Origin of the sequence: Sphingobacterium sp. 2149 (genome assembly GCF_031455655.1) — a bacterium.
Lineage (GTDB): Bacteria > Bacteroidota > Bacteroidia > Sphingobacteriales > Sphingobacteriaceae > Sphingobacterium.
In genome coordinates this window covers 1-57,671 of sequence record NZ_JAVDTD010000006.1, presented here as the reverse complement: position 1 = coordinate 57,671, position 57,671 = coordinate 1, and the positions used below count along the sequence as shown (strand labels likewise).

Below are 57,671 nucleotides of genomic sequence, written 5' to 3'. Positions count from 1 at the left end.
TGAACCGCTGTATCAAGTGCTGGACAAATATTTTAATGTTCGATCGGGTGTAGTATACGTATTTAAAAATAACAGTATCATTTTGATGGATGAGCAGAAGGCCAAGATGCGCAGAATCAGCGGAGTAGTACACCGCGAAGACACAGATCGTGAGATGGCCGGTGTTTCGCTCACTTTTACCGATAAGGCAATTAAGGCTAACACAGATCAAAATGGAAAGTTTATAATCCAGGTACCCGAATATGCCAAAGCAATAGATGTCTCTTATTTAGGATTTAAAAAGAAGACCGTGCCGCTAACTTCGGCGACCAGTTATGTCATTCATTTATCGCCCACCCTCCAGGAGCTGGATGAAGTCGTCGTGACAGGTATATTCAACCGTTCTGCCGAAAGTTTTACCGGAGCCACTACAACCGTTAGTGGTGAGGAAATCAAAAAAATTAATACCAATTCGGTACTAGCTGCAATATCGGCTATAGATCCAGCCTTTAGAATGGTGGCCAGTAATCAATTCGGTGGGAATATAAATCGCCTTCCAGACGTACAGATGCGGGGACAGAACTCGTTTCCGAACCTCAGTGGCGAGCTTTCCAACAATCCCAATGAACCCCTTTTTATATTGGATGGATTTCAGGTCAACCTGCAGCGTGTCGTTGATCTCGATATGAATCTGATCAAGTCGATTACACTGCTGAAAGATGCTTCAGCTACCGCTATATACGGTTCTAGGGGGGCCAACGGTGTCATGGTCATTACCACGATACCTCCAGCGGCAGGGAAAGTACAGGTAACCTTTACAAACGATTTTAGAATAGCCACACCTGAATTAGGTGTTTACAATCTGTTGAATGCCAGGGAAAAGCTGGATTTCGAAAAGCGTGCAGGCTTTTACACCAGCACCTTCAACGTCGGTCAATTGGGCAAAGATGTACTGTACAATTCACACCTTAAAAATATTCTGGAAGGTGTAGACACTGACTGGTTGAAAATTCCAACTCAGATTGGCCGTAGTAACCGTTCTTCCTTACGTGTTCAGGGAGGCGATGAAATCTTTCGCTATGGATTGCAGTTCACTGCTGATTTGCAAGAGGGAGTAATGAAGGGACAGGATAGGGATAATTACAGCGGGCAGGTCGACCTGAGTTACAATGTCGATAAGTTCCGCTTTATGAACTCCCTGCGTGTGTTCCAAAATAAGGCTAATGTTTCTCCCTACGGAAATTTTAGCGATTATGTGAAAGCTAATCCCTATTTTTCACCGTATGATGCTGAAGGAAATATTCCATTATTGCTAGAACAAGTTTATTATCACGAATCATACGCACCTTATACGACGATAAACCCTTTATACAATACGACCTTACATTCGGTCAATAAATCGGCATACTTTGGTGTCACCAATAATTTCTCTGTGCGCTATAATATTATTCCGGGATTATTTGTGGAGTCTAATTTCAGTATCACAAAGCAGCACGATGACGCCGATCAGTTTTATTCTGCACAGGATTCTAGGTTTGCCTCTATTGCCGAGCCAAGTCGTCGCGGATCCTATACCGCTCGCACAGGAAAGTCTTTTGGTTATGAAAGTTTGACCACGGCCAATTATAATGTGCAATTCGGAAAAAGTCAAATCTTTTCGATGCTGGGGTTCAATGCTAAAAATGCTACGAGCGAATTTTACCAGATTGTAGCAGAAGGGTTTCCGTACGACCGTCTAGACAATTTGCTGTTTGCCAATCAATACCAGATGAATGGCCGACCCACGGGCGATGAAAGTACGACACGCAATATCGGTCTAGTATATTCAGGTAACTATAGCTATGACAACCGTTATCTCATGGACCTATCGGTACGTCGGGACGGTTCTTCTCAATTTGGTACAGACAGACGCTTTGGTACATTCTGGTCTGCGGGTTTAGGATGGAATATTCATAATGAGCGTTTTTTCAAAGATAGCCCCATTATTAACAAACTCCGCCTAAGGGCAAATTACGGAAGCACCGGATCGCTGAACATTCCAGCATATGGTGCTCAATTTAGGTACAGTTTCGGTGTCGGTTCTTCCTATTACGACCAGCTCGGAGCTATACTGAATAATTTAGGAAATTATAATCTTAGTTGGCAAAGTGTCTATAAGTTAAATATTGGAATGGATGCATCGTTGCTTAATCAACGTTTAGATCTTAGAATGGAGGTTTACAGAGACGATACGAGGAATGCTCTAACTTCGGTTACACTGGCCCCTTCGACCGGTTTTAGCAGCTATTCGGAAAATCTTGGCGAGCTACGGAATACCGGTATGGAATTCTCTGCGCGATATGCCATTATCAATCAAAAGGCAAAGGGTGTAATGTGGTCGGTCAATGTAAATGGATTCACGAATAAAAACATACTTAAGAAATTGTCCAACAAGTTGAAGACGGCTAACGAAGATCTGAATACGGCAAATGCGGGTCAGATTTACCCGAATGTACTGTTGGAAGAGGGCCAGTCTATGAATACGATATTTGCGGTGCGCTCCCTAGGAATTGATCCTGCCACAGGTACTGAAATGTTTTTGAAAAAAGATGGGACAACTACTTACGATTGGGATATTAAAGACAAGGTTCCGGTGGGGATACAGCAGCCGAAATGGAACGGTAACTTCGGATCTAATCTGATCTATAAAGGGTTTGAGCTGAATTTAATCTTTAACTATCAATTTGGTGGGAAACTCTATAACTATACCTTGGTAGACCGGGTCGAGAATGTGGATGTTGCGCAAAATGTAGACCGACGTGCCTACGAACTGGGATGGTCCAAGCCGGGGGATGTGTCTCTCTACAAACGTATCGTGGCTACACCCAATGCTACGAAAGCTACCTCACGGTTCGTTCAGGATGACAATAACCTGAAACTGACCTCTGCATCTTTAGGGTATAATTTTTATGGCAAGGCATTTCTAAAAAGATTGGGTTTCAATTCCCTTTCTATTACAGCATTGACAAATGATCCGATATGGTGGAGTTCTGTCCAGCTCGAAAGGGGTACGGAAAACCCATTCGCCCGCAATTATTCACTATCGCTTCGCGCGAGTTTCTAAATAGAAGAGATTATGAAAATATATGTATTTTTACTAGCATTAACGACTCTTTTGTCTCTCTCCGGATGCAGCAAGTATCTGGATGTTGAACCTAAATCCTCCGTTGCTGAGGAACAGATGTTTGCTTCTGAAATAGGGTTTGAACAGGCTTTAGTAGGGGTATACTCCCAACTCAGTAAGCAGAGCATGTATGGAGACCGGCTCTCCCTGGGTTTTGTATCAGCCTTGGCACAAAATTATACCCAATCCAGTTCGACAGCACCTTATTATGAGACACGTTCGTATAATTACAACAGCGACGAGGTCAGAAATATCCTTAGTGAGGTTTGGAGCAGCTCGTATAATGCTATTGCAGGGCTGAATAAAATTATAGAAAAGTCAACTTCTAACAAATCTGTTCTTTCTTCAAAAGGATATAATTTGATCCGTGGGGAAGCGTTGGCGTTGCGGGCTTATATCCACTTTGATCTTTTCCGTTTGTTTGGTCCCGAGTATCAAGTTGGAAAAGGACAAAAGGCTATTCCCTACGAGACGAAGGTGGATGCTTTTGCCAATGTGCCCGGGACATCGGAGCAGGTATGCAAATTGGTATTAAGCGATATTGCAGAAGCTGCAGCTCTACTTAAATCCGTCGACCCGGTTTTTGAGGATGATACCGACCTGAATACCCGTCGTATCCGATTGAATTATTATGGGGTCAAAGGATTAGAGGCTCGTGTTTACATGTATATGGGAGACAAACCGGCGGCAGCTAAAGCTGCTCAGGAAGTAGTCGATGGCGCGAAGTTTCAATTTGTCTCCAATACGGCAGTTAGTGCGGCGGCCGGATCGAAAGACAGGTTGTTCATGTCGGAGCTTGTATTCGCTCTACGCTCAAGGGATATACTTAATTGGACACAACAATATTTCAGATTCTATATAAGTTCAGGAAGAGGCCTGACACGTACTTTGGCCAATATAAACACCTTGTATGAAAATTCGACCACCGATGTCCGTAGGCTCTACTTATTCGAACAAGATCAGAGTATATTGTTTCCTTCCAAGTTTTGGCAGACTTATACACCTGTGACGGGAGAAGGATTGACCTCGTCTCAGCGACGCGATCAACTGATACCACTTATACGTCTGTCGGAAATGTACTATATATTGGCAGAAGCTGCGACTAGTCCGGCATCTGGGGCGGTTGAATTGAACAACGTACGCTCTGCCAGGGCAGTAAATAAGCTACCAGAAGACGGGTCGGTTACCGATACACAGCTACAGAACGAAATTCAGAAGGAATATCATAAAGAGTTTTATGCCGAAGGACAATATTTTTTCTATTTGAAGAGAAAAGCAATCACGCGTATGCCTTTTATGTCATCTGATGTCCCACTATCTATTTATAAATTGCCTGTTCCTGACGTGGAATTGGAGTATAATCCTACTTATCAATAAGCCTATGAAAACAATACAATATTTTATTTTTGCTGGACTACTGTTCGCATTGATGGCCTGTAAAAGACAGGATACAATCTTGTTCGAGGGCGAAGAGCGTATTTCATTCTTTATCGGTGAGTATGATGTTGATTCGACCAGTTACACTTTTGCTTTTGACCCGGTGAAAAAAGAGCGGGATACCATTTACCTCAAAATGCGTATACAGGGCAGAACGCACGATAGCGCTAGGGCGATTAAAGTTAAACCAGGTGCTGGTACCACAGCTGTATTGGGGGAAGATTTTCTTTTTCCGGAGGTAATACTTCCAGCAGATTCCATTACCATAAACTATCCGATCATATTGATCAATACCCCGAAAATGGAAGCGCAAGCTTTACGAATCGTGGCCGAAGTCGTAGCCTCCGACGATTTCTTACCGGGTGGTACTGGACAGGTTATCGATGGTACTAAAGCCATTAATTCGTACAAGATCTGGGTGTCTAACAAGCCTGAAAGACCAGTTTACTGGGACGATGCGGAATACTACTTCGGCTCTTTTTCTGCAACCCGTATACGTTTTATGATTAGCGTATTAGGAATCAACGATTTTTCGTATGATGCTATAGGGGCCTATGGATCGTATACTTATCCCGTAATTCTACGCAATGCTTTAGCAAAATACGAAACGACGAACGGCCCTTTGATCGATGAGTTTGGGCAACGCGTAACTTTTTAATTCAGCACACAATGATAGGAAATAGATTTTTAAAATATACTATAGGCTACTTAAGACTTGGTCTGATAGCTTTACTTATGCAGGGCTGCTCCTCGTTTGAACAGGATTTTGATATAACACCAATTGGTGAAGTGAAAATTCTGATGGACAAGAGCGAATACGATGTGGTACAACTGGAAAAAATACATATCCCGGTTACACTAACTGTGCCACCGGGGAAAATGGGGCGGTACACCTATCGCTGGAAAGCAATGACCAACGAAGCCATCTACATATTGTCGGATAAAAAGGATTTGGATACCATCATTAATTTGCCACCCCAGCAGTATAATATTCAATATACGGTAACCGATCTTGATAACGGTCTGGAATTTAACAAGCAGCTGTTTTTGAATGTAAATGGTGCTTTTTATGAAGGTTGGCTGGTTTCTCATAATCAAGGCGGCAAGGGCAAACTTACATTTATTCGGGCTGACGATGTGGTTTATCCGGATCCGGTAGGACAGGCAAATAACCTATCCTTTCCAGAAAACTTAAAGGCGACGTTTTACACCCAAATACCTTATAAGGCCAAATACGCATCGATAGCCAGCTTTACTGGAACAGAAATATTTCGCTTTGATCCAAATACATTTAAATTGACGGGCAAAAGTCAGGAAGTTTTTATGTCTCCAAGTGGTTATGATCGAATAGCTTGGGATAGTGGGTTAGGTGGTATAGATCAGTATTTCATTAATAAAGGTGAAATTCATGTTGGTATGGGAAGTTTTTACCCCGACGATATATTAAAGCCTTATACACCTGGCCTTGGTGGAGATTACGACTTGTTTCCTGCCGTTATTTCTTCAAACGCCCGAAAAACTTTCTTTTACGACAACAAGTATAAGCGATTTATGGAGATTCCATATTTCGGGCGGGAAATAACTCCTGCAGCCAATAGTTCAAACACAACTTTGAGCATAATGGATATGTCAAATGTAGGCAAGACTATGATAGCTGCCGAGAAAGGAAGGACTAGTTATAGTTCTGGTGTGTTTTATTTTGTATTGGAGGACAACGAAGGACGTTATGTGACGGGGATAAATAATTCGGATCCAAGTTTGTTCCAGAAAGTTCTGGATAGTCGCTGTCCTGAGTTTAGCAAGGCGAAACTGTTTGCGGCATCTGGCTTATTTCAGCATATGTATTATGCGGTAGGTAACAAAATTTATCTATACAATATAGTGGCTAATACCGCCGAGTTACTCTATAGTTTTCCAGGCTCTCAAACGATTACAGACATCGAGATTAAGCAAAAAACAAGTAGAACGCTTGCCGTAGCGACCTTGGATGGTACTACTGGCGCCCTTAACCTTTTTGATATAAACGATTTAGGTCAATTTGTTGATGGAACCCCAAAAAAGGTTTTTGGCAATCTTGGCCATATTGTCCATATAAGTTATAAATAAAATCATGAAAAAAATCAGCATTATACTAGGTCTAGTTGCACTGTTGTGTACAGCACAGGCACAGAATAAAAAAGCAGTTACGCTTCAGGAACGCCTGGCTGCTTTAACGGAGATAAAAGATACCAAAGCATTGCAGTCAGCTTTAAAAAAATTGGAGCGAAGTAAAGAAGAAGCCGACAGAATGGTGGCGTACTGGTATTACTATGGACAGAAAAATGAAGAAAAGATAGACGCGGTTCAGCAGGCAGTTATGCGAGATTTTCCGAACGGTCAACTTTCAATTCAGGAGAAGTTAAAAGAAATTAATAGCATTAAGTCGCTTGCCGAACGCGACTTTCAATTTCAAGCGCTTTTGAAGGAGTATCCCAATGCTCCTGTAAGTTTTGATATGTACAACATGGCCAATGCCTATGCTGCCGAAGGGAATGTTGAAAAGATGATCCAATATGCTACGTCTTATGCGGATAGAGCTTTGGACCGAAACGGCAACCATTTGGATAAAGCATGGGTTTTATCCAACTGTGCGCAAATTTTGAGCAGGAGTAACCCCCAAGCCGCCCTACCATACCTCGAGGATGGTCTTGCCTACCATAGATCCGATCTTTCCAAACCAGAGTTGGGAGATACCGAGCAGATCCGAAAGGAACGCCGTCGTCGAGGAGAGCAGGCATATTATATTTTGCTTAGTAGCTATGCCGATGCTTTAGGAAGAGCGGAAAGAGCAGCCGAAAGCTTACAACTCGTTGCAGCCGTGAGGCAAGAGTTGATGCTCAAACCGTCGACGGAGCAGGGTAATCTGGAGATTATGGATGGAGCCTATTTAAATGCCCTACTGGCCAACAAAAAATATGCAGATGCGCTTCCGTATCTCGAAGAACAGTATATCAAAGGTCATACTGGCGTTGTAACTGTCGATCTGTTGCAAAAAGGATACGTCGAAAGAAAAGGATCGTCGGAGGGATATGAGGAATATCAAGCTGCGTTAGACAAAACCAAAATAGCGAATGCTGAAGCCGAAATGATGAAAAAACTAGTATCAAAAGACGCACCCGACTTTGAATTGAAGGATTTAGACGGTAAAACTGTGCGACTGGCTGATTTACGTGGAAAAGTCGTCGTGCTCGATTTTTGGGCTACTTGGTGCGGTCCATGCAAGGCATCCTTTCCAGCTATGCAGAAAGCGGTAGATCAATACAAAGACGATAAAAACGTTCGCTTTTTGTTCTTGCACACTTGGGAACGAGGTGGGGGGGATGCTACGGTCAATGCCAAGAAGTATGTCATTGACAATAAATACAATTTCGAAGTGTTGATGGATCTGCGTGATCCATCAACGAAGGAGAGTGCTGTAGCGCAAGCCTACAAAGTAGACGGAATTCCAACAAAGATAATCATCGATCCACAGGGACGTATCCGGTTCGAAACATCAGGCTTTTCTGGCGACGAGGCGACCGCGGTGAAGGAACTTTCTGCCATGATTGAGTTTGCGCGAAAGAGTTAATTAAATAGAGTCTTCTAAAAATCCTTTAGGGGACTCTATTTTGTATTAACTATCGACAGCTTTTGCCCTTCCAATCAGAAGGAGAAACTACATTAGGCACTATTTAGCTACATAGAATGTTGTCCGGCTGGCAATATTTTTTTTCGAAAATCGAGCCAGCGACTGAAAATTGGAAGTAAAAAATAATAATAGATAACCTCATCATTAATAATACATATATGAAAATAAAGATAATATTAATCCAGATCGTACTTTTGTGCCCCTTTTTGGGTTTTGCTCAAAAGGAAAAAAAAGAGCATTATATCATTCATGGTCAAATTGATAGTATGCCTCAGGGAAAGCAATATGTTTATCTTTCCTCCATAGTCAGAGATCAGGAGTTCCATACCGATTCAGTACTGATGAAGGACGGAAAGTTTACATTCAGAGGCAGGGTAGACGAGCCTTGTATGGTAAATATTTACATCAATGTACCGGGACGGAAATATCCGGCTACGATGAAATTATTTTTAGAGAATGCTAAGATTAACTTGCGTGCAACTTGGGACAAGTCTGCTCATGAATATGTGAAAAATTTAAAAATTACCGGTTCTAAGGTACATGAAGAAAATGAGGATCTGTTTGATGGAGCTATGAAACGATCCGGAAGAGACAAAATTAGGGAAGCTTATTTGGAAGCCGAAAAACGGCGTGATACCGCTCAGATGCAAGCTTTAACAAGTGCAAATAGGAGCGCGCTGGAACTTTATACAAAAGAGATCAACGATTGGATAGCGGCAAATCCGCACAGTTTTGCGACGCTGCGATACAAGAGCATGATTATTCCTCCGGATGAAGCTGGATTGGATAAGTTTGAAGCTGAACTGGGCCAAATGGATTCGGTTCTCCGTTCATCTTTCCTTGCACGGACCATCTACGCCGACATTAATGAACAACGTAGCCGTCTGAAAATAGCTCCGGGAACCATGGCCATTGATTTCGTACAGCCTGACAAAGATGGAAAGCTCGTACGCCTTTCCGATTACCGAGGAAAGTACGTATTTGTTGATTTTTGGGCAAGTTGGTGTGTACCATGTCGCGCCGAAAATCCACATGTTGTAAAAGCATACAATGATTTTCATAAAAAGGGCTTGGAGGTGTTGTCTGTTTCTGTTGATGATAAGCGAGAAGCGTGGCTAAAAGCGGTAGAACAAGACCAGCTCCCTTGGACGCAAGTTTCGGATTTAAAAGGCTGGGAGAATTCTGCCAGTCGATCGTATTTGATCAAGGCAATACCCGCGAACTTCTTGATCGATCCTTCTGGGAAAATAATAGCATCCGGGCTTCGAGGTGACAATCTTCATAAAGAACTGGAGCGTGTATTCGGAAACATCAAATAATTTTTCTAATTACTTTTTATTGTTGATAAAGGCCTTTTGAACTTCGTCAACAGCTTCAAAACTCTGCTCAAGCAGAGTTTTGGATAATTTTTATTTCAAGATAAATTTGTCGTAAGTTAGTTGCTTGTTTTTCATCTCGAATTTAATACAAAGATCATATTGTATTGTGTGAATATCGGTTTATCTATTGATTTTCTGTGAGTTCTGTGCTTTGGTAGGGTAGCCAAACTGAAAAAACTGCTGCGGTAAACATATATTTTATACCTTTTCTGTTTATTTTCTTGTCTTTTTTCTTGTTTTAACTTCTTTTTCTTGTAATGCCAACTCGTCGTTGTGTTTAATGTTGTTTTTTTCGATTATTGCTGTAAATAATCTTGTATAGATAGTAGCCTTAAGTTGTCAATTAAAAAATTACTTCCAGTTATGAATCGAAAATTTAAAACGATAGCCTTCATTTCGCTATTGTTCATTACTACCGGCATCCAGGCCCAGGTAGGCAAATATGTATGGAAAGATTCCACAGAGGGTGGATATACTTATAAGTATGTGACTAACGACCCTATTCGCACCCGTTTTTACACATTAAAAAATGGTCTCACTGTTATCCTCAGCGTCAATAACAAACAGCCCCGTATTCAGACATACATTGCTACCAAGGCTGGAAGTAAAACAGATCCTAAAGATCATACCGGATTGGCGCATTATCTCGAGCATATGCTATTTAAAGGTACCGATAAGTTTGGTAGTCTCGATTGGTCGAAAGAAAAACCACTGTTGGATCAGGTTGACAATCTGTATGAAAAGTATAATCATACAACAGATGCTAATGAACGGGCGGCGATTTATAAAGAAATTGATCGCGTATCCGGTGAGGCATCTAAATATGCGATTCCTAATGAGTACGACAAGCTGATGAGTAGTATGGGCTCCAAGGGGACCAATGCGTTTACATCTTTTGAACAGACAGTATACGTGGAAGACATTCCTAATAATGTGCTCGATAAATATTTGACAGTTCAGGCCGAGCGCTTCAGGAATCCCATACTGCGTTTATTCCATACTGAACTGGAATCGGTTTACGAAGAGAAAAATATCAGTTTGGATAACGACAATAGAAAATCTATTGAAACTATTTTTGCAGCCATGTTTCCAAAAAATAATTATGGTAAACAAACTGTTTTAGGTTCTGTAGAACATCTTAAAAACCCTTCACTAAAAGCAATACGCGAATATTACAATACGTATTATGTGCCTAATAACATGGGGGTGATTATGTCCGGTGATTTTAATCCCACCGAGGTTGTTCAACGTATTGACAAGGCATTTTCCTCCATGAAACCCAAAGCTGTTCCGGCCTACACTTTTGATAAGGAACAGGCTATTACGAGTCCCATTACTAGAACTGTCATGGGACCGACAGCAGAATATCTGCTTCTGGGGTTCCGTTTTCCAGGGGCTGCCGATCCTGACGCACAAATTCTGAATCTTATGGCCAACGTGCTTACCAATGGCTCCGCAGGATTGATTGATTTGAATCTGGTTAAATCGCAAAAGTTATTGGGTGCAGGTGCATTTCCCTATGTTTTGAAAGATTATTCCATGTTGATTCTTCAAGGGAATCCAAGTTCAGGTCAGAGCCTTGATGATGTGAAGAGCCTATTGCTGAGTGAGCTCGACAAATTACGAAAAGGCCAATTTTCAGATGATCTGTTGACCTCTATCGTGAATAATGAAAAGAAAGCGCAGATCAAGTTATTTGATAATTATACCAGCACTGCTGAGCAACTCATGTCAGGCTTCACATCGGAGGTTGATTGGGCAAAAGAATTGGGATATACCGATCGTTTATCAAAAATTACAAAAGAAGATATCATACGTTTCGCTAATAAGTATTTGTCTGATGTCAACTATGTTGCTGTCTATAAACAAAAAGGGCAGGATAGCAAAGTGGATAAAGTAGTCAAACCGACCATTACACCAATTACTGTTAACCGAAATGTTGAATCTGCCTTTTTGAAGCAGATCAACGCGATGCCTGAGCAGGATATCAAACCTAAATGGATTGATTTCTCAAAAGATATGTCAACAGCTAAATTGAAAGATCTAGAAGTGTTGGCCGTTCAAAATAAAAATAATGAGTTGTTTAGCCTTACCTATCATTTTGATTTTGGAAGCTGGGACAATAAATTATTAGGCCTTGCAGTGGGATATTTAGAGTTTTTGGGCACCAAAGATAAGAGTAGCGAAGACTTTAGTAAGGCATTTTACAAATTGGCATCAGACTTTTCGGTCTCTTCGGGAAATGAAGAAAGTAGTGTTTCTGTTTCAGGGCTGAATAGTAATTTCGCAGCATCTATTGCCCTGTTGCACGATCTTATGCACAATTGCGTGGTAGACGAGGGGGCGTTCAAAGCATATATTGAACGCGTCAAAAAATCGCGGGCTAATGCCAAGGAGAATAAGGCATCCATCATGGAAGGATTAAAAGCGTATGCACGTTATGGCGCCAAAAATCCATTTAACTACACCTATACCGATCAGGAACTTGACGGATTGAAGGCATCTGAACTCGTAGCTGTGTTACATCATCTAGCAAATGCCAAACATCGCATCCTATATTATGGCCCCCAAGAGGTGACTGATCTAGTGAAAAATCTGAAACCTTTAAAACAACATGATTTACCTTATTCTGCGATTGAGAAAGGTATGAAATTTGAGGAAAAGCCTACAAACGAAAATAAAGTCTTGTTTGCCCAGTATGCGATGAAGCAGGCAGAAGTTTTTTGGGTTCGTAATTCCGGATTATTTGATAAAAACCAAATACCTACAGTGGCTTTCTTCAACGGTTATTTTGGAGGTGGCATGGGAAGTATTGTTTTTCAAACGCTGCGTGAATCCAAAGCTTTGGCCTACACCACTTATGCTTACTATGGACAGCCTCAAAAGAAGCAAAATCACGGTATGGTGGGCGCGTATATAGGAACACAATCTGATAAGTTTAAAGATGCCGTTAGCGGTATGAATGAGCTTTTGAATGAGCTTCCAGAATCAAAGGTAGGACTAGAATCAATTCGCACCAATTTACTAAAATCGTTGGCAAGTGAACGGGTTACTGGGGCAGGCATTCTTTCCAGTTATTTGGCCGCACAACGTCGTGGACTTACAGAAGATGCTAGAAAGATAATTTTTGAGAAGCTTCCTCAGCTGACATTTTCAGATCTTAAAGCATTCCATACCGATAATATCAGTCATAAACCGTATATCTACTGCATTATAGGCGATGAAAAGGACTTAAATGAAGGTATGATGTCTGGGTTGGGAAATGTCAAAAAATTAACTCTTGATGAAATATTTGGATATTGATCCAAATAAAAAAATGTTTTAATGTTTATAGTTTATCGGGGCACATCTATTTTGATGGCCCCTTTTTTATTCATTAGCGCTATTTTACGATCAGCTAAATATCATAGCCGCAATAATGGAGTACTTCGCTTTAATCTAATGATTTTATTGCTTAAATTAGGTCTATGAAAATTAAATTTTTAACCATTTTAACTCTTTTAACGACCTTTTTATCTGCTTGCTCTGGTACCCGAATTGCCACAATGAGGAAATCGAAGATGGAGCAACTTGAACTGGGGATGTCTAAATCGCAGGTTGTTACTATTTTGGGTGCATCCTATTCAATATCGCAAAAAGAAGTTAGCAATAATAAGGATACTATAGAGGTGATTTCCTATAGAAATGTTCCTTTTGATGATGAATTCTATTTGTTTCGGTTTAAGAATAACAAATTGGAGAAATGGCATCGAGAATTTCAGCCTATGTACAAAGAAATAAAACCATAGATTTTATGCTTTCTGCTGTTATCAATTTACTGAAGCGCACCTACAATACAGGTTAAGACTTAGGCGTAACGTTATAACGTATTAAAAAAGGCCCGCTAAATTTCTGCGCGCCTTAATTTTTTTAGAATTGATATTTCACTGATGCTACAAAGTTTCGCGTCGGTAATGGATTATCATTTATTCCCCAAATTTTTTGGTTACCAATGTTGTTTATCTTGAGCGCCAATCTTACTTTAGAAAGCTCATAGAATACTGTTCCGTCGGTTAGAAAATATGCATCAGTTTTTGGATCAAGCGTATACTTATTGATTTCACCAACGTAATTTGTTCCACCGCCCAATCCAAAGTTTTGAGCAATACCAGTTGAAAATTTGTAGGTCAACCACAGATTGCCGTAGTCAGCCGGCAGGTAGTTTCTACTGGTAGCATCATGGCCATTTTCATCTTTGTTAGTGAAAGTGTTCTTGTTATAGCCATATCCGGCAGTAATATGTAATCCGTCAAAAGGAGTTGCTTGTAGATCGACCTCATAACCTTTACTTTTCTGCTTAGAATCTTGGAAGGTATACCCTTTTTGGTTTGTCCGTACAGCGTTGTTGATGGCAATGTTAAAGAAACTGACTGTCGCACTCAATCTACTGTTAAACAAATCTGATTTTAGCCCGAATTCCAATTGATTTCCGGTAGTAGGCTTTACGTTAAACAGCGTTGCATCAGGCTGTCTGACAGGAGCATTATTTTGAAATCCATTGGTGTAATTTCCAAACACACTAAACTGATCTTTTAATAATTGATAGACAGCCCCAAATTTGGGAGATAATGCAGTCTGATTATAACCGCCGTTAAAATCACCCCGCATAACTGCGGTTCCCTTATTGTTCAGCCGGTCTACCCGCAGTCCGAGAAGTATTGACAATCTATCCGTCAAATTGGTTACACTGGAAGCGTATGCTGCATAAACAGAACTTTTTGTTGTCTGATAACCGTTTATCAGTGTCTCCCGCTTTGCTTTGATTTTTGCTAGCGATAGCGGGGAATAGGCTTCTGCAATCGTAATAACATCTTTATACTCTTCGCCCACATATCCCTTATCAACAGCGTTATAATGATACACATCGAGTCCTAGGACAACCTTGTTCTTTAGACCACCCAAGATAAAATCACCATTAAAAAATTGTTGAAATTGGTAGACATTTTCATCTGTTGCCGAACTGCTTGCTGTTCGTTCCACTTGGGTAGGCGATAAAAAACGAGCTCGCGTATATACGCCCTCATTAATGTTATTGCTATTTAAGGAAGCGATAGTCGTGGATTTCCAATTGTCCGAAATCTGATAATCTGCTTTTGTGAAGATATTTATCCCACCACCATCAAAGATAGCATCATTGCTTCCCAGCGATTGATTATGTTTGAGTGGAAGTTCTTTTATGTTTTTCAAACCCAATGCGCTGTAATCGATGTAAGGAAGCATGCTCATTTTGGCATTTGTTAATTCCGTATTAAGCGAAATATTCAACTTTTCATTGACCTTAAAGAGAAAGGATGGTGCCACAACGTACCGCTTGTTGAACCCCCAGTCCATAAAAGTATTTTCAGATTGATAAGCCGCGTTTAGGCGAAATAATACAGACTTATCGCTTTTGAGCGGCGTATTTACATCCGCCGCAATACGTTGGAGATTGTAGCTTCCAAGGGTATAATCGATTGCTGTTCGAGTGGTTTCAAAAGGTTGCTTTGTAACCAGGTTGATAAGTCCGCCAAAAGAAGTCGTACTGTTGCCATACAATGTCCCCGCAGGCCCCTTTATGGCTTCGGAGCGTTCAACAACGGCAGGATCAATACCCGACCAATTTGAGGATGCAACGCCATTTCGCATCCGCACACCAGTCCAAAAACCGCGGAGCACCGTATAAGCAAATCCGTTATTGACAAATCCATAGGCAACACCGCCTCCAGCAATATTACGTAACGATTGTTTATAATCTGTCGTAATCTGCTGTTCCATAATTTCCTTACCAACGATATTATAGACTTGTGGTGTCTCTAAATCCTTTAGAGGCATACGGGATATAAACTCTGATTCTTTTTTTGTTGTCTTGAAATTTCCGTTCACGATGATCTCCTGTAACGTTCGGCTATCTTCTGAAAGAACAAAGTCAATTCGCATATCATTTTCAGCGAGTGAAACAACTTGCTCCTGATGTTTTAATCCGACGTAAGATGCGACGACAGTATAATTTCCAGGAGAAAGGTTATTAAACCTAAATTGACCAGTCTCATCAGCTACGGTAGATTTTTTATGGTTTTTTAATGTGATGGAAACTTGTGGAGCAGGTTTCCCGTCAGAAGTACTCACTTGACCACTTATTGTTAGCTTTTGGGCTAATGAAATCTGTGCTACAAATAAAAATGTTATAAAAGCAATTGTTCTCAATATGGCTATTAAATTCTTATTATCCTTTATTTCTTTCGCAAAATTGATCTGTGTTAGCACTATGCTATTGGTAAATACTTTCATGGCTAGTAATGTTTCTATTTTCTAATCTGATATGGTTCAAATATATTTATAATTAATCTAAATAATAACAATAATTTTTATGAATTATATTTTATTGATGATGGCGTATTTGATAGATGATTAAAATAGAATTTAATTGCCATTTAAGGACGAAGTAATTCTACCTTCTCAAGGAGTACTTAAAGATATTTAAATGTCTTATTATTTGTGTTTTAAGTTATTTTTTAAGGTGTAGATCGGGTTAAAAAATAAAGAATGGGAATTTAAAGTATTGATTCCGTACAAAATGCCACTTGTCCTAGGTCATGATCTGGCAGGTGTAGTTGTTGAAACGCGAAAAATGGTGACGAAATTCAAGGTAGGTGATGAAGTTTATGCTCGTACGGCAGAATTTAGCATCGGAACTTTTGCAGAGTTTATAGCCTTCGATCAGGCAGATGTTGCGCTGAAACCAAAAAACATTACGATGGAAGAAGCGGCTTCTATACCACTGGTTGGATTGACAGTATGGCAGGCATTCTTTGAAAAAGCAAACCTGAAAAAAGGGCAAAAAGTCTTTATTCAGGCCGAATCTGGCGGTGTCGGGACCTTTGCGATCCAGCTGGCTAAGCATCTGGGGCTGAAAACAGCCACCACAACTAGCCGTAAAAACTTTGACTTGGTTAAATCAGTAGGGGCAGATGTTGTCGTCGACTATAAAACGCAGGATTTTGAGAACGAGCTCAAAGATTATGATTATATTTTGAACAGTCAGGATAATAAAACCCTACTAAAATCAATCAATATTCTTAAACCAAAGGGACAGCTTGTTTCTATTTCAGGCCCGCCAACAGCTGAATTTGCCAAAGAAATGGGGTTTCCATGGATGATGAAGTTTATATTCAGTATGCTAAGCGGTAAGATCCGAAAAAAATCGAAGCAACGAAATATCCACTATTCTTTTTTGTTTATGAAAGCCAGTGGGACTCAACTTGAGGAAATAACAAAATTGATTGAAAGTGACGCAATCAGACCAATAGATGCCACGGTAGCGGCGGCGTGCTTAATCGCCGTTATCTCTACTATCGCTATCCTGTACCAACGAGGAAGAGAGAGGAATTATCCCCTGGGGCAGCTTGATTTCCAAATGGAGTGACGCTTCACTGGTACATTAGTTCATAGCATCCCAACATAAGTTATATGTGATTTAAAACAAAATTATATCTGCTCTCAACAGAGCCAGTTGGAACTGTGATTACATCATATCCCAGATCGATATAAGTATCTTTCATTTTGCAATAAGTATTAACGGCTTCTTCCCAGCTTTGCTTTCGCTCCATATCAGTTTCATAAATTTCAGCCCATGGCGGTAATATGAAAACCTTTCTGTTATAAACTGAATCCTTTACAGTTTTATTTTGGTCATCAGTTACAGGTATATTTTCCATTTTCATGTAGCATAATGTATCCACCAGTCCACGATCAAAAAAGACCGTTTTATTGCAACTAACATTGAAAATTTGATGATAAGCCTCTAGCGATTCCTTAAACATCAGTTGTGCATATACGTATTTGTTTTTCCAAGGAACGCCATCACCATTTTTATTCACTTGATCTTTAATGATGGCTCGAGCAGATTCAGGAACAATTGAAAAGCCCTTTTTATTAAGAAAGTCAACCAATGTTGTTTTGCCAACACCAGGCCCGCCTGTGATAATATATAGATTCATTTTTCTATTGGAGTTTTATTTTCATATTATACGCTTTGGAAGGAAATGGCCATACTATTCAAGTATTCAGCCATTAATCTAGCGATTTTATTTCTTATATTAGAAATATGAATACAAATTTTATAACCATTTTAGCTCTTTTAACGGTCTTTTTATCTGCTTGTTCTGGTACCCGAATTGCCACAATGAGGAAATCGAAGATGGAGCAACTTGAACTGGGGATGTCTCAATCGCAGGTTGTTACTATTCTGGGGTCGTCCTATTCAATTTCGTAAAAAGAAGTTAGCAATAAGGATACTATAGAATTGATTTCCTATAGAAATATTCCTTTTGATGATGAAACGGTTCAGGCTCTAGAGGATTCGATATTATATTGTATGCCAATTGATCAGTTGGATAATCTGCTTCATTAAAAAAGTAAATAGTTATTATTTGCTTGAAAAATAGTTTCCTTCTAGAAGCATATGAATCCAAAAAAATATACTTTATATTTAATGATGGCTAAAAGTAATGTATTTACGTTCAACCAGGTTTTACCTTATCCCACAAGTTGGAGCCTTTTCATTATTATTCCATGTTTGGTATGCTATAGTATCTTATACTATATATTTTTTAAGGCAATATTCCATCTGTCGCTCATGATATTTTTCATGCTCATGTACTTAGGTACATGTTATATTATTTTAAAAGCGCTCTCCGTACGTATGACAATTTGGTTTGATGGAGATTTTATGTATGTACAAAAAGGAGATGGAGCTCCGAAGAGGTTCTTAAAAAATAATATTTATGGATTTTATGCTTACAATTATGAAACCGAAGCAGCTGCCTTAAAAACCTCGAAGATCTATTTCAGGTTCTGCGTGACAAATGGGAAAGATATTTATTTAAACGATGTTGAATATAAAAACAAGTATGATGACATTAAGGGCAGCAATCTGAAGAAATTTCTGAAATCAGCACAAACAGAACTGCAATTTTCAAAAGTCAGTACACATAGTCTTCAAAATATATACTGGTACTACAATCAAAAAAAGAGCGCTATTATGGCGGGGAAGATGTAGCATATTAATTTTAAAGAAAGGATTACTCTACCAAACCAGTACACATTGAATGGTACAAAAGAATAGAACGAGCAATGCCAACATTGCTCGTTACACTTTCATTTACGTTAGACCGCTATGGTAAAAAAATCATTGGATTTTTCCTATCAAGAATTGATTTTGTGCACATCCTATTTAAGGCATCAATACAGCATCTATCACATGGATTACCCCATTCGATTGATTGACGTCAGCAACCGTTACTTTTGCGCTATTACCTTTTGCGTCTTTTACATAAACGTCTTTCCCTTTCATCCAAAAATTAAGGTCGCCACCTTGCACTGATTTGGTTACATAAGTTCCTTTGCCAACCTTAATTGCTTGAACGATCTGCGGAGCGCTCCATTTCCCGGGAATCACGTGATAGGTCAATATTGAAGTTAATTGAGCCTTGTTTTCTGGCTTCATTAAATTATTTAGAGTCTCTTTGGGTACTTTAGCAAAAGCGTCATTCGTAGGAGCCAAAACTGTAAAAGGACCAGGCCCCTGTAAGGTTTCCACAAGTCCAGCAGCTTTTACTGCAGCGACCAAAGTCGTATGAACTTTAGAATTAACTGCATTCTCAATAATGTTTTTGGAAGGATACATCGGTGCACCACCCACCATAACAGTCTTTTCCTTTGTTTGAGCTTGGCTCATGTAAGTGCTTCCCAATAATGTTGCTGCAGTGGCAGCTGCCCATAAGATTGATTTAATTTTCATGATCGTTATTTTTTATATGTGATTTAAAAGTTTTATACGATCATTTACGATAAAACGGAAAGTTTGGATTTTGGTGATCGATAAAATTTTAAAACAATACGTAGCAAAAGAAGATAGTATCGTGAGTAGCCAAATGTAGCTTCTCTTCATAATTTACCGCGGTCTATACCGAGGTGATTACTGAATAAATCAGATAATATTTTTTCCATTTCACTCTTATTAAAAGTCTTTGAATTGTGTCTAAATTTCAAGTATCTTTCTCTCGTTATTTTTTTACTAATTGTCCAACGGTTTGCAAGTCAATTAGATTACTGTAAAGCCACCAATCTTAGATTATTATCAAAAATATTAAACAATGACTACCCGATAAATCAATGATTAACGTAAATTAGATAAGTCCAATACAGTTGTGGGACAATTGAAAACATACAAATAGATCTTTCAATCAATCCTTTATATGTATTTGCTAAAATGTGTTAAGAATATCTCCGTGCTTATTGTATTATTTGCTTTTCTCGGTAATACGACACTGGTTGCTCGAGAAAAGTTAGATGCCTATTTTGATCATCTTTTTCAAAATAATAAAATGATGGGAACTGTAGCTGTAATGCTAAAAGACAGTTTATATTATACAACTTTAATAGGCTATGCCGATGTTGATTCCAAAAGAAAAAACGATAGCAATACAAAATTTCGTATTGCATCCAGTACAAAAACTTATACGGCTGTTTTAATTCTTATGTCTGTGGAAGGACAAAAAATCCCTTTGGAAACCTATCTTTCAGCATTTTATACTGGAGAAAGTATACCAGAAATCTTATGCAGCGTTATTACAGGAAAAGATATGCAAACCTCTTAAATTATGCTATACTTATTTCTCAGCAGAAACAGATGTAAATAAACACGAAGCAATGTCGTATAATATTCAAAATAAGTATATTAGAAATTCAAAAGTAAATTTTTCCAATCATCCTGCTAGCGGTGGTATAGCGACAACAGCATTAGAACTTAATAGATTTCTTTCAGGCCTGTTTGAGGGTAGGTTAATTTCAAAGCAAAGCCTTGAGCTGATGCTACCCGAAAATAAGGGTGAATATGGAATGGGGATTAAAAAAGCAAACTTTAAGAATCCAATAGGGTATATTCACGGTGGCAGAATTGAAAACTATTTCTCGGATTACTGATATTTTCCTGCAGAAAAGCTGGGTATCGTCACTTTGTGCAATGCCTTTAATATTAACCGTAGTCAAATACAAAATACACTCATTCAATATGTTTACGGCACAGACCCCATCTTACTTGATTTCAATAAAACCAAAGACCTGACCGAAGATCAGTATCGCGAGATCGCAGGGACTATCAATATAAGTATAGAAGTCAAACTATTACGATTTCATCGGATGGTATAAATTTGATCGGTCAATTATCAGACAATGGACAGATGTATGTTCCTTATCGCTGTAAATCCGATCGTACATTTGTATATGATGACGAAGGGAGCATCTTGGAGTTTATTCCCAGCGAACAGCGCCTGTTACTGAAGGAAGGATATTTGGTTCTAGAGTTCAAGAGAATATAAGAAATATGCAGATTAGCTTTATGTTCTTCCGTAACAACTTTACATCTGGTTTAATACAATTCTAACTTATAGTTGATATATCGTACGATTATTGATCTATAGAAGGGGTTAAAAATCTCTGCGAAAAATAAGTTTGCTTATTCCATCTTTCATCTTTATATTTGGCGGATTAACTAAACATGAAGGCGAAACAATTCATATGGATCTTACTGCCATTGATGCTCTTACAGAGTTTCTCAAATGTATGGCTATGGTCTGTATTTGAATTGAATAGAGATTATATCGCCCGCAATGAATGTGTGAATCGCTTCAATGAAAAAGCACTTTCCTGCCGTGGGCAGTGTGTGTTGATGAAGAAAATGCGCGAACATGAGGAGAAAGAACAAAAAAATCTTGAATCCCGTATTATTGACGTAGTCTTTATTGACAACTCCCACAATTTTTCTTTTGATATTTCTTCCTTAAGTAACGAAGATTACATTCGTTTGTCTTATCCAGAGTACAAACAAGATTATTCGTACAATCCCACCTTTACAATTTTCCATCCACCATTGATTTAAATTATTTAATCGCATGTGGCAATTGATAAGCAATTCAACGAGATGGCTTTTTCAATTGCGAGTGTCAACAATAATTAAATCAAGATATCATGAGCACATATTCCCGTATAGGAATATCTGTGACCTTATTTTTATTTTTAGCATGCCAATTTATTGCATGTAAGCCATCATCTATTTCAGATCGATTACCCATTTTAGGTGAAAGAGAGATTACTGAAACTGATAGGGACGGAACCAAGGTTATAGATACCCTATACCATACAATACCTGATTTTGCATTGGTTGATCAGGACAGTACCATCGTGTCTAAAAAAACATTGAAAGGAAAAATCTATCTAGCAGATTTCTTTTTCACACGTTGTCCCACGATCTGTCCCGTCACTTCCCGCAATTTACTTCAAATCGCAAAACACTTTGTGAATGAACCCCGCGTTGTCATTGTATCGCACACGGTAGACCCCAAATACGACAGGCCCTATATATTGAAGCGTTATGCTGCAGAGCTGGGAGCGCCTTCCAATTGGCTTTTCCTGAATGGTCCGAAAGCCGAGGTGTACAAGCTAGCTGGTGCTGGCGGTTATTTCTCGTTCGCGCAGGAAGATCCGAACGCTCCGGGAGGATTCGACCATAGCGGCGCTTTTACACTTGTCGATACTGATTTTCGGATCAGGGCAGTGTATGATGGTACAAAAACAGATTCAATTCCAAAAATCATAACCGATATCCAGCATTTGCTGAATAAAGGATAACAAAATATAATTTAATGAATTTATCAAAACTAGTTTTCAAATTTGCTATAGCATTTTCAATTGCCTTATCGGCGATCGCTTGTTCGTCTAAAAATACCGACAAAAAACAGGCTGATGCCAAGGATTCCGTGGCATCTGCCATTCCCAGCGAATCTGAGCTTATTTCGATCTCTGATACCACATTCAATGGTCTGACATTTAAAGTCTATGCAGATGCTAAACTTGACAATAAATACCACACTATTTATTTACAGGTAAAGGACAAAGATGGCAAACCTTACAATAGTTTATCACTTGACTATTACCCGCAGATGGATATGGGAATGATGAAGCATGGGGGACCTTTTGAACATCCTATTGCTTTGGGCGAGGGTTGGTATCAGGGACCAATGGTATTTATCATGGCCGATATACCGGATATGGGACCAGGCTGGCACTTGTATACCATCCTTGAGAAGGAGGGGAAAAAAGATACCATAGCCATAAAGCTGCCCGTATCCGCCGCGAAGACAATGCGTACGATGAGCTCCGGTACACGGGATGATAGCCGCGTATTTGTATCCAATCTGCTTCCCGACACCTTAAAACAGGGAAAGCATCCGATCAAATTTTTGCTGAACAAAATGGAAGACCACCATTTCCCTGCACTGGATGGATATTGTATCAAATTAGCAACAAATATGCCGTCGGTGGGGCATGGATCATCAGGGAATAAGGACGCCGAAGCCATTGGAAATGGTTACTATCAAGGAGAGGTCAACTTTTCCATGGCCGGCCAATGGGAAATCATCGTTGAATTGTGGAAAGACGGGAAGAAAGCAAATCAGGACGATATCAAGTACCATGTTCAGGTAAGTAAATAGTCATTGAAATTAAAAATAGGGATTATCATAATTTCTGGCTGTTTTTTAAAATCCGAAATAGCTTCCAGGTTTACGATAGTTTTAAAACCAACTAACATAAAATAAATTATTTAAATGAAAAAAAATCTAGTCTTTTTATTGACCGCAATTGCAGGTCTTGGTCTTTCATCTTGTGAGAAAGAAGTTGTCAAAGAAGTTCTTACGGATAGCCAAGGGACAGCGACACTTAAGTTTGACGCAAGGTATGGCGATCAGGATTTTGAATTGAACAAAAAATATGATTACAAACTAACCAATGAAAGTGGTACCTACAATCTCCAATTCGATTTTAATAGATTCCGCTATTGGGTAAGCAATGTGAAATTGATCAATGCCGCCGGACAGGAAGTACTGGTACCCAATTCATATTATTTGGTGGAGGAAACCCAGGAATTGGTCGTGGATCATTCCAATGATGTATACCCAGCCACAAAAAGAGAAGAAATCCAATTAAAAAATATTCCCGTAGGGCAGTATAAAAGCATCAAATTTTCGATCGGTGTAGAGCCTAAATATAACGATAACTTCTCGTTGACCACTGGTGAACTGGGCGTGCTGAATGGAATGGGCTTTGACGACGGATGGATGTGGTTTACAAGTTACAAGTTCCTGAACCTCAAAGGAAATATCTATTGGGCGGATGGTAATCCAAACAAAAAGGCATTGTTGTGGGATATCGGGTCTAATGAGCTATACACTGGCGCTGAAAAAGAAGTGGCATTTGATAAAAATATTGAAATCAGCGGCACCTCAACCTCTACTATAAATTTCAATGTAGATGTTAAAGAACTGTTGTCAACTACACCTTATCCTTGGGCCAATAATACCATCAGCCAGACAACAAAAGATCTAATGAAAAGCTTGCGCGATACGTTCCTTTCCAAGGCAATAGTTTTCAAAGGGACTGAATCCAAAACAAAATAAGATAGTGGGGATGTCAATATCAAAAAGAATTAAGGTATTTCAGTTTGGTTTTTTGTTGTTGGCCAATTTAATGTTTTCCTGTCAGAAGGAAGCCGTAGAACCGGTTGGTCCAAAAGATAATATTGCTTATGTACTGGAAGTGCCGGCCAACTTTCCCCAGCCAGCTGCAACGCCAGACAATCCCCTCACAAAGTCAGGCGTCGAACTGGGACGGCGCCTGTTTTATGAACCCTTACTGTCCTCAACGATGACAGTAAGCTGCGCAAGCTGCCATCATCAGGACCGTGCGTTCTCGGATGGTCTGATCCTTTCCAATCTTGGTATTTCGGGCAAAGCCCTGGATCGGCATTCTCCGGCATTGTTCAATCTGGCCTGGGCCAACAATGGACTTTTCTGGGACGGTGGATCTAAAAATTTAGAATCACAAGCCTTCGGACCGTTGACCCACGAAGATGAAATGGGAATTTATTTTCCAGAAATGGTTGATCGGCTGATGGCAAAGCCATCCTATGTCAGCCTTTTTAAAGAGGCATTTGGGGAAAATCCCACGGCCGCCGGCGTGGTCAAGGCGCTGGCCCAATTTCAGCGGACGATTATATCGGCCAATTCAAAATATGACCGCTACAAACGTGGAGACAGAAAAGTCTCTTTCAGCGAAAAAGAGCTGCTGGGTATGCAGCTGGTACAGGCAAAATGCGCAGGCTGCCATTCTTCGGAACTGTTTACCGACAACAATTATCATAACAATGGAATCGATGCGGATTTTAGTGACGATTCCAAAGATTGGGTCTACAAGGGCAGGTATCGTATCAGCTACGACAGCAAAGACTTGGGCGCTTATAAAACGCCTTCTTTACGCAACATTATGGTTAGCGCTCCGTATATGCATGACGGGCGTTTTTCAACCATTGATGAAGTTTTACAACATTACAGATTTGGGATAAAAAGCACAAAATATACCGACCGGCTGCTTTTTCAAGATAACGGGAATGCGGGCATACCCCTGTCAGACAAAGAAGTAGAAGCGGTCAAAGCATTTTTAACTAGTCTTACCGACGAAACACTACTATCAGAAGCGAAGTATGCTAATCCAAAGTAAGACATCAAAGGGATTAAATAACAATAAAAAAAATATGAAAACGATTCAATTTAGTATTTCTGTGTTCATTCTGTCAATGACACTCATCTTTGCTACCGGTTGCAGCAAAAAGGATACGCCAGCACCAGATGAGACCAAGAAAGGTGTATTCTCCATCGAATTTGACAACATTGTTGGCGATGAGACATTGGGATTTGATCCTCGTACCTATAAAAATGCTAAGGGCGAAACCTTCCGGATCAAGATATTGCGGTATTATATCAGCAACATAAAACTTTACAAAGCTGATGGCAGCGAGTATGTTGTTCCTCAGGAAAAGAGCTACTTTTTTATCGAGGGCTCGGAGAAAGCGACACGATTTGCAAAAGTGGACGTTCCTGAGGGCGACTATAATAGGGTGAAATTTATTATCGGTGTCGATAGTGCACGCAGCACCATGCCTACCGAAGCCCGTCAGGGCGTACTGTCGTTTAATCCGGATGAGGGGCATGATGGGATGTATTGGGGATGGAATCAAGGTTATATTTTCTTCAAACTAGAAGGGTATTGTGACAAAATTTCCGATGACCAGCAAGGCGACCCAACAGGTAATAAGCAATTTAAATATCATATTGGCGGTTATGGTGGCTATAACCCCAAAGCACCCACACTAAACAATATCAAAGAGATTACGATGGATCTAGATCAGGCTGGTATTGCCCAGGTCCGCGAAGGCTTGCGAAGCAATGTGCATTTGTTCGTTGATGTGATGAAAGTGTTCAATGGACCGTACACATTTTCCATTGTACAGCATCCGAACGTCATGTTCAGCGAATTTAGCCAGAACATCGCCAATAATTTTACGTCCATGTTTACACATGATCACACCGAAAACTTCGTGAAAAGCGAATCTGAACTGTAACTATGAAAAAGTTTATTGTCTTAGCACTCGTTTTAGGCCTGGTTTGGGCCTGTCATAAAGCAGATGATATTGCAGAGGATATATTCCCTGGATTTGTACGTCCTGCAAATTTTCCTGAGCCCGTTTATAAATTTGAACGCAATCCCATTACATCCGAAGTATTTGAGTTGGGGCGGCAACTGTTTTATGAGCCGCGTCTATCCCGCAACAATACCATTGCCTGTGGTAGCTGCCATATTCTTTCGGCAGCATTTACCCACCATGGCCACGATGTGAGCCATGGGATCGACGACAGGTTGGGCATTCGAAATCCGATGCCGATTTTCAATATGGCCTGGCAAAAGGAGTTCTTTTGGGATGGAGGTGTTTTCGATTTAGATATGTCGCCTGTCAATGCGATTACCAATCCTGTGGAAATGGATGAGTCGGTGAGCAATGTGCTGAGCAAACTGCGCAAAGATTCCGATTATCAGCAGCGATTCAAGAAAGCCTTCGGTAGCGAAGGTATCACAGACGAGCGATTCTTTAAGGCGCTGTCCCAATTTATGCTAATGGCCATTAGTGCCAATTCAAAGTATGATCAGGTCATGCGGAAGGAAAACGGAGCCTCTTTTACAGATGCTGAAAAAAAAGGCTATCTCTTTTATCAAAACAACTGCTCGCGCTGTCATACTGAGCCACTATTTACCGATCGGGATTACCATAACAATGGATTATCACCCAATCATGCCCACGATATCGGTAGAGATACCGTGACATTGAATCATAATGATCGCTATAAATTCAAGACACCAAGTCTGCGCAACTTGTCCTATACAGGTCCGTATATGCATGACGGCCGTTTCTTGACCTTGGACCGGGTATTGGAACACTACCGTAACGGCATGGTAGATTCCAAAACCTTGGACCCGGGATTCCGGAAAGCCGACGGTACTTTGGGCATCTCGATGTCAGATGAAGAGAAAGCCAATCTGTTGGCATTCCTAAAAACCTTAAATGATGCCTCTTTCGTAAATAACAAAATGTTGGGAGAACCTGGAAATACGGGCTTTGTGGTAAACTAAAATCAATATGAAACGAATAAAAATAAAAATAATAATACTTGCTCTTGCACTATTTCCCTTATCGTCTTGGGCATGTGATATCTGTGGCTGTGGCGTAGGCAGCTATTACTTGGGCATCCTGCCACAGTTTAATAAGCGTTTTGTGGGGGTACGTTACCAATACAAAACTTTACAGACCCACTTGGGACCTACAGGCAGCCGTACACCACTCAGTGCCGACGAGACCTATCAGACGATGGAACTCTGGGGAGCATGGAACTTTGGGAGCCGCTGGCGGGTTATGGCGATTGTTCCCTACAATTTCAATGAGCGTAAGATCCCTGGAAGTGGCGATATGGGGAAGATGAATGGCCTTGGCGATGTGGTAGTCTATGGCTATTACAAAGTGTTTGAAGAGATGGGAGGAACGAGGTCAAACAAAATGTTCAACCATTCCCTTTGGGTAGGTGCGGGAATCAAAGCGCCGACAGGTAAGTATGACAATTCCCAACGTTCATCAGCCAGTCAGGATGAGCCCAACAATTTTCAGCTGGGTACAGCCAGCACAGATTTTATGCTAAATCTGGCTTATGATATCCGCATAATGGATTTGGGACTCAATACCAATATTAGTTATAAGATGAATACAGAGAACAAATACGATTACCGGTATGGTAACAAATTTTCTGTCAATTCATTGCTATACTACAAATTCAATATAAAAGATAAAGTCCGCCTATCGCCCAACTTAGGGGTGGGGTACGAGACACAGCCTAAGGATGTCACCATGGAACGTTATGATGTGGCTCAGTCAGGAGGCTATAGCCTGGCTGGAATAGGCGGTGTCGAAGTCAATATGGGTAAAATTAGCGTCGGAGCCAACTATCAGACCTTATTGTCCCAGGATCTTGCCGACAGCCGCGCTAAATCGGGCGGCCGTTGGCTTACGCATATTTCCTATAGTTTTTAATCACCATAACATAAAAGAGAGATGAACAAACGAATCAACGTAATCCTTTCCTGTCTCGGTATCATCGGAATGATCGCCTGCGGTGGGAATGGAGACAAGAAGAAAGAAAGCAGCAGCAGTACAGCAGCAAACCAACCTGTAGCATCAACAGAAGCAGCAATGTTGGACTTCAAATCAGATGGGTCCAAAGGAGTAGGGCCTGTTACCGCTATCGAACACAAACCATTTGATGCAAAGCTAGCCAATAAAGGTGTAGAGCTCTTTGTTTCCAAATGTGCCATGTGCCACAATTTTGAACGCACTTTAGTGGGGCCATCGTTGGATGGTGTGGTGAATCGGCGTACGCCAGAATGGATAATGAACATGATGTTGGATCCTGCCACTATGCTTGAAAAAGATGCCGATGCAATAGCCCTGAGCAAAGATTTCAGTTCGCCGATGATTAGCTTAGGACTACAGCAGGAGGAAGCCAGAGCTATTTTGGAATATTTAAGAGAACGTAATAGCGCTTCGAAATAAGTCGACCTATGAAAACCCACAAAATCAGATTGTTGTTTTGTACCATGATGGCTTGGGCTATTTGCCTACAGTCAACAAATCTGTTGTGGGTGTACATAGGTTTTGAGGCTAACCGGAGTTATATTGAACAAAATTTATGTGTCTATCGGTATACACCTGCAGCCACCTGCAAGGGTTTTTGTTACCTCAGTGAAAGGTCAGCTCAGGAGCAGCATACCGCAAATTTCTACCTCTATTGCCCTGTTGTTGAAGTTCTTCCTATCTCTTATTACAACCCGAATGCTATTCAGGTATGCGCCGGTGTAAGCACTTCCATTTTCTTTGCTGCAGGAGATGAGTGATAGCAGGGGAGCATAGATCAATAACGATTTAAGAGTTGGTTTCAGCATGGTGAATAGTTTTTGTTTATTGGGTTCTATTTTTATGTTGTAAGTAATACTGCAAAAATATTAATCCTCTACGCCATTGACGTTTTACGAAACGTGCGAATGAGTTTTGTTTTCGTGCATAATCCATATCCCCTTAGATAGAGACTCGGGAATTTTATGGACAAGCATCGCGCTATTATTTTTTAAATGCAACTAAATTGCTTTTATGAATTATTGTAATTACTTTTGTTTATAAATAGAAGACAATGAATATAATTCCTAAAAACTTTGAAGACTGGAAATGGTGTATCGAAAAGAAATGTGGTATTCCATTAACGGTAGATTTTGTCAAAAGCCGGTTAGCTATCTATAACGACTATTCAAATGCCGAAACGCAACGTTTTGTAGCTAATTACGGGAAAGAACATCTTGAGAATATCAAAGACTGGATGAAAGTAATTGCTGACTTAGAGGAGTATACAAGTAAAATTAATTTTGATCAAAATGGAAAATAAATTACCGGTTACAGTCTTAAGCGGCTTCTTGGGTGCTGGCAAAACATCATTGTTAAATCACGTGTTGCATAATAAGGAAGGTAAAAAGGTTGCCGTGATTGTAAATGATATGAGTGAAGTGAATATAGATGCACAGTCTGTTGAGCGTGAAAATGTTCTTTCCCGTACTGAGGAAAAACTTGTTGAAATGAGTAACGGATGCATCTGTTGCACATTAAGGGAAGATTTGATGATTGAGGTTGAGCGCTTAGCAAAAGAAGATCGATTTGATTATCTCTTGATTGAAAGTACAGGGATATCTGAGCCAATTCCTGTTGCTCAGACATTTAGTTGCGTCGATCCTACTAACGGGATTGATCTCTCATCTTTTAGCTATATCGATACAATGGTCACTGTGGTAGATTGTTTCAATTTTTCTAAGGATTTTGGTAGTGCAGACACTTTGTTGGATAGGAAATTGGCTGATGATGATATGGATAATAGGACAATTGTAAATCTATTGACAGATCAAATAGAGTTTGCAAATGTTATTGTTTTAAACAAAGCAGATCTTGTATCAGAGGAAACAATAGGAACTTTAGAAGCAGCTATTGGTAAACTCAATCCTGGGGCCAAGCTAATAAGAACTCAATTTGGACAGGTCGATCCCACAGAAATTATGGGTACTGATAGGTTCGATTTTGAAGAAGCATCTGCATCAGCAGGTTGGTTAAAGGAGCTTGAGGCAGATCATGTTCCCGAAACAGAAGAGTATGGAATTTCATCATTTGTCTTTCGTTCGCAGCGGCCCTTTCATCCACAGCGGTTACATCGCTATTTAAATGAGCATTATCCCCATAATATAATCCGCGCAAAGGGTCTTTTTTGGTTAGCGTCTAGACCCGATACGGCAATTAGTTTTAGCCAGGCCGGTGGAAGTGTCCGTTTAGAAAGCGCTGGTTCATGGTGGAGTAGTATGCCCGAAGAAATGCGTTATCAATATCCGATTTATCACGAGATAAGGGCTGATTTACTAAAGCGTTGGCATCCAGAATGGGAGGATCGTAAAAATGAATTAGTTTTTATAGGACAACATTTGGAGAAGGATAAATACCTTCAGGAGTTGGAAGCGTGTTTGTTGACCGAAGAAGAAGCTGATGATTGGCGCTTCACTTGGTGGAAGGACGAATTTCCTAAAAATCTTTAAAAATACTATCAATATTACCGCTATTTAAATCCTGCATGCTTATTCTGTTTTTAAGAACATATTGGCAATCTACGTGAAACATGGGCTACAAAGCTTAGTTAAATGTATTTTAGACTGTTTCCATTGATATGCAATCAATGCATTCTTCCATTTGAATAGGATTAAAATAACTTATATATCTATCTAGTAAATTCTATTGTGGAACAGAGCCCCAATTAGCCTTTAAAGTTAATTGGGGCCAAATGAGTATTATTTGTACAGTATGTTAATGAATTGTTGCAGTGAAGTTGGTTTTCTTCCTAAAAATTGTTCCAATGTATCATCTTCAACATCCATGGTTCCTTGTGCTTGAGCCAACGCCCACATACTAAAAACACCTGCGAATGCTTCCGGCACATTTGCCTGTTTTAGTATAGCCTCATATTCGGCTACATCAGGCGAAACATAGCTGATATCCTTGTCTATAGTATTCCCTATTGCTTCGGCGACATCGTGAAAGTTAAAAGATGTCGTATTTGTTAGTGAATAGGTTTTGTTTTCATGTCCTTCGGTAGTCAAAACGTGAGCTGCGGCCTCTGCCAATTCTTCACGTAAAACATAACTTGCTTTTCCATTACCTGCCGGAAATAATATTGTTCCGTTTTTTGCAACATCAGCACCGGTAAAAATGGGAAGCATTTCAAAATAAATACCATTTTGAAGGATGGTGTACGTTATGCCGCTATCTTTTAAAGTAGCTTCTGTATCTACGTGCGATTGCTGAAAACCTGCAATAGCAGATTGTTCATATCCCGGAATACGAACAAAAGAGGTATAGAAGATGTGTTTTACATTTGCTTGTTTTGCAGCATCGATTACTGCTTTGTGGTGAACGGTGCGGTTTTCGTAGGCCTGTTTATCATTACTAGATACCAAAAACAATTTGTCTATATCCTGCATCGCCATCATTAATGAAGCTTCATTCTGATAATCTCCGATACGTATATTTATTCCTTTTGCTTCGAATTTTTTTGCTTTCTCCGCGTCTCTAACCAATAGCGTAATTTGGGAAGGTTGAACCCCCTTATTTAGTAAATGTTCGACAGCTTTACCACCGAATTGTCCTGTTGCTCCTGTTATTAACATCATAATAATATATTTTTTAACTTTACAAAGTTAGAAAAGCCATTACGTCTATTCGACTTTTGGAGACACAATTAACGGTATACATATGTATACCAAATCTTTTAGCTGATAATGAAAAGTTTTGAAGAAATAATCAATAGTGGATCTGAAGCATGTCCACGCAGTTATGTTTTGGCTTTAATGGATACTTTAAATGTAGTGAGCGGTAAATGGAAATTGCCCATCATTGCCTCCCTTTTTCGTAAGAATACCCGTTTCAAAGATTTAAAAGATAACGTGTTTAAAATAACGCCTAAAATGCTTTCCAAAGAATTGAAGGAATTAGAGATCAATGGTATTGTGAATGCTTGAAATCTCTATTGACAACACTTTCTAAACTAGTCCATATCACCCAAATCACATTTTTCCCTTACGGTCTTCCATGATTGAGTTGACGTTATTGGCCTGTAGTCCGTCTTCCGTTGTGAAATTTTTAAAAGACTTTTCTTTGCAAAGTATACTTATAGTCTTTAATCGTCATCCCAAGACGCTTTTCGTAGAATTCTAAGGTAAATTTTTCGCCAGATGTTCTACACCCTGAGAAGCATTGGTGAGTGGCACATAATTTTAATTCTTGGAAACAAAGTTTACAAGCTTCACAATATAAGTTTCGTATACAATGAGTTATTTCGGTTTTGGCCATCAATAAAATAAATACTACTAATTTAGTAGTATTTATTGGTGAGATGTTTTATATTTGTGATCAGATCGTTTATCAATTGGCGTTGGCTACGATATTACCTAACAAAAGCAAGTTTAAATGAAACAACAAAGATCAACCTTTTCCGACATTCACAAGATGAAAAACATTCGATTAAACCTTACTCCATTTCGAATGCGCTATTGCGCTTAAGTTTTTTCTTCCAGACTTTTTTAACGCATAGTAGGGGATAGTATTCCTCTTATTATTTCTTATGCAGCGAGTAGAATCATCCTACTTGTTAGTACTCACTTATTAAACTCATTCATCCTATGAAAAAATACGAAGTATTTTTCCAGTGCTCGCTATTGATTTTTTTTCTGTGGAGCAGTATTATTTTCGCTTCTGCCCAAGGAGTCTCAGTGCCCAAAGTGTTTCAAAATGAATCCGGCGGACAGAACTTGGAGAAAGATTATTATTTTCCGGCGGGAAGCCTTTTTGCACCAAACATCCCTGCCCCAAGTCAATTTTTCAATTACCAAATAGGTCATAGTCATACCCGTTATGACCAGATTGTTGATTATTTTAAGATACTTGAACAACGTTCCGACCGGATAAAGATAGATACGATTGGTCGTACCTGGGAAGGGAGACTATTAGTTGTGCTGAAAGCTTCTTCACCGGAAAACATCCGTAATAGCGAACAAATCCGTCAACAGCATATTGAAACGATTACCAACGCAAAAGCGAACCGGATAGTAGTGTCTAAGGAGGCACAGCCCGCATTGGTGTTTTTGGGTTTCAGTGTTCATGGTAACGAAACCTCCGCTGCTGAAGCCTCAATTTTAACTGCTTATTACTTGGCAGCGTCCCAAGATCCTGTCGTTGCTAAATCACTTGCAAACGGAATATTTTTTATAGATCCGGTCCGTAATCCTGATGGTTATGATCGCTATGTCAATTGGGTAAATGCCAATGCAACATATCCACCAAACGGAAGCTCCCTGGATAGAGAGCACAACGAAGCTTGGCCCGGGGGCCGGACAAATCACTATTTGTTTGACTTAAACCGCGATTGGATCAATCAGGTAAATCCTGAAAGTAAAGCGCGCGTCAGTTATTTTCAATACTGGTTACCCCATTTTCAGGGAGACTTTCATGAGATGGGAGCAGCATCTTCTTTCTTTTTTGAGCCCACAAAGCCAGCGGCACAAGAATCTCCCTTAGTACCTAAAAGTACCTATCAACTAAATCAAAAATTCGCTGCTTACTATGCGAATGCTTTGGATGAAATTGGATCTTTATATTTCACCAAAGAACAATTTGACAATATCAATCCAACTTATGGATCTACCTATCCTGATCATGCCGGAAGCATCGGAATTCTCTTTGAGCAGGCAAGTCCGCGAGGTCTCTTTCAGCGTACAAACAATGGCGATCTAACTTATCCCTTTGCTATCCGAAATCACTTCAGAATAGCTTTGGCGAGCATTAGCGCATCTATTGATCATCGTGCTGCGCTTTTAGAAAATCAATTGAAATTCTTCCAGTCCGCTCTAGAATTGGCCCAAAAAGATCCGGTCAAAGGTTATTTGGTGGATCTAAAATATAATAATAACACAGCGGTACATTTTAAAGAACTTCTTGCCAGACATCAAATCCGTTACATAACGAACAAACGTGACCGTAAGGTTGATGGTAAAGATTTTGAAAAAGGTACTTCAATTATTATTCCGACCTCACAGGCGAACTATCGGCTGGTCAAAGTCATTTTTGATGAAACAAAAACGTATGTGGATAGCGTTTTTTACGATGGATCGGGCAATTCCATTGCCTATCTCTATGGTTTTTCTTATGTAGGGCTAAAAGAAGCATTAGACAACGGAGAGATGGATCAGATTTCTTCCATCAATACACCTGCTGTTGCATTGACAAGAAGCAATTATGCGTATCTCGTAGACTGGCGACAGGAGGGAGCAGCTTGGTTGTTATCGCAATTGTTACAGCGCGGCATCCTTGTGAAGTCTGCTAGCAGTCCTTTTGAACTGTCTGATCAGGGCAAGACTATTGGGTTTGATTATGGTAGCCTGTTGATTCCCATACATGGCCAGCCCATCTCAGCGGATGAATTATTTGATTTCTTGCAGAAATTGAATAAAAGAGGAAATATCACCATTACATCTGCTTCCACGGGATACAGCGGGAAGGGAATAGATTTGGGAAGCAGTGGATTTAAAAGCCTAGCGCCTCAAAATGCATTACTTCTGACTGGAAATGGGATCAGTGCCTATGAGGCCGGTGAAGTGTGGTATACATTTGAGCGCCAATTGGAACAGCCTATTTTACGGCTAAATATGGATCAATTTAGTCGTGTAAACCTCGAGCAATATCAAGTGCTTGTACTGGTCAGCGGTGACTACACCGGATTGAATTCAGTAGCTATTGAGCGTGTCCGCGCTTGGGTAAAAAATGGAGGAACATTAATTGCTTTTGGACGTACCGGACAATGGCTTGCAGAACAGAAAATTGCTTCTTTTAAATTTCTGGACGGTAGGAGTGGTAGTGACTCGCCCAAAGAGGAAAAAACAGCGAAAACAAAAGAACGCTTTGATTATGCTTCCGCTCAAGGTAGGGAGGGAACAAAGCGTATTGGTGGAACCTATTTTAACACTGAAATTGACGGAACACATCCGATTGGTTATGGTTATACCCAGAAAACAAAGCCTGTTTATCGCAACCACGCTCTCTTTGTTGAGCTGGGTGACCAGGCCTACAATAATGTTGCAATTTATAGCAAATCTCCCTTATTAAATGGTTACGCATCGGCCGAAAACCAGAAGAGAATTACAGGTACAGCCAGCATTCTCGTCGAAAATAGTGGGAATGGACGCATTGTATATTTTGTTGACGATCCCTTATTCCGGGGTATTTCCTTTGGTAATGCGCGCAGCTTTTCTAACGCCGTCTTGCTTGGACAGGTTCTCCAATCTGGGATAAGAAGATAAACGATCCCATTTATATCAATGAAAATGAAAACTCCTAAAAAATTTAAATAGATGAAAAGTAAACTAACATTATTTACAGTTTCGATGCTGTTTCTTATTACCCAGGCATCGGCCCAAAAAGTAGCAGCACTACGTTTAACAGGAAAAATAGCAGGATTGAAGGAAGGTAAAATATATCTGCAACAATACGATAATAAAGTATTTAGGACGATTGATTCAGCTTCAGTCAATAACGGTCAATTTAGTTTCGGAACTAAAGTGCAGTTGCCTGAACTCTATGGTCTGAAGTTGGGTGAAGAAAGTTACCCTGTCCAGCTTTTTTTGGAGGATGCTCCAATTGAAGTACTCATCGAGTCTGGAGAAAATGCCGGTCATGCTACGGTGAAAGGATCAAAAGCCCAAGCTTATTTTGAGCGTGCAAATAAAGAGCAACGTAAGTATACCGCCAAGCAGTTTATTGAAGCGGATCCCAAATCTATTGTCGCGGCATATGCATTGTTCCGCAACTATTCTTATAATCTGTCGCCGGATGAACTTGAAGAGCATATAAAATTGCTGGATAAATCATTACAACAGACACAATATGTGCGGATCTTGAACGATTTGATCCTAAAACAGCGTGCCGTTTTGCCAGGCAACAAAGCTTTAGATTTTGTGTCGACCGGTCCCGATGGAAATAAAATACGATTCGGTGAGCATCTTGGTAAAGGATATGTGCTACTTGATTTTTGGGCGGCCTGGTGTGGTCCTTGCCGTCGGGAAAATCCCAATATTGTAGCCGCTTTCCACAAATATAAAGGCCGGGGATTTAATGTATTCGGCGTATCACTGGATAAGAAAAAAGCAGACTGGTTAAAAGCTATTAAAGACGATGGATTGGATTGGACTCAGGTTTCTGATCTTTCATTCTGGGATACGGAAGCTGCAGCCTTGTATGGTGTCCGCTTTATCCCGAGCAACCTTCTTATCGATGAGCATGGGACTATTGTCGCCCGAAATATTAAAGGTGATGCCCTATTGCAGAAATTAAAGGAAATCTACGGCGAGTAAAGAAAAATCAAAAAACATCAAACAGAAAAACAATGAGAAAATCAAGCTTGTTTTATTTGCTTCTTTCATTTGCAGGGAGCGGCGTTGTCGTACCTTCCCTCGCACAGGAGCAAACAAAATCGATTATAAATGCTGTATTCAGTGGTGTTGTACAGGATGCTGTCAGCGGAATGCCACTTTCTGGTGCAACCTTGAGTTTAAAGGATGTAACCCATCATGTAACCACTGATAAATTTGGGAAATTTCAATTTGTAACCGGTCAAAAATTGCCCTTTACGGTTACGATTTCCTTCGTGGGGTATGCGAGCCAGACCCTGGTCATAGATCACTCACCAGCAGTTATTAAACTTGAACCTGTGGATCATACACTTGAAGAGACCGTTGTTGTAGGTTATACTACTGCTAAAAAATCAAGTTACACCGGATCTGTCGCTACGGTAAGTGGTAAAGAATTGGACAATTTACAGATCACGACGATCGGGAAAGCTTTACAGGGGACGGTACCCGGATTACAGTCCATTGCCGCAGCAGGGCAGCCCGGGAGTGACGCCGAACTCTTTGTCAGGGGGGTAGGCTCTGTAAACGCATCAACAGCGCCACTTTATGTGGTAGATGGTACACCCGGAGCCAATCCCAATAGTCTCAATCCAAAGGATATCCTTTCAATTTCGGTCTTAAAAGATGCGACAGCAAGCGCACTATATGGCTCGCGTGGTGCCAATGGCGTTATCGTGATCACGACAAAATCTGGGGAACTGAACAGAAAGACTACCGTTAATTTTTCGGCCAACTACGGTTATACGGGCAGGGCAGTGAAAGATTATGAATACCTATCCCAGCAGGAATACTACGAACTGCAATGGGAAGCAATCCGTAATACACAGCTCGATCAAGGAAAATCAGCCGTCGATGCTGCCCAGTATGCTACAGATTATCTGGTGGATGGAGCGCTTAAAGTAAACATCTTTGGGCCAAACTATCCAAAGCCTGTGGGGCTCGATGGAAAGCTGGTTGCTGGAGCAACGCCACTCTGGAACGATAACTGGGGAAAAGCAATTTCCCGAAGGGGGATTCGCCAGCAATATGACCTTAGTTTGAGTGGTGGTGGGGCAAGTACACGTTATTATCTTTCTGCCGGTTACCTCAATGAACAAGGTTGGATTCGTACAGCTGATTTTAAGCGGTATAATTTTCGGACAAATATACAATCAAAGGTCAACAACTGGTTTGAAGTTGGCGGGAATGTTGCCCTTTCATCCGGCTTTCAACGTGCACCTACGCAGAGCGACAGCAATACAGGTAACTTTGCTAACTTTCAGCGCTTGGTTTCCGATCTTTATCCCGTCTATCAGCGCAATCCTGATGGGAGTTATGTGCTGGATGAACAGGGCAATAAGCTCTGGGACTATGGGTTATGGCGCCCAACCACAGCGGCTAGTGGTTCAAATATTTTAGGCAGCGCAGAAAATGCAATTTCCGGTACCAACAATGAATCCGTTTTGTTGGGCACCAATATCAAAATATCATTTACAGACAATTTATTTCTGAAGACCTCGGCCAATATCGACTACAGAAACACAAGCTCACATACCTATTCGCATTCGTACTATAGTACAGGTGTTCTTACGGATGGGGCGGGATCCGCGAGCCGAAGTTCGAGCCGTACACTCAACTATACCGTCAATAGCTTTCTAAACTATGCAGTTACTTTTGGAAATAAGCACAGGATTAATGCGTTGGTGGGCCCTGAAATCTATGTGGAGGGAGCTTCTTCGCTATCGGGTAGCCGCACAGGCTTCCAAGTGCTCGGTAAAACGGAGCCTTCGGCGGGAACGCTGAGTGGTATTTTTAACGGGACTTCTTCCGATTACAAGCTAGCGAGCTGGTTAGGGCAGGTAAATTACGATTATCTGGATCGCTATCATTTTTCGACAAGCTACCGTAGAGACGGTTCATCCCGGTTTAGTAAGCAATCACGATGGGGCAATTTCTGGTCTGTCGGTGTGGCCTGGAACGTAAAAAAGGAATCTTTCCTGAAAGAAGTCAGTACGATTAATAACCTCAATCTACGGGCTAGCTATGGAGCTCAGGGAAATGATAAAGTTGGTAATTACGCCTACGGAGGATTTTATTCTATTTATAACAGTTTGGACAATCTGGGGCTTTTGCCTTCCGATTTGCCCACACCTGACTTAAAATGGGAAACAAATCTTAATCTCAACATCGGTGCTGATATCGCTTTATTCAACAATAGGTTGGTAGCACAGATTGATGTCTATGATCGGCAGTCAAAGGACCTGCTTTTTCAAAAGCCTCTTTCACCTTCGACAGGTTATAGCGGGATCGATGCCAATATTGGTTCGCTCAGCAACCGTGGAATTGATGCGCAGATTACGGGTGTACCTATTCGGAACAAAGATTTCAGATGGTCTATTACGGCAAATGTGGGGCACTACAAAAATAAAATTACCAAACTACCACAAAAGGAAATTCTCACTGGATCGATTGGGCAGTATGGTAATACAAAAAAAATGGTTGAAGGAGGTTCCATCTATGACTTTTATATCAAGGAATGGGCTGGAGTAGATCCGGAGACTGGTAAGGCGACCTGGTATAAGGACGTAAAAGATGCAACAGGAAATATAACCGGGCGCACGACGACAACGAATCAAAATGAAGCGTCATTTTATTTTGAAGGAAGTTCATTGCCAGATCTCTATGGAGGTATTAGTAACAGCTTTAGTTATAAAGGAATAGATTTATCTTTCCTATTTTCCTATAGTCTGGGAGGGAAAATCTTTGATGGTGATCAACCCATGATAATGCATGTGGGTTCAGCACCGGGACGAAGCTGGTCCAAGGAGGCCCTCAATAGATGGACACCCGAAAATAGAGGGACCGATTTCCCCCGGTTGTCTTATGTGACCGATTCCTGGAATAGTATCCCCTCTACCCGTTTTCTACGGAGTGCAAGCTATGGACGCCTAAAGAATTTGAGCTTAAGCTATACGATTCCACGTAATCTCATTTCAAAATGGTCTCTTTCCGATGTCCGGATACGTTTTGTAGGTGAAAACCTATTGACCTTCTATGGAACTCAGGGCTTAGACCCCGAGCAAACGATAGGAGGGGTTACCTACTATCGCTATCCAGCACAGAAGTCATACGCTCTTGTCCTAAATGTTTCTTTTTAACACTCCTATTTGATTTACTATGAAATTAAAATATATCACCATTATTTTCCCTTTATTGGCACTCTCATCCTGCCGTGACAGTTTCTTCGAGACTGCTCCCGCAACCCAGATTACGACTCCTGAAGTATTTTCTTCCGAGAATAATATTGATGCCTTTATCAACGGATCAATCCGTTTTTTGATGGAAAATAGCACTTCTCAAGACAATCCTGGCCTCCCGACCATATTCCTCACACATGAAGTGATGGGAGAGGACGCTATAGCACGGGATGGCCGCTACGGTTTTCGGGACTCTTATCCCTATAAAGACCCATTTGATAATACCACCCGCCGGGCGCTTTTCTTTTGGACCTTGCAATATAAATCTATCGACCATGCCAATAATCTGATTGCCAATATAAAAATTGACGATAACAGTAAAGAAACCCTAAAATACCTGAAGGGGCAGGCCTATGCTTTGAGGGGTCTGAATTATCTCAATCTCGTACGTCAGTACCAGTTTACCTATGTAAAAGACCCAAATGCCAAGGCAATACCAATTTATATCGAACCGACGACACCAACAACGGTTCCTAGACCCTTGGCAACAGTAAAAGAAGTTTATGAGCAGGTCATTTCCGATTTGAAAGAAGCGGAAAAATTATTGGTAGGTTTCAAGCGAAAAGTGAAGAACAGACTCGACCTCAATGTCGTTTATGGTCTACTGGCCAGAACATATTTGACACAGGAAAATTGGACCCAAGCGCGTGATTATGCAGCAAAAGCACGCACTGGTTATCCGATTATGACGGCAGAGCAGTACAAGGAAGGATTTAATGATGTCAGTAATCCGGAGTGGATCTGGGGACATCCACAAACCGCTACCCAGAATTTGGGGGGAGCTTCTTACCTAGCCTATATTGAGACGACTCCATATGCGACAGATGCTAAGGGTGTAAACCTATATTTTGGTTATAATAGCATTATACCTGATCCTAATTTTATCAGTTTATTTACAGCCGGTGATGTGCGTAAATCCCTCTTTGAGATTGCCAAGCAACCTGCTGAGGCGATCTATCGCTCCTATCGTTATCGTAAGTTTAGAAATAAACACCCTAACCGTGATGGACATATCGTTCTAATGCGATCATCGGAACAGCTGCTAATTGAAGCCGAGAGCCGAGCCCGCCTCGACGATGTAAAAGGTGCTATAGACCTCTTAAATGAATTAAGACGTAAACGAAACTTGCAAGATCTTGATGCTGCAAATTTCGATAAGGCAAAGGTGGTACAGGAAGTTTTATTGGAGCGCCGTAAAGAACTATGGGGTGAAGGTTTCCGTCTTTACGATATTCTTCGGACGCAGACGGCGCCCGTACGTCGCGAGGCCAATGAGACCTTCGTGGATGATGCCGGCAAGACTGTAGCTGTAATGGGACACTATATTCTCAAGTTTCCGGATGGCTCCAGCTTATCTCCAAATAGCAAATATTTTTTATTTCCAATCCCTCTAAACGAGCTGAATAATAATCCAAATTTGCGAAACTGATAACTGGTCAATTGTCTTTAAGAATCTCTAAGGCCACCTAGTAAATGAGCTAGGTGGCTATTTTAATTCATAGTGTCTTATACGCTGTACACTTGGCATTAAACGCTGTCAATTACCTCTTTTGTTTTTTCATTTCTTCAATCTCTGGCTTTAGCTGGTCTCGATCTTCTTTCTTCGAAAATTCTTGCTCAGTTGCAGAATAATCGTACTTGAATAATCTCGCTTTTATTTTGATATTGTTGACAAAAATGCCAAAGTCAATGTTTGCTATCGTAAGAAGACCGGCATTGTTACCATCTATTTCGATGCTCCCAAATTTTGTGAGTTTTGCAAGTTTGGTATTGAAGGATCCATCAGTATCGGAAGATAATTTTTTAAGCGTATTTCCTTCAGAGTCTAAAAATCGTATCTCGGCATTGGGTACCTTTCTTTTCGTCTTAGCTTCAGTGACAATGCCTGAAATCGTTACAGAATCTTGCGAATCGTTCTCGTCTAAATAGCTAGAAGCTTCGTACCCGCCCAATATTGTATTGTTTTCTGTTTTGGATTTGATGACGGAACAGGATGAGAAACAAAAGATCAAAAAAAAGACTGAAACTTTAACTTCCCAGATCAGATTATAACGCTTATTTATGTTTTCTATTTGCTTTTTCAACTTCTTTCCTCAACTTTTTCTGATCCTTTTTTGAACCTATTTCATTAATATACATGGGCTGCCTTGGTAATTTTATATCTAAAAAGTAGGTTTTAAAATTTGGAGCAATGTAAACATGCTCGATAGTCATTCCCGTTCCAAAAGTATCTACAATAATTTTTCCATGGAGCAATCCCTCGGATGGGATCGTTAGCGAAAATTCTCCATTTTTATCTGTGATGGCTGTACCAATTGTATCACTCTCTGAACTAAGAAAAAAAACTCTAGCAGAAGGAACATTTTCATTATTATGACACATGCTCACTTTGCCTTTTATTAAAGGCGATATCTCCTCATCTGTATAACCTTTACCTCGTTGGCTATAGCTGCTGCAGTTGTTTTGGTCTATATCAACCCAGTCGTTATAATTCTTCTTTGTTGAACAGCTAAAGACTGTTAGCAAAAGAAGAAGTTTAAAACCGCAAAGGTTTAACTTTATGCGTAATGCCATTATAAATTTGGACCTTTTTTATATTTCAAATAATAAACAAAAATTCTCTATATGAATAGGTTCCGTTGTAAACAAGATGAAATTTTTAACACTCTAAATCTATTTATTATTTTGATTCTTGATTTCTTTAATCTCTTTTTTCGAAAGTGGTACTGTGCTTGTCATAACTCCATTTATAACAAAAAGTTTCGCAGATATTTCTACTTGTGAATAAAATCGACCCATATCGACTTTAGCGATTTCAAGTTCACCTAATGCATTTCCATCGGATCCATTTATATTAATATTCACGACAGTAGCTTCAGTTTTTATGGTAAACTCAAATCTTCCTTGACTATCAGCTGTTTTTTTAGCAATTAATTTATTATTTGTATCCCGAACTTCAATTTCTGCATTTGGCACTATTTTATTACTTCCTCCCATGCGTACCTCACCCTGAAGTGATATTGTTCCTTCCAGATCTCTATTATCTTTTAAATATTTTATATTATAGCCTCCACTGTCTTTTCCTTTAAAATAATTGGCATCTCTTTTCCTAATCGATATACAGGAAAACAATGTTAAGGATAAAAATAAAAACAAAAATCTAACAGACAAGTTTTGTACCCTATCTGGATGTGCCCTCTTTAAAAATTCCATGCTGTTCAGCTTTGATAGTATTAGTTATGCTCGTTTTTGTTTCATCGTCTAATTTCATAATTCACATCAAAACAGGAAATAATCGCAGCGCTCATTGTAAAAAAACAAAATTAAAGCGCGATAAAGCTATTGAAAATCAAATTCTAATCCCTTGTATTTATAAAGTTCCCCCTTCAGGCCAATATTTCCAGTGCGTGTTTGGTTCAACAGTAGGCTTATATAAGGTTTTATTTCCATTAGTAATAGCTTCTGCAATCTGAATAAATGTTTCCGTTTCACTCGGTAGTTGATTATCCGCTAAATCGGGATGAAGCCATTCATTCAACTCTAAGAATATCGGTAAATCTGATGGAATGCTTAGCGATATTTCGGTATTGGTTAGCCAAATATGATCCGAATATTCAGGTACAAAGCTTCTCATTAAATCCCAAGGGGCAATTTTATTTGGATATTCAAGATCGATTTGTTTATGTTTAAGAAAATCAGGATCTGTGTTTAATGGAATAATTTTATCTCTAATTTTTATGGTTTTAACGTTACTATCCAGATATGGGATATAATTTTCATTATCATAAAGAAATGAATCCGTATCAGAATCACTTACGAAACAATTGAAACTGACATCATCATAACCGTTAAGTAGGCAATTGCCATATACATAGGCAATTGTTGTAAAACCCTTTACATCATAATCGTGATTGTTGAATGCAAAAATTTCAATTAACATTACCCATCTATTTTCATCTCGAAAAATTACCATTTTTTGATCTCCATGATAGTAATAGCCGTTGTCCAACATTGGAAAGGAGTAATTTTTAGCGTCTTGGTCAAGTCGACTAAGTATTTCTGCAGTTGATATCATTTATTTAAATTTCTTTAATTCTTCCAGCAATTTATCCTGTTTGGTGATGAAATTATACAGGCTATCTGTTTTTAGAGGATGCGCATTTTGATATTTTTCAATTTCAGGTAGTGTTTTTCTGATTTTAAAAGCAGTATAGGTGCTAACGAATTTTTCATTATTTTTAGTTATTTGACTGATATGATCTGTTATATCTTTTACTTTAAGATCGTATCGATCAGCACTGGCGCTAATTTCTTTTTCTACCTGTTGTTTTACAATTGAATCTGTAATGGCTTTCGTTCGTTCATTGGCATCCTGATAATAAGAATTAGTGGTTTCAAGTACACTGTTATACACAGATAAAACTTTTTCTGTTTCCTCTAATGTCTTCACAATCCTGGAATTGAGAGCTGTAAGGTTTTTATCATCTTTCATTAATTCGGAATAGATATTATCTACAGTGATATTATTTCCACGATAACTTTTAAAAGAACCTGAAGCAGCTAATTCAGCATTGTCTACCGCATTTTCTACAAGAGGTGAGTTCTGTTGCTTATTTTCTTGACAGGAAATTATAAAGATAGCCAGCGTGAAACCGAAAAGTATATTTTTCATTATAGTTTTTCTATGCGGTTTATTGTTATAAAAATCATATATGTCTGAATAATTAAATATACATATTTACGTTCCTTTTACCAAAGATGTCTTTAATTTACGTTTCGTAAAACGGCAAGTGCCCGCCAGTAAGACCTTGGATTTAGAATAGTAATATCGCGGGTTAGTACTGTCGGTTTAAAGTTATAAAATATCTATTTGTCTAATGTGTTAGAAAACTTCTCAAGGTTTCTTTATTTATATTTTTAGACAAAGTTTTGATTAATTTTCCTTTGCTATCCAAAAATATAAATGCAGGTATATCTGTAGAGCCCAGATAACGCTGCTGAATTTTTAGGCTACGTTTACCTATTGTACTGTTTTTAGTTTTCCTCTATTTGCAATTTTGGCTCACTCGGAGTTGGTGCTACATTGTATAGCCACACATGAGCAATAGTATTTTGGTCTTTCTTCCATAAGTATGTGTAAAAGACTCTATCGTCGTCTTCAATAAAAATGGCTAACTCGCAGCGATCGTTTGATACATATTTCGTTAAACTTCTCATTGGATATTGATTTGAAACAGCTAAGTCTGTACTGTATCACTCCCCAAATGAGACAATCCTTCCCATTCGAATGCTTCATAGCGAGGCTTACTATCAGGCGGTTTGGATATCCTCTCAAGTGAAGATTTTGATACCGGCGCCTATACAGTTTCGAAAATCGGAGACCATTCGATTCGGATGATTTTGTCCATTTGAATATTATGCTGAGAATTCAAAAATCAATTTTTACTTAGTAATACCCGAAATTTCCATTTTATACGTAAATGCATATAATTTGAAAATAGTCTGCTTAATTGTATGCTTTTACATATAATATCGTTGCTTTTTTTTGTTTTATACGTTTTTGCATATAATTATATCGTATTATGTGGTATTATATGTTTTTGCATATAATGTGTATATTTAATAAGCTAATAGAACTATGCGAAATATGAAAAGAAGACTTCGCTCTAAGGAAATCAAGCTGATTTCTCATTTGGTGCAGGATACGCCAGAGGGGACCGGTATTATAGCTTCATTGGAAGACCTATTTGTTGAAGAAATGGACGATGGTGGAATGGGTAGCCTCCATGTAATTATAGAAGGAGAGGATCACAGGCGTTCTGGTGGTGTGCTGGCCGATATGGATTCTCATGACGTCGACGGAATGTATCTGCTTATCTCTGTTATCGTGGACACTGATGATAATTTTTATGAATTAGATATTTTCAAAGGTGATTTTTCTCCTTTGATAGAGATTCCAGATGTATCAATAAATTTATGATGCGGTATTTAAAGAAAGATGAAATTCAATCCAGATTGAGACTAGGAAAGTCTGTGGAGCAATGGTTGGGTGTTGTTCAGGAAACAGATTATACCATACTCAGATGATTAAGTATTGATAAGGAAAGCGACGAAAGCTTTTCTGTGGCTTATTTTAAATCCTTTGACGAAGGAAATGAAGACTTCTTGGACATCTATGCGTTTTCGTTGGTTGATCCAGATGAGCCATTTGGTGTGATACATACTCTTTCTTCAGTTGCTGATGCGGTAGAATTTGCAGATGCGACCTACAAAGTCTCTCCTAATAAATATATTGCAGCAGGAGTAATTCAGGAAGAATATAGATATTATATTAATGGATAATTTTGCGTTAATGAGAGCCTTACTAATAATAGATATGTAATTGGGGAGTTTTAGACCTATGAGCTGCGGTATGATACCTTTGCGAAGATCCTTTAAAAAACCTTCGTTAGAAAATGTAATTTTATGACAAGACGGCAAAACGACTTAAGATTAGATATCAAAATCGGAAAGCAGATTTTTGAAAATATTCCAAATGAGGTTAGACCGGGTTGGTCGGGATTTATTTTATCACGTTTTGACACTTATATTAACCAAATCCCCTTGTCAATTCTGGAGTTATATCAAATCATCGATAACAAAGACCGATGGAAAGAGGCGCACCAACAATTTAGCGAAATCAGAGTATTTGGGCTAGAAAACAAAAATTATACTCCAGAAAACTATTTAAGGCTAGCCGAAAGTGTTGCCAAGGTAACTTATAATGCTTCCGGAGAGCCTGCCCCATTTGACAAGGACAGTGGGCATTATATCGCGAGCTTGGCCTTAACTCTCACGGTATATTTTGGAGATCATAGACTTGAGCAAGAAGTAAAATCTGCAATTCTCTTATTAATTCGCAACAAAAAACTTAGGATAAATTTAAAAACAGCTGGAGACTTTTTTGTTTATAAAAAGATTAATGATATCCTTTGGTTTGATTGGGATCCCATTGGTGTTAATGATCTTGCGCCAAGCGATGAATATCAACGTTATGTTCCAGAAATTTTTACTTTGGTCAGAGCAGAAGCAGATCGATTGGAAATAGCCGAAAGACTTTACAAACTTCAAAATGAGCTTATGGGTATATCTACCACCATTGACAATAGTCTGATTATATCCGATAAAATTTTAAATATAGAAAAGTAAAACAGTATAGTAGGATACCCTATTGATTGATCAAAGAAGTGTTATTTTTTCAAGCCGAGAAATTTCCATAGATTGAATTTGGATTTTTTCTCAATTTCCTCAATATGCTTTCCGAATATCTTTTCTAAATCCAGGTTAGATTTAATCTCAACTTTCTCTCTTTCGGTAACAACAACGCCACTGTGGCCAGGCAAATTAGATGGAATCTTTTCAAATTTTCCTAATGTGGTCATTTTATTTATTATTCTTAATCCGTCGGCATATTCGTCAAATAGGGGAATTGGCAGAGGATTGTAGTCTGGTGAAGACAAGATAAACTTCATAAAAAAATATGGATCTAAATCTCCAAACTCGAGTCCGAAGGTAAGAGGAACCTCAATACATTGTTTCGTTGTCAAATGTTGAAAACCGCAGTGAAATCCATGGGCGAAATACCTCCATTCACCAACTGTTCCTATCTGTTGATGGTCTCGTTTTAACTCGTTAAACGTATCTAATGGAAAATCCTTATTTAAATTTAAATCAAGTTTGTCAACCAACATTAACACTAATTGCTCACCCAATTTTCGGTAATCTTTCGCACATTGTTCGAAAAAGTATTGGTTGTCTTCAATCTCTCGATCCGTAATAAGTTTTACAATGTTAAGTTCAGGGTCGATCGTATGGATCAAAACCTGGAATCCAGAAAGAGCATGTTCGAGATATTGGCCAATTCGTTCGCGCTGCTTGTTGATATTTCCTTTAAAAACAAGCTTTAGGGCTCTTTCTCTTGAAATGGATTTGATTTCATCTACTGATGGAAGTTGGTCAATTGACTTAATAATAATTATATCTGTTGTTCTGGCCACAAAGCTAATTTAAAGAAAATTTTGTGCAACTAGAGGCCATCAGTGAGAATAGCCTTATTTTAAATTTGTCTGTTATTCAGTAATTGCGTTGAAAATATTGTACCCTCTTTAGGAATTTAGCTGAGTTTTGCCTCTCTTGTTAGTTTACTTTTGTCTATCCCTAAATCATTACTAAATAAATCAACCAGTATTTTTTCAGTTTCACTTTTATTGATAGTCCTCGGGTTGCGTCTAGATTTAAAATAACTTTCACGTGTCATTTTTTTCGCCGCTTGACCTACCGTTTGTACGTCAAGTACACTACCGATTTTATTTACAAACCATAGCCCAGCATTAGAAAATACAAGTCCTGCAAGTCCGATCTGCCAATTAAAGAATAGTGCAGCGCAAGATGTAACTACTAAAATCGATAGTGTGACGGATGCCCAGTAGGGCGGTCGTAGGATATGAAGTTTAAACCCCAAGTGTACTTCCAATTTTTTTACCAGAGATCGTCTGTTTTGTTTAGGTAGAAGGTGGAGGAGCGAAGAGCTGGTCGTGATTGTTTTGTAGTCTATTTGAAGTATCGATGCCATTGCATCGCGCAGTTTATAAAAAGCCTGTTGGCTTGTGCAGTCGTTCGAATGTACTAGTTGAATTTTATTGGCGATGTGATCACATAGTTCACCAAAAGTGAAAATGTGTATCAGTTCGGTGCTCTCAAACTTCATGTCAAATGACTTTTCAACTTTAACGAGTAAATCGCTAATATCGTCTGGATCTACATTTTCTAGTTCGTCGTCTGAAATCATATTGCTCTTACCAATTGGTTACAAAATACAAATTTGCTGTAAAAATAGCATATAGTATTTTTTAATACGCCATTGAAAATACTGTTCATTTCATAATCCAATAATTTATTCAAGCCGTGTTAGTGATTACCCAATATTGCTCTTGGTATTAAGCTATCCAAGTATCCTCATAATCTTTTCCAAAAGCGGAATAATTAAAGATTTTCTCTGGAGTTTTTGCTTTAGGCGTTTTTTTAGTTGTGCTTTGACAAGCTAAAGCAAGAAATAAAACAGAAAGAAGTATACTTTCATAAAATGGCGCGAATTATTTAACAGGTGATGTCAAAATGTTTTCTTTTCCATAATGCAATTTGCTAAATTCATTTATCAGGTTTTTATTTGTGACCTTATTGGTAGATTATTAAATATGAGAGCAGCAATTTTTCTTTTTTTTATTTTGGTACTAGTCTCTTGTAGTTACTATAGTGGGGAAATGATAGGAACTTACAGCCCTGATAACTATACAAACACCTATGATACTATTCAGCTAGGGACTAATAATATATATTATCGCAGGGTGTATGATAGGAATAAAAAGCTGGTGTTGAAAACTAAAGGAAAGTGGAAAGTAGATCATGATTTAATAGTCTTTGAACCACCTTATTTTTTGAATTTGGATAGAGATTTAGTAAAGTTTCCTGAACTTTTAAACGATACAATAAGTAATGGAATTGGATATATAGGTGTAAATAGCGGTAGGATAGAATTTTGTGTTGGTCATTTTTCTGCTGATATACCAAATCAAAATTGTTATAAAAGAGTAGCGGATGAATAGCACCTTCCATTCCAAAAAGGATTCGCAATCTTATTTTTTTTTCGACTGTTCTATTATTCTCCTTTTAACATCATGATTGCTGCTGTATTTAAGCTTATCTGAACCACATATCCCACATGCCAAAGCTGTATATTTAAATGGCTTTTTAAGCTGAAATTTATTTTTCATTATTGGGCTAGTAAGGTTTTTACAAGTCTCGCAATAGCATTTTTCACGTTGTTCGCGGGGGATATTTAAGCTTTCCATTTCGACGAAGATTTTCATTTCCTCTAAGATGAATTCTTTTGAATTTTCAAGGGTAAGTCCGTTATTAAATAGGGTTGAATTGTTATATTTCAAATAGTCCAGGTCCTCGTCAATTTCATAAAAGGCCATATACCTATAGTCATACTCGCTGCCGGATACAATTTTCAACATTTGGCCAAAAGCATATTCTATACTGACCTCTTTTCTGATTGCTTTTTTTGCGATTGTTAAAGCATATTTTTCCATTAAATCTTCATCGCTTTTCTCTATATTCAACTTTAGATCAGCAATTGATTTCCAAAAATAAATTTCGCGTTCTTCCGTAGATGCGTTATCCAGACCAGCTAAAATATACAGGTTGTTACTCTCACATCCCAAGGTTAAAACATTTACAGCCCATGTAACCAAGTGTTTACTATCAAAATAAGTCAATGCCCTTTCCGCATAAATTTCAAGTGTTAATTCTTCAAGTGTCATATACTATAATTGCTATTCTTCATTTTACTAAACAAATATATTCTAAAGTTATGCAGTGTACTTGCGCAGTATATTTATTGCGATATTTATCTTGAGACTTAGGAAAATTCGCTGCGAACAACTACTATTGTAAATAAATGGAAGTCAATTTATAATAGTGACCTTGGGCTCTATTGTAGCCGAGATTTCATCCGAGACCAAACAATTTAAAATAGCCCATAGTTCAGATTATGGCGATAAATTCCAGGAGCTACTTAACAAGTTTTTCTTTATTTAAGAAATCATAAAAGAAAAGGGTATAGGGTATTTTCCTTATTCTACCAAGGTATTTTGGGAGGATGATTGTGTGAATTATAACTGGACCATCAGTATGAATTCTGTTGATTCCCATATCAATATCAAAATTGAACAATTATCATCTTCTAATTTGGGTTATAAAAAGATGCTAATTTCTACTTCCTAGCTATTCGGAAATTCCAGACGTATTGATCATATATTTTAGGAAATTAATGATCAGTCAATATGACCATGATTATGAAATATCAACCGAGTTCAATCCTTTTAAAATAGATCGGTTTGATTAGTTTTTTTATTGGATAATTTATCCTCTAATTTTATAGCCGGGGATATAGAGCGGTTCAGCTTTTTCCAGATCTTGGTGCATACCTTTAAATCTGTTCTTCTCAGTAGTTACAGCAGGCCCAGTTTTAGAAACTTTGTGAGTTACTCTGGCACCTTCGTACTTAGTTTGTTTCTGCAAACATGTCTTCATATCGTTTTACTATTTCCTTGATACTTTTATTAAAAATATTAGGTACTACAAATATAACTACATTTTTTGGTTGGTCTTCTTCATCGAGTCAATAGACTTATTTGGGGTGTTTGCCCTATTTGTTTATAATGTCTAAAATGTTTTAAAAATGATTAAAATGTTTATTTTGTTTATTTTGAACAAAAATATAGTTTTTATCGTTTTTATTTTTTATATTTGTCTATAAACAGAAGAGATATGTTAGTTTATTTTGCAGTTTCAAATTTTAGATCCTTTAAGGAAAGAGCCATATTAGACATGAGGAGAACCTCAGCTAAAGGTTCTCCTGAAAATTATCAGGGGGATTTGTTGCGAAGTAGTGTGTTGTTTGGAGCAAATGCCTCTGGAAAATCAGGTTTCTTGAGAGCTATACGTGCGTTGGATTATTTGGTTAATCATTCCGCTAATTTTAAGCCGAATAAAGATATTCCGGTTTATGAGCCATTTATGCTGGATGTTGGTTATCAACAGAAGCCCGTCGAGTTTGAAGCAGAATTTGTTAGCCTTGAGGTGAAGTATTTATATAAGGTAAAGTTTACTGCTACTAAAATAGTTTACGAAGAGCTATTTTTTTATAAGGGTAATTCCAAAGCATTACTTTATCTAAGGGAGGCTGATTCAGATATTAAGTTTGGCGATTATTATAAAGGGGCAAAAAAAACAATTGAAAAAATGCTTCTTCCGAATCAGCTTTTTTTGTCAAAAGCTGCATTAAATAATGTTGATGCATTAACAGGGGCCTATGATTTTTTCGATCAAATTTTGCAAACCGTACCATTTATGGATAGTGATACAGAAGATGATCTCAAACGATTTTATGCTCGACGTTTGGCAGAAGACGAAGAAGGTACTTTTACAAAGCGTTTTAATGCTTTGATATGTGCTTTAGATACTGGGATAGAAAAAGTCTCTGTTGAGGAAATGGACTGGAAAGGATTTGACTTTCCATCTGCCGTTCCTGAAGAGGTGAGAGGTCGCATACAAGAAAAGTTTAGGTATGATATTAAAACCTCTCACGGACTGTTTGATTCGGGAAGGAGAGTCGGTAGCCATACTTTTGAAGTGAAAGACGAATCGACGGGAACTAAGAATCTTTTTGCTTTAGGAGGAATTATCATTGAAGCCTTAGAAGATGGTTCGGTATTGATCATAGATGAACTGGAGAAAAATCTGCATCCTATGATTACAAGGTTCCTGATTCAAATATTTCATAATCCGGTATTCAATAAACATAATGCACAATTGATATTTGCTACACATGATGTGAGCCAATTGAGTAGTGAAGTTTTTCGTAGGGATCAAGTTTGGTTTACAGAAAAGAATGAATATGGAGAAAGTATTCTGTTCCGTTGTTCTGATATGGAGGGCGTTCGTCTAAATACGCCTTTAGATAAGTGGTATATTACTGGGCGTTTTGGAGCAACACCAATTATCAATGATATGGAGTTATTAATTGCGATGCAGGACTAATATTTCGAGATGGCAAGGGGGATTAATAAACGAATATTGGTGTTATGCGAAGGGACGACTGAATATCTATATGCTCGTGCTTTGCAAGCCAGTCTCTCGCGTGAGCGGCAACGCATGGTGACTATAGAAGTTGTACAGCATAAGCAGAATGACCCCCGAAGTTTAGCAAAGGAAGCGACAAAAAAAGCTTCCAAAGCGATCAGGGAAAAAAATGCTTACGATTGTATTTGGTTATTTTTCGATCATGATAATTCACCTCATTTAGCTGAAGCTTTTGAAATTTGTGAGCTAGAGGGCTTTCAGGTTGCTTATTCTGCGATTAGTCTGGAGTTTTGGTTTACATTGCATTTTGAAGACTGCGGTAGAGCATTTGGAAGTGGGGAGGAGTGTTTACGTAACTTGATGCGACTTTGGCCTGGTTATCATAAAACTAAGCTCAATCATTTCAAGTCGCTATTTATGCATTTGCCTACGGCAAAAGAAAGAGCTGTACGACTATACAATCGAATGCAAGATAGGGCGGTAGTTGATCGCAATCCGTACACAACAGTTCATTTGATGGTGGATTATTTTGAATCCTTAGACGATGGTTAATGTGGAAAACTTCCATCTAGCCGTGAGGAAATGTTGATTTAAATTTTAGTATTTTTGTTTGTAACTGATAGATTAATAATAAAATAATTAGTAGCATGAAAATGAGATATGGATAGATGTGGGAGGATGGTATAAATAAAATGCAAAAAAGGGCCAAGAGGTGAGAGCCTTGGCTCCTTTAGATTTTTGTATCATCCGTGGCTAGAAAGCCAAGACGAAAGTAATTGTTCTTTTATTTGAACGCAAAATAAAGCTTTTTGTTTTGCATAATCAAAATTTTTTGCGGAAAAACCGTAATTATACTTTCTCTTTCTAGTCGCTGCCGGGGTTATACGCTGACCGGTTTCCTAAGTACAAATCACGTTATTTCTGGGATTAAATGACGCTTAAGCAGGATCGCATTGATTATCTGTATGTATTTATTTGCAAAAGATATTCAATATGGTCTGGTATAAGCAATGGTTAAAATTTCAACGCTAAAAAAGTTATGGCTGGAAATGGCAAATCGGGTGACAATCGTCGTCACGCATACGTCGGTGGGCGTACGCAGTCTCAAAATCCAACAACAGGGTTGTGGACTAAGCGTGATACACAAACAGGACAATTTATGGATGTGAAAACGTCTGGTGGTAAGTTTAAAGGAGTAAGGAGGGAGAAATAAAATGAAGTACATTAGTTACAATTTAGTGTCAATTCTTTTGATTTTAATATCTGCATATATGATTTATGCGGATAAGGACTATTGGGGTTTGGTAATGTTAGCAGGTGTTCTCACTAGTGTTACACCTAGATATACCAGCTCAAAGGAGAAAAGTAGTCCAAATGACAATAAGGAGGAGAGCGAGAAGGAGGTGATAAATGGCAACTGATAGAAGTAGTTACTTATGGGATGTGTTGAGCTCCCATAAGGTAAGTAAAGAAGAGGGACTATTAGATAAGTTCAAAGAAAAGAGGGACACAATAAAGGAGAGCCTCAAGAAAAGATTTGGGGATAATTTATATTCTCCTTTTAATTCTGGCTCGTTTGCCAAGCATACGGCAATTAATCTCAAATTTGATTTCGATTTAATGGCTCCATTTAAACGCAACGCCTTTAGTACATTGGAGGAAATGTATGAAGCAGTGTACGACTTTTTATATGAAGAATTTAATGGAGAGGCGCACGTTCGTAAACAAAAAGTATCTATTGGAATAGAATTCTTTTCTGACAGTGACGGAGAAGTAGTAAAAATAGATGTGGTGCCAGGTAGAGAATTAAATCAAGGCCAGTATGTGGAGGATGAAAAGCTGAACTTATATGTGTATTCTCAATTTGGTAATCTTGAGCAAGGAAGTGATTATATCCGCTCCAATGTACGTAAACAAGTCGACCATATAAGACAAAGTGGGGATGATCGTACGTCCGTTCGTAATATCATCAGGCTTTTAAAGGTTTGGAAGAAGCATACAAACCAGAATTATCCTAAGTCATTTCTTATAGAGCTTATTGTTATAAAAGCGTTCGATAAGCTAGCTATTGAAGGTGGTCTTTGGGATAAGTTACGTTCTGTTTTGGTATTTTTTAAGGATAATATAGAATCAATTTCTCTTCCAGATCCGGGTAATACCAATAATGAAGTCGCTGATACATTAACAGATTATGAAAAGCAAAGTCTTTCATCAGATTTTGCTTATCTGATTGAAAGAATTGATGAATCAAGCGATTTGATTAAACTTTATTTTCCAATCAATGAGAAGTTTCCTCCGGGGGAAACTTACGGCTCTAACGGAGATTCTCGTTCTGTGCCTCCTCCTGTCAAATTTGGATAAGACATGGACCGGTTAGACCAAATAGGTTCTGCTTTAGAACAGATAGATGGAGTCGAAATTCTAACTCCCTTTGAGTCCGAAGAACTTCGGCTCAAAGGGAATATAAAAATTTCGATTGAGGACGTTCAATTGGATTTCGCAGTTGAAATATTTGATTGCTATCCACTAAGTTTTCAAGGTCAGGAAGCTATTCGATTTATCAATAAAGATTTGATCTCTTTAAATCACGTTAATAGGGACGGGTCAATTTGCTTACATACTCTACATAGCCCAGATATAACGCAAAAGATAGCTTATGACATCGATTCTTTAAAACAGTGGGTAAAAAAATATTACATTGAGAAAGATAAAGATAGTCACTACGAACATATCATTGTTTCTGCTGAATCAGGAACAGAAGGTGCCATGTTTCTGTTTACGGATGTAGACTGCCTATTTAACGATGATGATTTCGGAATTTTTACTTATTCGAGGATTAGTTCAAATATTCTGAAGGAAGAGCCTCAGCGGATATTACATTCAAATATTGTAGTAGATTACCGAATTAAAAATAAAAAAGTCGCTTCATGCAAGTGGGATACAGGTTTTGTTGATTTATATGCGAGGGAGAAGTCAGAAGGACTTTTTGTGTTTCTAAAAGAACCCCCAGTAGAAATGAGTCGTTTTGCGGTATCCGATTGGTCAGCTCTCAATAGATTCCTACCATATTCATTCAAAGAATATTTGCACAATATAAAACGCGCTTGGAAGCCGAACAATGGTAGTTATGTGTCTCTTTTGTTAGGATACAGAATAGATGATATCAATATTCATTGGCAATCAATAAGGATTGATATGAATAAACCTCCTATCAAAGCTGATAGAATTCCTAAAACGAGGGTTTGGAATTACTGCTGCATACCTCAAGAAATCAAGTGGCAGCAAACTGATAATTGTTCCTATGATTTTTTCTTTGGAAGAGGCAAAATGAACGATCGATTAGCTAAAGCAAAAATTGCAGTATTAGGGGTGGGCGCGATCGGTAGCAATCTGGCAAAAACTTTGGTAAGGGGTGGTGTAACAAATTTGGCGATTATTGATCACGATATGAAAGAGGCTGGAAATGTATGTAGATCGGAGTATTTGTTTGCAACTGGAGTGAATAAAAAGATTCATGAGTTGGTGACGAAGTTAAGGTCGATTTCTCCATTCGTTGCTCTGAAATTTAATGAACAGTTATTGGATACAGCGAAGCTTAGAATTGGTAACGGTGAATGGGTTAACTATCTCTGCGAAGCACTTTCTGATTTTGATGTTGTATTCGATTGTACGACGGATAATGATGTAGCCTTTATGTTGAATAACCTCCCAACAAAATCAGATATTTACAGTATAAGCATTACAAACCATGCCAAAGAGCTGGTTTGTGCGGTAAATCCAAATTTATATAGTGCAACCAATGCTATTTATGCGTTATTGAATAATGATGTGGAAGATCTTTACAGTCCTACAGGATGTTGGAACCCTACATTTAAGGCTTCATATAACGATATTTCTGTACTAGTACACTATGCTTTAAAGCAGATCAATTTAAATTATGAGCGCGAAGTTAAGCTGCGGTCTTTTTACCTCTCAACGGATAACAAAAATGGATTTGAAATTAAATTACAGCAGCTGTGAAATTGGTAAATAAGGAAACCGGATTAAGAATTTCTACTGAACAGAGTTTAATAGATATGCTAGTGCTTTATGGACGTAATCAGTATCCAAAAGAATTTGGAGGAGTTTTAGTCGGATATTATTCGGACGATAAAAGAACGGTGAACATCATTGATAGTATATTACCAATTGATTTTAAATCTACCAAAACAAGCTTCGAAAGAGGTGTTGAAGGACTGAAGGAACCGTTGGAGGAGTATTACAAACAAAATCCTTCTTTAGTTTACATCGGAGAATGGCATACACACCCTAATGCCGCTCCTGTTCCGAGTTGTACAGACTATTATGCTATGAGAGAAATTGTAGATGCTAGTAGTGTATGTATAGACAATCCAGTCATGATTATTATTGGCCTAACCGAGAATTCGGAAAAATTGGCATTTTATGTTTATATGGAAAATACGTTTTACAAGTATGAAGTTATATAGAATATTTTTGATTTTTCTATGCACTGTATTATGGATACAGATTAGTTTAGCAAAGACTGACCCGGAAATTAAAGCATTAGAAGAGCGGATATCTAAATTGGAAGGTTACAAAATAGATATTACAACACAAGCAGATGCGCGGGCAGAAACTCTTAAGAACCAAGTTGAAAAGGACATAAGAGATGGTCTAAAAGAGATCGAAGATTCCAAAGAGACTCTTGATTTGTTAGTGAAATTGGGAATACCATTAACTATCGGTGGATTTATACTTGGCTCTATTGGTGTGTTTTTTTACATTAAAAAACTTGTTACAACAAGGATTGCATCAATAATCGAAAAGAAAAGAGATGACATTGTTCGTTTGGTAGAGACAGAAACATTCGATAATAAATTACGGAATAATAAGAAAATTTTGGTCATAAGCGCAAACGAGGAGGGAAGTGAAAGAATCGGTACGTTTCTGAGAAAATTAAAATTTAAATATGTGCTTTGCTGGGTATTTCGGAGTAATGATGCCAGTGATTTCGGTCAAACCGTGCCACTTAAAAGATCATACAATTATATAAAAAAGCTGTGATTATTCCTTTT

Annotated in this window: 53 protein-coding genes (1 of these 53 running past the window's edge); 41 read left to right on the top strand and 12 right to left on the bottom strand. The window is 38.8% G+C overall.

Annotated elements, in window-relative coordinates; genetic code table 11:
- The 8 genes from J2X77_RS10110 to J2X77_RS10075 all read left to right on the top strand — a co-directional run.
- On the top strand, nt 1–3,082 hold the 3' portion of the coding sequence (locus J2X77_RS10110) for a SusC/RagA family TonB-linked outer membrane protein (RefSeq protein WP_310080589.1). Its footprint begins 227 nt before the window's first position; 3,082 of the gene's 3,309 nt are visible here — the last part of the coding sequence; the start codon falls outside the window, past its left edge; the stop codon is at nt 3,080–3,082.
- Between the two features lie 12 nt (nt 3,083–3,094).
- On the top strand, nt 3,095–4,519 hold the full coding sequence (locus tag J2X77_RS10105) for a RagB/SusD family nutrient uptake outer membrane protein (protein WP_310080587.1): 1,425 nt from the start codon (nt 3,095–3,097) through the stop codon (nt 4,517–4,519).
- A 4-nt stretch (nt 4,520–4,523) separates the two neighbouring features.
- The gene (locus J2X77_RS10100) at nt 4,524–5,237 is read left to right on the top strand and encodes a DUF4843 domain-containing protein (RefSeq protein WP_310080586.1); all 714 of its coding nucleotides are present in this window, start codon (nt 4,524–4,526) and stop codon (nt 5,235–5,237) included.
- An 11-nt stretch (nt 5,238–5,248) separates the two neighbouring features.
- Nucleotides 5,249–6,685 (top strand): PKD-like family lipoprotein, encoded by a 1,437-nt coding sequence (locus J2X77_RS10095; RefSeq protein ID WP_307185403.1) that lies wholly within the window; start codon nt 5,249–5,251, stop codon nt 6,683–6,685.
- A 4-nt stretch (nt 6,686–6,689) separates the two neighbouring features.
- Nucleotides 6,690–8,186, top strand: a complete 1,497-nt coding sequence (locus tag J2X77_RS10090; protein ID WP_307185404.1) for a TlpA disulfide reductase family protein — start codon at nt 6,690–6,692, stop codon at nt 8,184–8,186.
- Between the two features lie 218 nt (nt 8,187–8,404).
- Complete coding sequence (locus J2X77_RS10085; protein WP_307185405.1) at nt 8,405–9,565, top strand: TlpA disulfide reductase family protein; 1,161 nt, start codon at nt 8,405–8,407, stop codon at nt 9,563–9,565.
- A gap of 423 nt (nt 9,566–9,988) precedes the next feature.
- Nucleotides 9,989–12,928, top strand: a complete 2,940-nt coding sequence (locus J2X77_RS10080) for an insulinase family protein (protein ID WP_310080581.1) — start codon at nt 9,989–9,991, stop codon at nt 12,926–12,928.
- Nucleotides 12,929–13,170: 242 nt separating this feature from the next.
- Nucleotides 13,171–13,413, top strand: coding sequence for a hypothetical protein (locus J2X77_RS10075; protein WP_209578031.1), 243 nt, complete (start codon nt 13,171–13,173; stop codon nt 13,411–13,413).
- 121 nt (nt 13,414–13,534) lie between these two features.
- Here J2X77_RS10075 and J2X77_RS10070 read toward each other — a convergent pair whose 3' ends face one another.
- Nucleotides 13,535–15,931: a TonB-dependent receptor gene (locus J2X77_RS10070; protein WP_310080579.1), complete on the bottom strand. Its 2,397-nt coding sequence runs from the start codon at nt 15,929–15,931 to the stop codon at nt 13,535–13,537.
- A gap of 286 nt (nt 15,932–16,217) precedes the next feature.
- Between J2X77_RS10070 and J2X77_RS10065 the strand changes: the two genes are divergently transcribed.
- Nucleotides 16,218–17,066, top strand: a complete 849-nt coding sequence (locus J2X77_RS10065) for an NADP-dependent oxidoreductase (protein WP_310080577.1) — start codon at nt 16,218–16,220, stop codon at nt 17,064–17,066.
- Between the two features lie 40 nt (nt 17,067–17,106).
- Here J2X77_RS10065 and J2X77_RS10060 read toward each other — a convergent pair whose 3' ends face one another.
- Complete coding sequence (locus J2X77_RS10060) at nt 17,107–17,640, bottom strand: AAA family ATPase (protein WP_209578034.1); 534 nt, start codon at nt 17,638–17,640, stop codon at nt 17,107–17,109.
- Between the two features lie 704 nt (nt 17,641–18,344).
- Here J2X77_RS10060 and J2X77_RS10055 point away from each other — a divergent pair.
- The gene (locus tag J2X77_RS10055) at nt 18,345–18,701 is read left to right on the top strand and encodes a hypothetical protein (protein ID WP_209578035.1); all 357 of its coding nucleotides are present in this window, start codon (nt 18,345–18,347) and stop codon (nt 18,699–18,701) included.
- Nucleotides 18,702–18,875: 174 nt separating this feature from the next.
- Here J2X77_RS10055 and J2X77_RS10050 read toward each other — a convergent pair whose 3' ends face one another.
- Nucleotides 18,876–19,442, bottom strand: a complete 567-nt coding sequence (locus tag J2X77_RS10050) for a fasciclin domain-containing protein (protein WP_209578036.1) — start codon at nt 19,440–19,442, stop codon at nt 18,876–18,878.
- A gap of 490 nt (nt 19,443–19,932) precedes the next feature.
- Here J2X77_RS10050 and J2X77_RS10045 point away from each other — a divergent pair, with 490 nt between their 5' ends.
- The 15 genes from J2X77_RS10045 (at nt 19,933) to J2X77_RS09975 (ending at nt 30,757) form a co-directional block, all read left to right on the top strand.
- Nucleotides 19,933–20,301, top strand: a complete 369-nt coding sequence (locus J2X77_RS10045; RefSeq protein ID WP_209578037.1) for a serine hydrolase — start codon at nt 19,933–19,935, stop codon at nt 20,299–20,301.
- Nucleotides 20,186–20,626 carry a serine hydrolase gene (locus J2X77_RS10040; protein WP_209578085.1) on the top strand — a complete coding sequence of 147 codons (441 nt, stop codon included), beginning with the start codon at nt 20,186–20,188 and terminating at the stop codon, nt 20,624–20,626. The genes J2X77_RS10045 and J2X77_RS10040 overlap by 116 nt, the downstream gene beginning before the upstream one ends.
- 227 nt (nt 20,627–20,853) lie before the next feature.
- A complete protein-coding gene (locus tag J2X77_RS10035) occupies nt 20,854–21,021 on the top strand; it encodes a hypothetical protein (protein ID WP_209578038.1) in 168 nt (55 codons plus the stop codon).
- Between the two features lie 179 nt (nt 21,022–21,200).
- Nucleotides 21,201–21,581, top strand: a complete 381-nt coding sequence (locus J2X77_RS10030) for a hypothetical protein (RefSeq protein ID WP_209578039.1) — start codon at nt 21,201–21,203, stop codon at nt 21,579–21,581.
- A gap of 89 nt (nt 21,582–21,670) precedes the next feature.
- On the top strand, nt 21,671–22,330 hold the full coding sequence (locus J2X77_RS10025; protein WP_209578040.1) for an SCO family protein: 660 nt from the start codon (nt 21,671–21,673) through the stop codon (nt 22,328–22,330).
- Between the two features lie 14 nt (nt 22,331–22,344).
- On the top strand, nt 22,345–23,193 hold the full coding sequence (locus tag J2X77_RS10020) for a FixH family protein (protein ID WP_209578041.1): 849 nt from the start codon (nt 22,345–22,347) through the stop codon (nt 23,191–23,193).
- A gap of 114 nt (nt 23,194–23,307) precedes the next feature.
- The gene (locus tag J2X77_RS10015; RefSeq protein WP_209578042.1) at nt 23,308–24,156 is read left to right on the top strand and encodes an MbnP family protein; all 849 of its coding nucleotides are present in this window, start codon (nt 23,308–23,310) and stop codon (nt 24,154–24,156) included.
- 10 nt (nt 24,157–24,166) lie between these two features.
- A complete protein-coding gene (locus J2X77_RS10010) occupies nt 24,167–25,255 on the top strand; it encodes a cytochrome-c peroxidase (RefSeq protein ID WP_209578043.1) in 1,089 nt (362 codons plus the stop codon).
- Between the two features lie 34 nt (nt 25,256–25,289).
- Nucleotides 25,290–26,156 (top strand): MbnP family protein, encoded by an 867-nt coding sequence (locus J2X77_RS10005; RefSeq protein ID WP_209578044.1) that lies wholly within the window; start codon nt 25,290–25,292, stop codon nt 26,154–26,156.
- Nucleotides 26,157–26,158: 2 nt separating this feature from the next.
- Nucleotides 26,159–27,220 (top strand): cytochrome-c peroxidase, encoded by a 1,062-nt coding sequence (locus J2X77_RS10000; RefSeq protein WP_209578045.1) that lies wholly within the window; start codon nt 26,159–26,161, stop codon nt 27,218–27,220.
- Between the two features lie 7 nt (nt 27,221–27,227).
- The gene (locus J2X77_RS09995) at nt 27,228–28,169 is read left to right on the top strand and encodes a transporter (protein WP_209578046.1); all 942 of its coding nucleotides are present in this window, start codon (nt 27,228–27,230) and stop codon (nt 28,167–28,169) included.
- 21 nt (nt 28,170–28,190) lie between these two features.
- Nucleotides 28,191–28,688 (top strand): c-type cytochrome, encoded by a 498-nt coding sequence (locus J2X77_RS09990; RefSeq protein WP_209578047.1) that lies wholly within the window; start codon nt 28,191–28,193, stop codon nt 28,686–28,688.
- An 8-nt stretch (nt 28,689–28,696) separates the two neighbouring features.
- Complete coding sequence (locus tag J2X77_RS09985) at nt 28,697–29,029, top strand: hypothetical protein (RefSeq protein ID WP_209578048.1); 333 nt, start codon at nt 28,697–28,699, stop codon at nt 29,027–29,029.
- A 293-nt stretch (nt 29,030–29,322) separates the two neighbouring features.
- The gene (locus tag J2X77_RS09980) at nt 29,323–29,571 is read left to right on the top strand and encodes a hypothetical protein (RefSeq protein WP_310080572.1); all 249 of its coding nucleotides are present in this window, start codon (nt 29,323–29,325) and stop codon (nt 29,569–29,571) included.
- Nucleotides 29,561–30,757, top strand: a complete 1,197-nt coding sequence (locus J2X77_RS09975; RefSeq protein WP_209578049.1) for a GTP-binding protein — start codon at nt 29,561–29,563, stop codon at nt 30,755–30,757. Before J2X77_RS09980 ends, J2X77_RS09975 begins: the two co-directional genes overlap by 11 nt.
- A 249-nt stretch (nt 30,758–31,006) precedes the next feature.
- On the opposite strand, the gene J2X77_RS09970 is transcribed toward J2X77_RS09975, so the two are convergent.
- Nucleotides 31,007–31,885 carry an SDR family oxidoreductase gene (locus tag J2X77_RS09970; RefSeq protein WP_209578050.1) on the bottom strand — a complete coding sequence of 293 codons (879 nt, stop codon included), beginning with the start codon at nt 31,883–31,885 and terminating at the stop codon, nt 31,007–31,009.
- 108 nt (nt 31,886–31,993) lie between these two features.
- Here J2X77_RS09970 and J2X77_RS09965 point away from each other — a divergent pair, with 108 nt between their 5' ends.
- From J2X77_RS09965 to J2X77_RS09945, 5 genes are all read left to right on the top strand, one after another.
- Nucleotides 31,994–32,233: a helix-turn-helix domain-containing protein gene (locus J2X77_RS09965; RefSeq protein WP_209578051.1), complete on the top strand. Its 240-nt coding sequence runs from the start codon at nt 31,994–31,996 to the stop codon at nt 32,231–32,233.
- 660 nt (nt 32,234–32,893) lie between these two features.
- The gene (locus tag J2X77_RS09960) at nt 32,894–35,566 is read left to right on the top strand and encodes a M14 family metallopeptidase (RefSeq protein ID WP_209578052.1); all 2,673 of its coding nucleotides are present in this window, start codon (nt 32,894–32,896) and stop codon (nt 35,564–35,566) included.
- A gap of 51 nt (nt 35,567–35,617) precedes the next feature.
- Entirely contained in the window at nt 35,618–36,616 is a 999-nt protein-coding gene (locus J2X77_RS09955; RefSeq protein WP_310080568.1) for a TlpA disulfide reductase family protein, read from the top strand.
- A gap of 32 nt (nt 36,617–36,648) precedes the next feature.
- On the top strand, nt 36,649–39,810 hold the full coding sequence (locus J2X77_RS09950) for a TonB-dependent receptor (RefSeq protein ID WP_310080566.1): 3,162 nt from the start codon (nt 36,649–36,651) through the stop codon (nt 39,808–39,810).
- A gap of 19 nt (nt 39,811–39,829) precedes the next feature.
- Nucleotides 39,830–41,338 (top strand): RagB/SusD family nutrient uptake outer membrane protein, encoded by a 1,509-nt coding sequence (locus tag J2X77_RS09945; RefSeq protein WP_209578054.1) that lies wholly within the window; start codon nt 39,830–39,832, stop codon nt 41,336–41,338.
- A gap of 112 nt (nt 41,339–41,450) precedes the next feature.
- Here J2X77_RS09945 and J2X77_RS09940 read toward each other — a convergent pair whose 3' ends face one another.
- The 5 genes from J2X77_RS09940 to J2X77_RS09920 all read right to left on the bottom strand — a co-directional run bounded on the left by J2X77_RS09940 (nt 41,451) and on the right by J2X77_RS09920 (nt 44,581).
- A complete protein-coding gene (locus tag J2X77_RS09940) occupies nt 41,451–41,993 on the bottom strand; it encodes a hypothetical protein (protein WP_310080564.1) in 543 nt (180 codons plus the stop codon).
- Nucleotides 41,965–42,483 carry a hypothetical protein gene (locus tag J2X77_RS09935; RefSeq protein ID WP_310080562.1) on the bottom strand — a complete coding sequence of 173 codons (519 nt, stop codon included), beginning with the start codon at nt 42,481–42,483 and terminating at the stop codon, nt 41,965–41,967. The genes J2X77_RS09940 and J2X77_RS09935 overlap by 29 nt, the downstream gene beginning before the upstream one ends.
- A gap of 99 nt (nt 42,484–42,582) precedes the next feature.
- Nucleotides 42,583–43,122, bottom strand: coding sequence for a hypothetical protein (locus J2X77_RS09930; protein WP_310080560.1), 540 nt, complete (start codon nt 43,120–43,122; stop codon nt 42,583–42,585).
- Between the two features lie 157 nt (nt 43,123–43,279).
- Complete coding sequence (locus J2X77_RS09925; RefSeq protein WP_310080558.1) at nt 43,280–43,984, bottom strand: DUF7003 family protein; 705 nt, start codon at nt 43,982–43,984, stop codon at nt 43,280–43,282.
- Nucleotides 43,985–44,581 carry a hypothetical protein gene (locus J2X77_RS09920; protein WP_310080556.1) on the bottom strand — a complete coding sequence of 199 codons (597 nt, stop codon included), beginning with the start codon at nt 44,579–44,581 and terminating at the stop codon, nt 43,985–43,987.
- 975 nt (nt 44,582–45,556) lie between these two features.
- On the opposite strand from J2X77_RS09920, the gene J2X77_RS09915 reads away from it, so the two are divergent.
- From J2X77_RS09915 to J2X77_RS09905, 3 genes are all read left to right on the top strand, one after another.
- On the top strand, nt 45,557–45,889 hold the full coding sequence (locus J2X77_RS09915; protein WP_310080554.1) for a DUF6984 family protein: 333 nt from the start codon (nt 45,557–45,559) through the stop codon (nt 45,887–45,889).
- 143 nt (nt 45,890–46,032) lie between these two features.
- Entirely contained in the window at nt 46,033–46,251 is a 219-nt protein-coding gene (locus J2X77_RS09910) for a hypothetical protein (RefSeq protein ID WP_310080552.1), read from the top strand.
- A gap of 123 nt (nt 46,252–46,374) precedes the next feature.
- Nucleotides 46,375–47,097 carry a hypothetical protein gene (locus J2X77_RS09905; RefSeq protein WP_310080550.1) on the top strand — a complete coding sequence of 241 codons (723 nt, stop codon included), beginning with the start codon at nt 46,375–46,377 and terminating at the stop codon, nt 47,095–47,097.
- A 41-nt stretch (nt 47,098–47,138) separates the two neighbouring features.
- Here the strand turns inward: J2X77_RS09905 and J2X77_RS09900 are convergent, their stop codons facing one another.
- Both J2X77_RS09900 and J2X77_RS09895 read right to left on the bottom strand, forming a co-directional pair.
- Nucleotides 47,139–47,945, bottom strand: a complete 807-nt coding sequence (locus J2X77_RS09900; protein WP_310080548.1) for a DUF6896 domain-containing protein — start codon at nt 47,943–47,945, stop codon at nt 47,139–47,141.
- Nucleotides 47,946–48,061: 116 nt separating this feature from the next.
- Nucleotides 48,062–48,736, bottom strand: a complete 675-nt coding sequence (locus J2X77_RS09895) for a hypothetical protein (protein ID WP_310080547.1) — start codon at nt 48,734–48,736, stop codon at nt 48,062–48,064.
- 406 nt (nt 48,737–49,142) lie between these two features.
- On the opposite strand from J2X77_RS09895, the gene J2X77_RS09890 reads away from it, so the two are divergent.
- Nucleotides 49,143–49,550 carry a hypothetical protein gene (locus J2X77_RS09890; protein WP_310080545.1) on the top strand — a complete coding sequence of 136 codons (408 nt, stop codon included), beginning with the start codon at nt 49,143–49,145 and terminating at the stop codon, nt 49,548–49,550.
- A 30-nt stretch (nt 49,551–49,580) separates the two neighbouring features.
- Here the strand turns inward: J2X77_RS09890 and J2X77_RS09885 are convergent, their stop codons facing one another.
- Entirely contained in the window at nt 49,581–50,273 is a 693-nt protein-coding gene (locus J2X77_RS09885; RefSeq protein ID WP_310080543.1) for a hypothetical protein, read from the bottom strand.
- 1,009 nt (nt 50,274–51,282) lie between these two features.
- Here J2X77_RS09885 and J2X77_RS09880 point away from each other — a divergent pair.
- The 7 genes from J2X77_RS09880 (at nt 51,283) to J2X77_RS09850 (ending at nt 57,660) form a co-directional block, all read left to right on the top strand.
- Entirely contained in the window at nt 51,283–52,554 is a 1,272-nt protein-coding gene (locus J2X77_RS09880) for an ATP-binding protein (protein ID WP_310080541.1), read from the top strand.
- A gap of 9 nt (nt 52,555–52,563) precedes the next feature.
- The gene (locus J2X77_RS09875) at nt 52,564–53,148 is read left to right on the top strand and encodes an RloB family protein (protein WP_310080539.1); all 585 of its coding nucleotides are present in this window, start codon (nt 52,564–52,566) and stop codon (nt 53,146–53,148) included.
- Nucleotides 53,149–53,635: 487 nt separating this feature from the next.
- A complete protein-coding gene (locus J2X77_RS09870) occupies nt 53,636–53,809 on the top strand; it encodes a hypothetical protein (RefSeq protein ID WP_310080537.1) in 174 nt (57 codons plus the stop codon).
- A gap of 197 nt (nt 53,810–54,006) precedes the next feature.
- Nucleotides 54,007–54,957 (top strand): nucleotidyltransferase, encoded by a 951-nt coding sequence (locus J2X77_RS09865; RefSeq protein WP_310080535.1) that lies wholly within the window; start codon nt 54,007–54,009, stop codon nt 54,955–54,957.
- A 3-nt stretch (nt 54,958–54,960) separates the two neighbouring features.
- A complete protein-coding gene (locus tag J2X77_RS09860) occupies nt 54,961–56,616 on the top strand; it encodes a ThiF family adenylyltransferase (protein ID WP_310080533.1) in 1,656 nt (551 codons plus the stop codon).
- Nucleotides 56,613–57,083: a Mov34/MPN/PAD-1 family protein gene (locus tag J2X77_RS09855; protein ID WP_310080531.1), complete on the top strand. Its 471-nt coding sequence runs from the start codon at nt 56,613–56,615 to the stop codon at nt 57,081–57,083. Before J2X77_RS09860 ends, J2X77_RS09855 begins: the two co-directional genes overlap by 4 nt.
- Nucleotides 57,070–57,660 carry a hypothetical protein gene (locus J2X77_RS09850; RefSeq protein ID WP_310080528.1) on the top strand — a complete coding sequence of 197 codons (591 nt, stop codon included), beginning with the start codon at nt 57,070–57,072 and terminating at the stop codon, nt 57,658–57,660. The genes J2X77_RS09855 and J2X77_RS09850 overlap by 14 nt, the downstream gene beginning before the upstream one ends.
- Nucleotides 57,661–57,671 lie beyond the last annotated feature (11 nt).

Bases quoted from the DNA above. Each gene is read 5' to 3' on its own strand.
- J2X77_RS10105 (WP_310080587.1), top strand. From the start codon at position 3,095: ATGAAAATATATGTATTTTTACTAGCATTAACGACTCTTTTGTCTCTC.
- J2X77_RS10100 (WP_310080586.1), top strand. From the start codon at position 4,524: ATGAAAACAATACAATATTTTATTTTTGCTGGACTACTGTTCGCATTG.
- J2X77_RS10095 (WP_307185403.1), top strand. From the start codon at position 5,249: ATGATAGGAAATAGATTTTTAAAATATACTATAGGCTACTTAAGACTT.
- J2X77_RS10090 (WP_307185404.1), top strand. From the start codon at position 6,690: ATGAAAAAAATCAGCATTATACTAGGTCTAGTTGCACTGTTGTGTACA.
- J2X77_RS10085 (WP_307185405.1), top strand. From the start codon at position 8,405: ATGAAAATAAAGATAATATTAATCCAGATCGTACTTTTGTGCCCCTTT.
- J2X77_RS10080 (WP_310080581.1), top strand. From the start codon at position 9,989: ATGAATCGAAAATTTAAAACGATAGCCTTCATTTCGCTATTGTTCATT.
- J2X77_RS10075 (WP_209578031.1), top strand. From the start codon at position 13,171: ATGAGGAAATCGAAGATGGAGCAACTTGAACTGGGGATGTCTAAATCG.
- J2X77_RS10070 (WP_310080579.1), bottom strand. From the start codon at position 15,931: ATGAAAGTATTTACCAATAGCATAGTGCTAACACAGATCAATTTTGCG.
- J2X77_RS10065 (WP_310080577.1), top strand. From the start codon at position 16,218: ATGCCACTTGTCCTAGGTCATGATCTGGCAGGTGTAGTTGTTGAAACG.
- J2X77_RS10060 (WP_209578034.1), bottom strand. From the start codon at position 17,640: ATGAATCTATATATTATCACAGGCGGGCCTGGTGTTGGCAAAACAACA.
- J2X77_RS10055 (WP_209578035.1), top strand. From the start codon at position 18,345: ATGACAATTTGGTTTGATGGAGATTTTATGTATGTACAAAAAGGAGAT.
- J2X77_RS10050 (WP_209578036.1), bottom strand. From the start codon at position 19,442: ATGAAAATTAAATCAATCTTATGGGCAGCTGCCACTGCAGCAACATTA.
- J2X77_RS10030 (WP_209578039.1), top strand. From the start codon at position 21,201: ATGAAGGCGAAACAATTCATATGGATCTTACTGCCATTGATGCTCTTA.
- J2X77_RS10025 (WP_209578040.1), top strand. From the start codon at position 21,671: ATGAGCACATATTCCCGTATAGGAATATCTGTGACCTTATTTTTATTT.
- J2X77_RS10020 (WP_209578041.1), top strand. From the start codon at position 22,345: ATGAATTTATCAAAACTAGTTTTCAAATTTGCTATAGCATTTTCAATT.
- J2X77_RS10015 (WP_209578042.1), top strand. From the start codon at position 23,308: ATGAAAAAAAATCTAGTCTTTTTATTGACCGCAATTGCAGGTCTTGGT.
- J2X77_RS10010 (WP_209578043.1), top strand. From the start codon at position 24,167: ATGTCAATATCAAAAAGAATTAAGGTATTTCAGTTTGGTTTTTTGTTG.
- J2X77_RS10005 (WP_209578044.1), top strand. From the start codon at position 25,290: ATGAAAACGATTCAATTTAGTATTTCTGTGTTCATTCTGTCAATGACA.
- J2X77_RS10000 (WP_209578045.1), top strand. From the start codon at position 26,159: ATGAAAAAGTTTATTGTCTTAGCACTCGTTTTAGGCCTGGTTTGGGCC.
- J2X77_RS09995 (WP_209578046.1), top strand. From the start codon at position 27,228: ATGAAACGAATAAAAATAAAAATAATAATACTTGCTCTTGCACTATTT.
- J2X77_RS09990 (WP_209578047.1), top strand. From the start codon at position 28,191: ATGAACAAACGAATCAACGTAATCCTTTCCTGTCTCGGTATCATCGGA.
- J2X77_RS09985 (WP_209578048.1), top strand. From the start codon at position 28,697: ATGAAAACCCACAAAATCAGATTGTTGTTTTGTACCATGATGGCTTGG.
- J2X77_RS09980 (WP_310080572.1), top strand. From the start codon at position 29,323: ATGAATATAATTCCTAAAAACTTTGAAGACTGGAAATGGTGTATCGAA.
- J2X77_RS09975 (WP_209578049.1), top strand. From the start codon at position 29,561: ATGGAAAATAAATTACCGGTTACAGTCTTAAGCGGCTTCTTGGGTGCT.
- J2X77_RS09970 (WP_209578050.1), bottom strand. From the start codon at position 31,885: ATGATGTTAATAACAGGAGCAACAGGACAATTCGGTGGTAAAGCTGTC.
- J2X77_RS09965 (WP_209578051.1), top strand. From the start codon at position 31,994: ATGAAAAGTTTTGAAGAAATAATCAATAGTGGATCTGAAGCATGTCCA.
- J2X77_RS09960 (WP_209578052.1), top strand. From the start codon at position 32,894: ATGAAAAAATACGAAGTATTTTTCCAGTGCTCGCTATTGATTTTTTTT.
- J2X77_RS09955 (WP_310080568.1), top strand. From the start codon at position 35,618: ATGAAAAGTAAACTAACATTATTTACAGTTTCGATGCTGTTTCTTATT.
- J2X77_RS09950 (WP_310080566.1), top strand. From the start codon at position 36,649: ATGAGAAAATCAAGCTTGTTTTATTTGCTTCTTTCATTTGCAGGGAGC.
- J2X77_RS09945 (WP_209578054.1), top strand. From the start codon at position 39,830: ATGAAATTAAAATATATCACCATTATTTTCCCTTTATTGGCACTCTCA.
- J2X77_RS09935 (WP_310080562.1), bottom strand. From the start codon at position 42,483: ATGGCATTACGCATAAAGTTAAACCTTTGCGGTTTTAAACTTCTTCTT.
- J2X77_RS09930 (WP_310080560.1), bottom strand. From the start codon at position 43,122: ATGGAATTTTTAAAGAGGGCACATCCAGATAGGGTACAAAACTTGTCT.
- J2X77_RS09925 (WP_310080558.1), bottom strand. From the start codon at position 43,984: ATGATATCAACTGCAGAAATACTTAGTCGACTTGACCAAGACGCTAAA.
- J2X77_RS09920 (WP_310080556.1), bottom strand. From the start codon at position 44,581: ATGAAAAATATACTTTTCGGTTTCACGCTGGCTATCTTTATAATTTCC.
- J2X77_RS09915 (WP_310080554.1), top strand. From the start codon at position 45,557: ATGAAAAGAAGACTTCGCTCTAAGGAAATCAAGCTGATTTCTCATTTG.
- J2X77_RS09905 (WP_310080550.1), top strand. From the start codon at position 46,375: ATGACAAGACGGCAAAACGACTTAAGATTAGATATCAAAATCGGAAAG.
- J2X77_RS09895 (WP_310080547.1), bottom strand. From the start codon at position 48,736: ATGATTTCAGACGACGAACTAGAAAATGTAGATCCAGACGATATTAGC.
- J2X77_RS09890 (WP_310080545.1), top strand. From the start codon at position 49,143: ATGAGAGCAGCAATTTTTCTTTTTTTTATTTTGGTACTAGTCTCTTGT.
- J2X77_RS09885 (WP_310080543.1), bottom strand. From the start codon at position 50,273: ATGACACTTGAAGAATTAACACTTGAAATTTATGCGGAAAGGGCATTG.
- J2X77_RS09880 (WP_310080541.1), top strand. From the start codon at position 51,283: ATGTTAGTTTATTTTGCAGTTTCAAATTTTAGATCCTTTAAGGAAAGA.
- J2X77_RS09875 (WP_310080539.1), top strand. From the start codon at position 52,564: ATGGCAAGGGGGATTAATAAACGAATATTGGTGTTATGCGAAGGGACG.
- J2X77_RS09870 (WP_310080537.1), top strand. From the start codon at position 53,636: ATGGCTGGAAATGGCAAATCGGGTGACAATCGTCGTCACGCATACGTC.
- J2X77_RS09865 (WP_310080535.1), top strand. From the start codon at position 54,007: ATGGCAACTGATAGAAGTAGTTACTTATGGGATGTGTTGAGCTCCCAT.
- J2X77_RS09860 (WP_310080533.1), top strand. From the start codon at position 54,961: ATGGACCGGTTAGACCAAATAGGTTCTGCTTTAGAACAGATAGATGGA.
- J2X77_RS09850 (WP_310080528.1), top strand. From the start codon at position 57,070: ATGAAGTTATATAGAATATTTTTGATTTTTCTATGCACTGTATTATGG.